Origin of the sequence: Pseudobutyrivibrio xylanivorans (genome assembly GCF_010906925.1) — a bacterium.
Taxonomy (GTDB): Bacteria; Bacillota; Clostridia; order Lachnospirales; family Lachnospiraceae; genus Pseudobutyrivibrio.
Genome location: NZ_VTVE01000001.1, coordinates 576,715 through 634,385, shown reverse-complemented (window position 1 = coordinate 634,385; position 57,671 = coordinate 576,715). Strand labels below are relative to the sequence as shown.

The following is a 57,671-nucleotide window of genomic DNA, read 5'->3' as shown; positions in this document are numbered from 1 at the left end:
ATCAAGAAATGAAGTAGGCTCATCAAGAATCAAAATCTCAGGCTCCTGACAAATTGCTCGAGCCAGCATTACTCTCTGCCTTTGTCCATCACTTACCTTGGAAAAATCCTTGTCAGCCACCTCACCTGCTCCAACCAAATCAATTGCTTGTTTTACAATCTCTATATCTTTCTTGGATAAAATTCCAAGTCGACCAGTATAAGGATATCTACCTGTAGAAACTACATCAAAGCAGCTCATAAGCTCTGGGTGGATTCTTTCAGTAGTGACCATAGAAAGCTTTTTAGCTAAATTATCTTCTGAAATGCCATCCTCATCCTCGCCCAAAATAACAATCCTGCCATCAATCTTCCTAATCTGTCTTGTAATTGTTTTTAAAACAGTAGATTTACCGGCGCCATTGGGACCTATAAGGGCAACTATTTTTCCAGAATTCACAGTTAGATTAACATTTTCAATTACCGGGCTCTTATAGCCCACTACCAAAGATTCTAAATCTATGCTACTAACCATGTGAAACCTCTTTACGTTTAATAAGTAGATAAATAACTATAGGCGACAGGCCTATTGCCGTAACAGCACTGATACTAATCTCTCTCGGTGAAAAAGCACTTCTTGCAATTCCATCACATAAAAGTGTAATTATAGCTCCTCCGAAAAAGCAACCTGGAATCATAACAATTGGCTTTGATGTTTTCAAAATTGTTCTCATAATATGTGGCACTGCTATTCCTACAAAAGAAATAGGCCCAGCAAAAGCTGTAACAGTGGCTGATAGAATGCTAGAAAGTAAAATCAAAAGAATTCGAAGATGCTTTATATTTACTCCCATATTTCTAGCATAGCTCTCTCCCAACTGATAAGCACCAATAGGCTTTGAGAGCACAAATGAAAAAATCAAAGTGACAATCACAATGATTGCGGAAATTGCAACATCTTCCCAACTGATTCCTGAAAAGCTTCCAAGGGACCAGTTGTGAAGGTTCACAATATTTGTATCATCCGCAAATGCGATAATAAATTCTGTAATTGCAGAACAAAGATAACCAATCATAACACCGCAAACTACAAGCAACGACATATTCTTTACCTTGTTGGATAAAAGCATTACTATCCCCATGGCAATCAATGAACCTATGAAGGCCGCAACCACCATTCCAAGGGCGCTTATGTATCTTCCCTGGCTAAGCATGAATACCATAACAAGAGCAACAATGAGTTTGGCTCCTGATGAAATACCTAACACATAAGGTCCTGCAATTGGATTTCCAAAGAATATTTGAAGTAAAAAGCCTGAAACCGAAAGAGCCCCGCCAAGCAGAATAGCCGCAGTTATTCGAGGTAATCTAATAGACACTACTATTCTTCCAAGATGCACATCACCTGGGTTTAATAAAGAAACAAATATTTCCTTTAAGGTGATATCTGCACTTCCCCAGCCTAGGCAAACAAAGAAAAGCCCTACAAGAAGGATAAACATAACTGCCATTATGGTTATAAACTTTCTACTATTATTCTCCACTATTTTACTCCTTAAGTTTGAAAAGGTGTTGAAGGGAGCCACTCTCCCCAGTTAAAATAATGTGTACATCTTCTATAAATTCTGCCACATCAGAGCTTTGTTGAAAATAGCCTTTAGAAAGGCAATAAACATTTCCTGACTTTACAGCCTTAAAATCCTTAAGAACTTCAGACTTTTTTATAAGCTCATCTATGGATTTAATTTCACCTTCAATTGTACTGTTATAAATCAATACATCAGCATCAACAGCTTCCACATAAAAATCTTCCATAGTAATTTTCATAGTGGAAAGTGCGTTGTCTTCTGAAACTGAAATATTCGCAGGCACATAGCTACCGCCTGCCATCTCTATCATAGATGTGATGTAGTCTCCTGGCTTTCTAATAGAAATCATGCCATTTGAGTCTATTGAAAAAACTGCCACCTTTAGCCCTGTGCTCTCCACATCTGAAATAGCTTTTGCCCTTGACTTCTGCTCTTCAAAAGCTGTATTTGCCTCATCCTCTTTACCGTACAAGAGGCCATAAAGCTTTATCCATTCCAATCGTCCTAAAGGATTAGTCTCATAGCTAGAGCGTTCCACCATAACAGGTATTCCGAGACTTTCTAACTTTTCTTTCACTTCTGGATTGTGGTAAATCATGGTATTTTCGATGGCAAAATTACATTTTTCTGATATTAAAAGCTCGTAATCAGGGGCAGAATATTTGCCAGCATAGAGAATATCACCTGAACTCATCTTTTCTTTTGCTGCTTTAATATACCAATCACCCTCATCTGTTCCTGAAAACCTAATATTATCAAGGCCATCAATGGAAGCCATTAAATCCATAACAGAGGTAGAAACAAGATATGTCTTATCCAAGTTTTCAAGTAAGGTAACATTATCAGAAACTCCAGAAGGCTTTTTGCCACTTTCACTAATCATGAAATATTGGCGGCTGCCCTCCTTGCCAATAGTGATGAGAGTATATTTGTCCCCCGCCTCATCCTCATAATAAGAAACTGAAAATTCTTTGGCATAATCAAGGGGCATAGATGACACATATTCTAGGTTGCCAAGTGTTACCTCTCCTGCATCCTCCACACCGGAATTTGTAGTGATAGCATCAACTATGTGATTAACTTCTGGACTAATAACTGTAATAGTGTACTCAATCTCATGAGGTGTACTCATAGCTGTAGTATCACCGATTACCTTAAATGGCTCATCAAAGTTTTCAAATGGTATGGTAAATACGGAATTCTCGCCAACAGCTGCCTCATTGTCATAGCGATTATCATCTACAATCATGTAATCGTAGTTAGGGCTAGACCAAACAAGCTCTACCTTTTTATCTCCTGACTCAATAGTAACATTAGCTGGAGAATTAACTGTAGCCTTGCCGCTTCCTCCCTCAAGATTCACATAACAAGAATAAATACCATCAGAAATCTTGTTTTCAGTTTTAAAAAATATTTGTTTAATAAAAAAGCCGCAGGCTGCTAAGCAAGCCAGCAGCACTGCAGCTTTAAGTATTTTAGTTCGCTTCATATGTAACCTTTACTTTATGATCGTACCATGTGCCCTTTGAGCCCAATAATGCCACATCATACTCCTCATTTAAAACTGGGACTGGCACATCAAAACCATAAACTGTCTCAGTCATTCCATCATCATAGGTGACCTCATCCTCTGTATAGTTAAGCCAGTTAGCCTCATCAGATTCTGCATCTGCAGCAAGACCCACATAAAGATTAATGATACCTGTACCTGCAAGGGTAATATGAACTGTTCCAACACCATCCTTAACAGTAAGGGTAGCCTTGTCATCAAGAGTCTCATTAACATGGAACATACTACTGTCAGTTGTAAACTCAACAGTGTATTCACCATCTTCCAAATCAAGCTTTGCAACTTCTGCTTCTTCAACATCAGCAGGAGTCTCTTCTGGCTCTGCGACTTCTGCCTCAGCCTCTGCAGCTACTTCTGCCTCGGCAACAGCTGACTTCTCAGTCTTATTTCCACATGCAACTACTGACAATGCCATAGCTGCCACAAGAACTAAACTAAAAATCTTCTTTTTCATTATTTAAAAATCTCCGTAAGTAATATAGATTCATGCAGGCTAAGCCTGCATGAATTATTATGTCAAAACAATTAAACTGCTTTAACCCTATTATTTGATTGCATCAGCTGTATGAGCTACATAAACCTTCTGAACAGCCTCAATCTCACCAAGACCAGCAATCTGGCACTCTACTGACTCAAAGCTGCCATCTGCAAGGAACATTGACTTCCATGAGTCATCCTCATCACCAGCCATATCGTTGTTAGCATGATCGCCAGCAACAACCATAAGTGGACGGATTACAACCTTTGTATAACCTGCATCCTTTACAGCTGCAATAATATTCTCACAAGATGTCTCCTCAGGCTCACCTTCTACTGTACCAATAAATACATTATCGTAACCAAGGTCATTCATCTGTGTCTGCATCTGAGAATATGTAACCTTAGCTGTATGGCTTGTACCATGTCCCATGAATACAAATGCAACGCCCTCTTCAGCTGCAGCATCTAAAGAATCATACTCTGTCTCAGAAACTGCCTGGTCAACTACTGCCTTAGCAACTGTTTCCTTATCAGAATTTGTCTCTGCAGCATCTGCGCCTACCTCACCAAGAAGTGGCTCAGCAATCTCTACAGAATCAAAGTTATCAGCATAAGCCTCAACAGCCTCTACAAGATCATCATACTCTGCACCATGCATAAGATGTGTAGGCTGAACAACAAGGTTCTTAACACCATTTGCAACTGCTCTATCAAGAGCCTGCTCTACGTTATCAATCTTCTCATCATCACGTGCCTGAATATGATTAATGATAATCTGTGATGTAAAAGCACGACGCACTGACCAATCTGGATTAGCCTCTGCAACAGCCTTCTCGATACCACCGATATCCTGAACACGGCTTGTGTTAAATGAAGTACCAAAACTTACAACAAGAATCTCATTCTCACCAATCTCATCCTGATTTAAAGGATCATCCTGGCTTGCATCACCTGTATCTCTACCAAAGTAATCTGGATCTGCATTCTCGCCTTCTACAAGCTCCTTCTGCGCATCTGTAAGGGCATCCCATGCCTCTTTTGCAGCTGCACACTGAGCATCTGTCTCATCTGTACGCTCCTGAACATAAATAGCATCAATAAGCGCTGCACAATTATCTGCTGCCACCTGATCTGCATCCTCCTCAGTTGTCTCTACTACCTCTTCTGTAGCATCTTCATTTGCTGCTGTATCAGCCTTCTGTCCACAAGCTGAAAATGCCATACTTGCACTCATAACAAGTGCTAAGCCCAAAGCTAGTCTCTTCTTCATTTCTTTCATTTCCTCCATTTTCTCGCGGACATATAAACCAAAAGGATCGCATAAAGCGACCCTAATTCACAAAAACATGAATTAAGATTCGAAAGTCCGCAAATCTTTAATTATAAAGAATAGGCAGGTCTCCTGACTTCGATCAACATCTGCTCTCTCTTCCCAATTACTCAGTGACATGAAAGCAGACTCCCTAACACAGTGACGGCTTCGCTCTGGATTCTCACCAGATTCCCTTTTCACCCATGCTCTCCATGGGCACCTAATCCATATGAAACTATTAAATTCAGCAACAACTTAGCACATTTATACCCCTCTGTCAAACCTCCTTCCCCGCCTCCGAGGCTATAATTCTCCCCACCCCAAAAAAGATTCACAGCAAATCCCCTCATTCCCTATTCCAGGCCCTGGCCCCCTGCCCCCGCCGGCACCCAGAAATGGTAACTTTGCAAGAATATTATGTTTTTCATATATGCAAAGTTCACATCTTCTATAGGCATGTGTCTTTTTCAAGCCTCCACAGTTTTCAAAAAGGTAGCTTCTGTGTGGACACACGTTATACTTAGATGGCAGTTAAAAATGGTTCCGAGGGTGTTAGGGGCGATTTTGGAATGAGCTTAGAAAAATAAAAAAGAGTTTTGTAATATATAGGCACGAGCCGCCACGGACGGCGGCGAGAGTGCGTAAGCAACACGACGTTGCATGGAGCACGGCGCCTATATATACAAAACTCTTTTTTTAATTTTTCTTAGCGAATGTATCATGAGCCCCTAGCACCCTCTTAGAATCATTTTGTTAACTGCCATTGAAACTAATTAAGTGTCCACACAGGTCAGCTACATTTTTGAAAACAATGTATAAGAAATGATTAAGCATCAAGCTTAATCATTTCTGTACTAGCAGCACATTTATTTAAATGTGCTGTCCTCCGAAGGAGGATTAAAATGCAGCTTTCCTTGGCTGCATTTTAACCCCTTAAAAAGACGCATGCTAGATGTTCACTCTTTGCATATTGAAAAACTATAATATCCGCAAAAATTGTTACCATTTCTGGGTGCCGGCGGGGGCAGGGGGCCAGGGCCTAGCTTTACAGAATTGGATTTGCTGTGAAGCCCAGCGCCATTTAATTATAGCCTCGGAATCCTTTGCCTATGATTTCGCTGCTGTTTGTGATGGCAATAAATGCGCTAGGCTGATTTCTGCGGATAAAGTTTTTCAGCTCAACGGCCTGTTGTCTTTTTAATATGGTGAGTACTACGGTCTTTTCCTGGTGGCCGTATGCACCTACAGCCTTGTAGACTGTGGCACCCTTGCCTAGGTCTTTCATGATGAAGTTGACGATAGGTTCTGGGTCGTTACATATAATAGTAAAGTATTTGGCAAGATTAATGTTTTCAATGGTCTCATCAACAACTAGAGACTTAGCAAGAAGGCCTACTAGAGAAAAGAGACCTGTCTCTACGTTGAATACTAAGCATGCACTGATTACGATAAATACGTCAGACATGAATAGTGCTGTACCAATATCTACTTTGGTGTATTTCTTGAGAATCATGGCTACAATATCAGTACCACCTGATGATGCCCCAAGATTGAAAAATACTGCAGAGGCAAATGCAGGAAGTGCAATTGCAAACATAAGCTCAAGTACTGGCTGATTTGTAAGAGGTCCATCCATTGGTTGAATATGCTCTAAGATGCTTGGTCCAAAGGATACAAGCAATGTAATATAGGTAGTTTTTACTCCAAAATTCTTGCCAAAAACTACAAATCCTAAGATTAAAAGAACAATGTTTATAACCAGATTGATGTAACCAGGTGTCTGAGGCAAAAGCTCAGACAGCACAATAGAAAGACCACTGACTCCACCAAATGAAAAGTGATTCGGGAATTTAAAGAAGTAAATACCGATTACCATCACGATAGAAGCTATGGTAAACATAATGTATTCGTATATTTGTTGCTTATACTTGTATATCCTATGTATCATACTTTCCTCAACCCTTTTGGATAATGATTTTTAATCTGACCTTTTACGGTCTTACCCCAACCAATAGAATATCCGTCCACTGTAATAAGTGTCCATCCGTCTGACACATCTCCCAATAATGACTGACCCTTAAGATAGTCTTCGATTTCTTTGCTATCAGATGAAACATTAAAGCTGCGCTTTACCTCATCAGCTTTTAGTGCAAGTGCCAGAGCATGACTTGGCTCAAATCTGTTTTTCTTGAGAGTGCCGAGAAATAAGCCTCCTCTTAACACATGAAGTCCCTCAAAATCAGGACAACCATCTGGCAGCATGTAAAGTAAGTCGCCAAGAAGTAGCAAATTATCACGCCATTTGTCCACCAATGTGCCCTTAATAAATATTAAATAGTCATTTAATATTTTATCATTAATTTTCTTAAAGCTAAAGGTCTCTCGTTCAGCTTTACAGTCTTCTGCCCTATTTTCAGGGTCAGCTTTTTCAAGTAAAGCCGCATAGTGACCCTCTCCCTCTACCTCATGAGGCCAAAGTCTCTTTTCTTCGGTAAGAGTCATATCTGGGTGACGACTAATGAAGGAAGCAACAGCTTCCTCATCCTCCAGCTTCGCAAAAGTGCAGGTACTATAACAGATTCGTCCTCCTGGTATAAGCATTTCATATGCTCTGTCCAAAATCTCAGCCTGGCGAGCTGCGCACATCTCAACAGATTCAAGAGACCACTCAGCGCAGGCATCATGATTCTTTCTAAACATGCCCTCTCCTGAACATGGGGCATCAACCATAATCTTATCGAAATACTCTGGAAATTTTGTAGCTAGCTTATCTGGATATTCAGAAGTGACAATGGCATTTCTAATACCAAGTCTTTCCACGTTCTCAGATAGAATCTTAGCGCGATTTTTCATTGGCTCGTTGGATACAAGTATTCCCTGTCCATTCAAATAGCCTGCTATCTGGGTGGACTTGCCTCCTGGCGCTGCGCAAAGATCAAGACAAAAATCCCCTGGCTTTGGCGCAAGCATCTCTACTGGAAGCTGAGCCGATGCATCCTGAATATAATAAATTCCGCCATGGTGATAAGGATGTACTCCTGGACGGCTATTTTCATCATCATAATAATAGCCATTAGGGCTCCACTTAATAGGACCTGTCAGCATATCCTTAATATTTTCTATAGCTTTGTCATCTGCCTTAATAGGATTAAATCGAAGGGCAGATATTTTGCTCTTCTCATAAGAACGCAAAAACGCATGGAAGTCAGGACCAAGGTCCTGCTCCATGCGATTAATAAAATCAATTGGTAAAAAAGATGTATCCATTTACATACGCTCCGGTGCATTAAAGCCGAGAAGTTCGATAGCCTTTTCAAGCACACCTCTTGTAAGCCATAAGAGCTTCAAGTAGCTAGCCTTAACAGCTTCATCCTCTTCAGCCAAAATCTTAGTATCATGGTAAAATCTGTTGAAAGCATTTGCTAAATCGTAAATGTAAGCACAAATCTTGTGAGGAGCCATCTCTTCATATGCTGAAGAAAGAGAAGCCATAAACTTAGTAAGTTCAAGCTGAAGAGCTCTCTCTGAATCTGAGTGTGCAGGAAGAATCGCTCCATCGAAGCTGCTTACTCCTGCCTTTGTAAGAATTGACTTACATCTAACAATTGTATAAAGGATATATGGACCTGTATTACCCTCAGCGGATGTAAATCTATCAATATCGAAGATGTAATCCTTTGAAGCCTGGTTAGAAAGGTCACCATATTTAACAGCTGAAAGACCAACAATAGCTGCTGTCTTCGCAGCATCCTCATCATTCATTGTGCCATTCTCTTTTATCTTCTCAAGCATCTTATCCTCTACTTCCTGAAGAAGATACTCAAGTCTCATAACGCCACCCTGACGTGTCTTAAATGGCTTACCATCCTTACCATTCATAGTACCAAAACCTACGAAGTAAAGATTAGTAGAATCAGGAACGATACCTGTCTTCTTTGCACATCTAAATACCTGTGTAAAGTAAAGCTCCTGTCTCTTATCTACTACATATACGATAGAATCTGGATTGTAATCCTTCATTCTCCAAACCATAGTAGCAAGATCTGTTGTATTGTAAAGTGAAGCTCCATCTGATTTAAGAATCATACAAGGTGGAACCTCTTTTGTATCAGTCTCTTCCTTAACATCTACAACAAGTGCGCCCTCTGAAATATAAGCGAACCCATCGTCCTTCATCTTCTGAACCATATCAGGAATGTAAGGCTGAGCATCTGACTCACCCTTCCACAAATCAAAGGTAACATCAAGCTTCTCGTAATTACGCTTCAAGTCATTAACAGAAACATTAAGGATATGAGATAAAAGAGCCTGATAGCCTCTTCTGCCATGCTGAAGCTCAAAAGTAGCCTTTAATGCAGCCTCCTTATAAGCCTCATCTTCCTTAGACTTACCAGAAGCACATGGATAAATCTCCTCAAGCTCAGAAATAGTAAATGGCGCCTCTGTTGGATACTCGCCATCATAATTCTCATCAAAATATACAAGCTCAGGCTTACGAAGCTTCAACTCAGTAATGATAAGCCCCATCTGAAGACCCCAGTCACCAAGATGTACATCACCGATAACCTCATCTCCCATAAAACGAGCTGTACGCTTAATTGACTCACCAATAATAGCTGAACGAAGGTGACCAACATGAAGTGGCTTAGCAACATTAGGTCCGCCATAATCAATCATAACCTTTTTAGGTGAAGAAACTTTGTCTACTCCAAAGCGCTCACTATCATCAGCCATAGCCGAAACGAAATCAGAAATGAATTCATCCGACAAATTCATATTAATAAATCCTGGAGGACATGCCTCACACTTAGAAAACATAGAATTAGCAGAAAGCTTCTCCACTACCTCGTTTGCAATAGCAATAGGAGCCTTCTTGTATTCCTTGGCAGCTGCCATAGCACCATTACACTGGAACTGGCAAAGGTCTGGTCTATTGGAAAGCGAAACCATACCGTACTTCTCGTCATAGCCCGCAGCCTTAAAGCCGTCAACTACAACTTCCTTAATCTGCATAAGAATCTCTTTCATCGTATCCTCCATCTATAAATAATCACAATATTTTATACAAACTCACGGAGAGAAATTATAACACAAAACCCATGTTTCCACAATCTCCCATCCACTTTATCTTCGCCGCCTGCACCTGCCGGCGGCCCGGGTCCTTTATTGGAAAGGCGGCAGGTGGGCTGGAGGCAAAAAGTGGATAAATGTGGAAACATGGGTTTTATTTTTTCCGTAAGGTTTTATAATGAGTTTATATAAAATACGATTAAGGAGATTCTATTATGTTGGAAATTGGAATGAAGGGGTCAGCCGAGACTGTTGTGACAATTGATAATACTGCAAAGGCTTTTACTAGTGGAGCCCTGGAGGTTTTTGCTACTCCTGCCATGATTTCTTTGATGGAGGAGACTTGCTGGAAGATGATTCAGCCAGAGCTTGAAGAGGGACTTGGTTCTGTAGGAACTAAGGTTAATGTGAGCCATATGGCACCTAGTGCCATTGGAAAAACTGTTGTGTGTGAGGCCACTCTGATTGAGATTGACGGAAGAAGACTTACTTTTGAAGTTGTTTGCTCAGATGAAAACGGTATGGTTGGTATGGGTACACATGAGAGATTCATTATAAACAACGAAAAGTTTATGGCAAAAGCTGAAGGCAAGAAATAATTATATTTGACATTTAAAAAGGCACCGCTAATGCGGTGCCATAATTTTTGATTAAATTACTTTTTGATTGAGCTCATGAAGTCTGGCATTTTGATGTTAAGCTCAGGTACGCTGCTCTCTGTAGGTGCTGTAGGAGTAACTGGTCTCTGAACTGGATTTGGAGTAACTGGTCTGTTAACAACTGGTGGTGTATTAGTAACACCTGCCTGGCTAGCTGGAGCTGCATTTCTCATGCCTGCAAGCATATCTGCTCCGCTTGGCTTAGGCTGTGAATTGTATAACATACCTGTAGATGAACGGAATGAACCTGCTGGTGTAGCAGCTGGCTCTCCAAGACCTGTTGCAATAACTGTAACAGATACTTCGTCGTCCATATTCTCATCAACTGTGATACCAAGAATGATGTTAGCATCAGCGCCAGTCATATCCTGAACGTATGATGTAGCCTCATTAGCATCGTTAAGTCCAACATCACCACAGATGTTAACGATAACATCAGTAGCACCCTGAATGCTTGTCTCAAGGAGTGGAGAAGCAACAGCAGCCTTAACAGCCTCAAGTGCCTTCTCATCGCCCTTAGCTGAACCGATACCTACATGTGCTAATCCCTTGTCCTTCATAACTGTCTGAACATCAGCGAAGTCAAGGTTAATAAGTGAATTCTTAGTAATAAGATCTGTAATACCCTGTACAGACTGGTGAAGAACCTGATCAGCCATTCTAAAGCTCTCACCGATGCCCATAGACTTGTTGCAAATCTCAACAAGCTTCTGGTTAGGGATAACGATAAGTGTATCTACACTCTCCTTAAGTCTCTCAATACCGTTAAGTGCATTGTTCATACGAGGCTTTCCTTCGAACTGGAAAGGCTTAGTAACAATACCTACAGTAAGGATACCCTGTTCCTTAGCGATTCTAGCTACAACTGGAGCAGCACCTGTACCAGTACCACCACCCATACCACATGTGATGAATACCATATCAGCGCCCTTGATAGCTGCAGAAATGTCCTCTGCGCTCTCCTCAGCAGACTTCTGGCCTACCTCAGGATTAGCACCTGCGCCCTTTCCACCTGTAGTTTTCTCGCCTATAGCTAAAAGAGTAGGCGCCTTGCATAAATCAAGTGCCTGCTTATCAGTGTTGATTCCAATAAACTCAACTCCCCCAATACCCTCTTCAACCATACGCTTTACTGCATTGTTGCCAGCTCCGCCGACGCCTACAACAATGATTCTGACAGGAGCACCTGTCTCGTCAGTCGTAATGTTAATCAAAACCATATCCTCCTTTTTATTAAACCTCTAAGGGAGGTCGAAAAATCTCTAATACCAAAACAGAGCTGCGAAGAGATACTCTCCGCCTCTTATACAAAATACTATTATAATATTATAGTTTTTCGACCTATTACGCAACCGTTTTTTATCAAAAATATGATTTTATTGCTCAGCCTCAGTATCTTTTTCAAATACAATATCTGTGTTTTGATTTGAATAATTCTCTAGATGTAGTGTACCTTGTAACCCCTCTATCTTAGGAAGTATAAGCATCACTCTCTCAATTTTCTCCTCTAGATAAGAACGATTTCCAAGAGAAATATTATAGGTGTCATATACAAGTGTAATGTGATTGTTTTCGTCGTAAGAAATCACATTAGGCATCAAAGAATTCTTCTTTAATATTTTAATTAGGGATGTTAGATAACCTACCTGATTGGAACCTATGGAAAGCTTATCCCCCACCTTTGGCTCCTCGCAAGTAACACCCTCGATTTTCATGTAGCCACGTTCAATGTAGGTCTCACTAATCTCCGCTATCTTTCCCTCGTAATTAAAATAAACATATTTGCCATCATCCTGAGTCATATATCCCAATATTGCCTTTTCCTTGCAGACAATATTAATAGAATGCATGCCAGTAATCTGTACATCAAATTTTTCAATAAACTCTGCATCTCCCTTAGGAAAAAGCTTATTTTTCAGGAAAACATAAACTGTATTTTTTGAATACTCATCATCTAAAATGTAATTGGAGACTTCCTCAGAAGTATAAAGATCTGTTCCTTCAACAGTAACTTTCTTAAGAGGACAAAGAAAATATGCCGAAACGCCTATAATCGCCACTAGTATTACAATTGCGAGAACAAATTCAATTATGGCAAGCACAAAGCCTTTATTTCTACGCTTTTTTCTGCGCCTAGACATCCTCATCCTCCTCAAACTCCATGTTCTTAGATACACTAAGAGCTAATCCCAGTTCTGTAAGCAAAATAGCAACTGACGTACCACCATAACTGATAAGAGGCAAAGTAACGCCTGTATTTGGAATCGAATTTGTAACAACGGCAATATTTAGGACTACCTGAAGGGCAATATGTGCCATGATACCTACGCAAATATATGAACCAAACATATCCTTTGCATGGTTAGCAATATAAAGCAATCTATAAAGCATAAGAATATAAAGCAATATGATACATACTGCGCCAAATACTCCAAGCTCCTCGCAAATAATAGAAAAGATCATATCATTTTGAGCCTCAGGCACGATGTATTTTTGCATACTACCGCCAAGTCCCTTGCCGAAAAGTCCGCCGCTACCGATAGCATATAATCCCTGTAATATCTGGAATCCGTTGCTATCAATAAAATCTTCTGGATGCAACCAAGCACCAATTCGACCTGCTCGGTAACTCTCAAAAGCGATATAAACTACAATAAGGGAAAAACCTGCAGCTGCAAGTCCCACAAAATACCCATACTTAGGAGATGCAATAAATACCATTACGAATGCAATACCTAAAATAATAACAGCTGTAGAAAGGTTACTATATGCGACAATGGTAAATATTGGAATAACAAGCGCTATTGTCATAATAGAGCCCTGAAATGTCCTCTGGGCCTTAGGTGCACGGTCAATGATACTTGCAATAAGCAAAATAACTGCTACCTTCGCCAGCTCTGATGGCTGAAATGAAACACCACCAATACGCAGCCATCTAGTGGAATCATTGATAGTTGTACCTGCAAAAATAACAAGTATACAAAGAGCTGTAGCCCCTAAATAAATCGGCCAAACAAGGGCTGACCATCTTCTATAGTCGATTTTAGTAGAAAAAAACATGCCAACAAAGCCTAGAGCCGCGGCGCTCGCCTGCTTTTTAAGATAAAAAACAGAATTGCCCATTTTAAGAGATGCAGCATAAGCTGAGGTACTATAAAGCATAACTAGTCCAAAAGCCAGAATAAAGATAACGATTAATAGCAATGTATAATCGAAATTCAAAAGTTTTTTAATTTTCTTTCTCTGCCTAGCTTCCTGCCTATATGCAGCAAGCTCTCTGTCTTTAGCCATAAACTCTATCCCCACTCTTTTAAACTAGGTAATAAGCAAATACGCATAAGAAAATTGTCACTGTTGTAAACACTGCAACCACCTTGACCTCAGACCATCCGCCAAGCTCGTAGTGATGATGGATTGGTGCCATTCTAAAAATGCGCTTTCCTCCTGTCATCTTGAAGTATCCTACTTGCAAAATAACAGAGAGAACCTCTACAAGGTAGATAAGTGCAACTAAAATAATAAATATAGGCATCTGTAATACGTAAGCTGTACTTACTACAAATCCGCCTAACGCAAGGGAGCCTGTATCTCCCATGAAAATCTTTGCAGGATGAACATTAAACATTAAAAATCCAAAAAGAGCGCCCATCATTCCTGCGATAGCTGGAGTAATACCAGAACCAAGTGTTAATGAAACAACACCCCAAAAACCTGCAATAGCAAGAGTTACAGATGTAGCAAGTCCATCAAGGCCATCTGTAAAATTAGAACCATTAACTGTTCCAAGTACCGCTAAAAACAAAAGTGGAACGCTAAGCCATCCTATATCTACAAACGCTCTAGTACAAGGAATTCTAAGCTCCATAGAAATATTTGAGAACTTTATCATATATACAGCAAAGCCTGTTGTAAGAAGAAGCTGTCCCGCCATCTTCTGCCAAGCTTTGAGACCATCAGAGCTCTTCTTGATAGCCTTCAAGAAATCATCTATAAAGCCAAGAATACCAAATCCTAATGTAAGGAAAAGAATTGGATAAATCTCCTTGCAATCAGCTGCATAGTAAAATCCTACAACTGCAAATCCTATAAGAATCATTATGCCACCCATAGATGGTGTACCATTTTTAAGCTTGTGCTCCTTGATATACTCTCTCTCTGTATTTCCCATTTTTAATCTGCGAAGAACAGGAATGACAAAAGGTGAAATAACACAAACTATAATAAACGAAACCAACATAGGTAAAAAAACTTGTAACATAATATAACTCCAATTTCCCGTAGTCTAAGACTACATATTCTTATTAATTATTCTATTCTTGAACATCTGGCTCTGAAACTGGCTCTGGAACTGCCTCTGGATTAGCTTCAGGAGCTTCTGTCTCAGGTGTATCGTCTGTGGCCTCCTCAACAGGCGCCTGAGCCTGCTCTGTAAGACTGGCTGCAGCCTCTGCCTCCTCCTCTTCTGAAAGAGAAGACTCAACTCCCATATATGGCAAAATCTGCTTAAATATCTCATGGCAGATTTCCTGAGCGAAACTACTGTGAGCCTGGTTGTTTCCAATGGCACCAACACCTGGCTCATCAACAACTACATATACGACAACCTGTGGATCATCAACAGGAGCAAATCCTATAAATGAAACTAAGTACTTATGATTACCACGAGGCAATTTCTCGGCTGTACCTGTCTTACCACCAATTCTATATCCATCAACACGTGTAGTCTTACCAGTACCTGCAGATACTACGTATTCAAGATACCCTTTGATTAAATCTCCAGTCTCATCAGATATAGTACGCTTTAAAATGGTAGGCTCAATTTCTTGAATTGTATTACCACTAGAATCAGTTATTTTTGTCACCAAATGAGGCTCATATAAATAGCCACCATTTACAAGTGAGCAAAAGCCAGTACCCAACTGAATCATGGTTGTATTAAAGTTCTGTCCAAATGAATTAGTTGCTAAGTTAACCGTTGACATTTTTTCCAGACTATAAATAAGACCAACGGTACTAGCCTCTCCTGTAAGATCAATGCCTGTCTTTTGACCAAATCCAAAAACTGACTGGTAATTAGTAAAATTCTCACCACCTATAACATAGGACATCTGCATCAAAGCATCATTGCAAGAATTGGAAAGAGCATCGGCTATAGTCTCCTGTCCATGACCAGTCTTTTTAACACAATGGATAACCTTATCATATCCAGGAACCATCTCACCTCCATCACAGAAGTAGGTCTCATCTCCATTTAAAGCTCCTGTCTCCAGCCCCATTGCAACTGTAAATGGCTTAAATGTAGAACCTGGCTCGTATGTATAGGTTATACAGAAATTCTGCCATATCTGATTAAGCTTATCCATCTTCTCATCCTCAGTCATGGCACTTATTTCCTCCTCGGAATAGTAAGTGCTCAAATCTCTAGGATTGTTTAAATCAAAAGATGGATACTGAGCCATAGCTAATATCTCTCCTGAATTAGGATTCATAATAAGTACAGCTGTATGTAACGAGCCAAAAGCCTCTGGCTCATCAGGATGTTCCTCGTTCCACTTTTCCATGGTCTTTTGATTCCAGTCCGCAACAGCCTTTTCAGCAATGGTCTGGATATTAACATCTAATGAAAGAACAATATTATATCCATTAGTAGCATCAATTGTGGTCTGTTCCAAGTTACTGTCTGAGTTAAGATATCCGTATGTTCTACCGTTAACACCATTAAGAACGTTGGAATATTTATTCTCAAGGCCAATGACACCTACGTTACCACCACTGGCGTAACCAATTGTAGCGGCAGCAAGGGTGCCGTATGGATACTGTCTAATATATTCTTTTTCAAACCAAATCCCAAAAATGCTACCCTTGTGGCTATCATCTTCTTTTAGCTCCTCGAATTTAGCCATTTCTTCATAGGAAACCTTTTTTGCAAGAATAAAGTACTGAGAATTTGGATTGTCAGATAACTGCTTTTTAATCTTATCCTCGTCGATTTCCTCGAAACACTCTGTAACAAGCTTAACTGTAGCTGCGATTGTGCCGGGCTTTTTGCTCTCCTTTGCATTAAGCACCTTGCTATCTAGGACTACGTTATATACATCTACCGATGTAGCAAGTACCGTGCCCCTAGCATCAATTATGTCGCCTCGCTGGAAAGGTATAATGGTACTATCGTAATGCTGCTGAGCAAGTATTATTTTTTCGTACTTGTCTCCGCTTGTATATTGGATAAACATTACGCGACCTATAAGAATAACAAAAAGAATACAAACAACTCCAAATACCAGCCAGAGCTTGCGTTGCATTCTTTTTAAAATTTTATTATTTGGTTTTATCCTTCTTCGATTATTATTATCAGCCATAACTCCCACTCAATTCTATGGAATGTCATGATACTGACTCATGTAGTCAGAACCATCTACACTATAATACACTATTTGGTTGCTAGTTGCATACACCATTCCAAGTTCATTTATGGCTTTATCCTTAATTTCTGAAAGATTTGTTGTTGTAGCTATTCTACTTTCTGCCGCTTTGTTGTCTGCATTAACCTTTGATAGCTGACTTTCAAGCTCTGCCACGTGGTCCATTCTAGTAGAAACATTGGTCTGAAGTGCAACATATCCAACCAACATAGAAACTGTAGCTATTACTGCAACAATCATATAGCCGGTCAAGAGTCTATTTTTTCTAAGGGCAGCTGCTCTTTTTCTATCTGTAATTTTCTGGCGTCTTAAAGCTTCCTCTCTCTTTTCACGCTCGCGCTGCTCTCTTGTAGGCAGACTTCTTGTAGGACGCACATAAATTTCTTCTTTTCTAACTGCATTTCCCTGATTGTAATAATAAGTCTGTAATTCCTGCATAATAAAACTCCTAAAACATTGCGTACCAAAACTAGTCCCTAGAAGAATTGCTTTTAAAGTGTTCCTCGCTCAAATACTCTAAGTTTTGCACTCTTTGAACGGGAATTTACTGCAAGTTCTTCTTCGCTTGGCAAGATTGGCTTTCTAGTAATTACCTTGCCTTTTGATTTCTTTCCACATACACATACCGGAAAATTCTTCGGGCACGTACATGGGTCTTCATTTCTTTTAAATGCTACCTTTGTGATTCTGTCCTCCAGTGAGTGGAAGGTGATAATACACAACCTGCCACCTGGATTTAACAAATCAATCATGTCATCTATATGATCCTCAAGAACTGTAAGTTCTCGATTGAGCTCAATTCTAAGTGCCTGGTAGGTTCTCTTGGAAGGATGTCCCTGCCCTACCTGAGCTTTCTTAGGAATGCTCTCTGCTATTATCTTGTTAAGCTGTCCTGCTGTAAGGATTGGAGCTTTCTGTCTTTCCTTAACAATATTTTTAACAATCTGCTTGGAAAACTTTTCTTCTCCGTATGTATAAAGGACTCTTACCAAATCCTCTGGGGAATAGTTGTTAACTATATCAGCTGCTGTCTTTGGATTGTCCTTGTCCATTCTCATATCAAGCGGAGCATCATCAACTCTGTATGTGAAACCTCGCTCTGCCTCGTCAAGCTGGAAACTAGATACCCCAAGGTCAAGCATTATTCCATCTACCTTGCTAACACCAAGCTCAGCTAATCGCTCTTTCATGAATTCATAATTGCTATGAATCTCTGTGACGGTATCGCCAAAAGGTGCTAGTCGCTCTCCTGCGGCCTTTAATGCGTCAGTGTCCTGATCAAATCCATATAAATGGCCTGTGGTAAGTCGGCTGGCAATCTCATATGAATGACCACCGCCTCCCAATGTGCCATCTACATATATGCCATCAGGTTTAATATTCAGATTGTCAATTGTCTCATTTAAGAGAACTGAATAATGATTAAACTCCATTTAAATTCCTAAACCTAACTCAGCCATGTGCTCGGCTATCTCATCCATGTCATCATAAGTGCCCTCTGTGGTCCATCTTTCCTTAGACCAAATCTCAATTCGATTGAGAACACCTACAGAAACAACTTCCTTATCTATCCCTGCATACTCTTTTAAGTTTCCAGGAATAAGAACTCTGCCCTGCTTATCGATGTCACATTCTGCAGCTCCTGCAAAGAAGAAACGTGAGAACTTTCTAGCATCCTTTGTGGTAAGTGGTATCTCTCTGAATTTCTCCTCGATAGTCTGCCATTCACTAAGTGGATAAACGAAAAGGCATCCATCAAGTCCCTTAGTGGCTACGAAGTGCTCTCCCAACTGCTCACGAAACTTAGCAGGCATAATAAGACGATTCTTCGCGTCTAAATTGTGACTGTATTCTCCCATGAACATGAGACTCACTCCTCCTTTCCACCACTTTGTGACACTTTTCTACCACTTTCCTCCACTTTTAACTACATTTTAAACCTTTTTGCTGCTGATGACAACCCCTAAACCCGTGAAAAATCAATGTTTTTTGCCTGTGGAGGCAAGTGGTGGGCATTCCCCAAAATATAGTGGTGGAACTTAAAAAAGGACACAAAAAAAGACATCGGAATAACCGATGTCTTGGATTGTGCTTAAAAAAATACAATTTATTGTTAATTTTCTTGTTCTTTTTCTGTCTCTTGGTCTATTTTTTCAGTTTTAGCTCCCTCATGATTCACCGTTGAAACCTCTGCTCCACTCTTAATAAAATACACATAAAGAGCTGTGCCTAAAACAACTAATAATCCAGCCAAAAGCTGTGAAACCGGAAGTCCCGTAGCCCAAAGCTTAAGCTGGTCTGTTCTAAGTCCCTCAATCCAGAAACGTCCTGCGCCGTAAATGATCAAATACAAAATAAATATCTGACCATCAAACTTCTTTTTCTTTCTAAGGAATAGAAGGAATATAAGAAGTCCCAAATTCCATAGTGACTCATATAAAAAGGTAGGATGAACAGAAATAAAATCCACTCCATTAATGGAAGTAATATGCTCCATCATCTCTGCTGTAGTATCATCCAAAGAACGAATAGCATTAAGTGGAAGCAACATTGCAAAAGGTCCATTTGTATAGGCTCCAAAAGCCTCTCTATTAAAGAAATTACCCCAGCGACCACATATCTGGCCAATAATCACGCCAAATATTGCAACGTCTGCTACAGCTAGGAACTTAAGCTTTTTTAACTTGCAAAGAACCATTACGCTGGCAATACCCGCAAGAATGCCGCCGTAAATAGCAAGTCCTCCCTGCCTGATATTAAAAGCACTCAAAGGGTTAGCCTTGTAGTAATCCCATGCAAAAATCACATAATACAATCTAGCGCCAATTACGCCAACAATAATTGTGATAATGCAGATGTCTAAAAAGCCATCCTCATCAAATCCAACACGCTTAGCTTCTTTTAATATAAACGAAACACCCACAAGCATACCAATTGCAATAATAACTCCGTAAAAAGCAATGAAAAAGGATCCAATATGGAATCCTTTTTCAACGTTATTCAATGTGATATGAAGATGTGGGAAAATAATACTAGTATCCACTTAACTACTCTCCCTCATTACAACTACTCTACATCATTAAAGAGCTGATAGATTTCGATTTTTAATGCGTCTGTGTCAGTCATGCCTACGAAAATACATCCGTATTCATAAACATCATTCTCAAGCTTGTTCACACGAACGACCTTGAAGATTGTGTCGATTGTCTCTTTTGTCCAAATCTGAATTCTAGCATCAAAACATGCCCCCACTTCAAATTCAACATCTGGTACTCTAAAAGCCAATCCTGTCTTAGATATATTAGTAACCTCAACTTCCATGTACTTTACAGTTGTGATATTGGCCTCATCGATACGTTCGATTTCAACCTTTACATCAATATCCAGACGCTTATTTTTTCTCTTCTCTTCCATGCTCCGCCTCCCAATACAAATAATTGTAATTAAGCCTTAAGATTTATACCCTTAGTCTTAAGCTTTTCAATAATTTTATCAACTACAGTCTGAACTTCCTCGTGAGTAAGAGTACGCTCGTCATCACCGAACAGAAGTCTTACTGTGATCGACTTGCTGTTTCCATCATTATATATATCGGCAACGCCAACTTTTCTAAGAATAGATTCAGCACTCTCCTTTATTGTATCATTTATTTCAGAAAATTTCTCTGCTACAAATGATAAATCCACTTCAATTGATGGATATTTTGAAGGCTCAACATACTTAATTGGCTCAGCTACAATGTTTGCAAGACTTTCGATATCAATTTCAGCAAATACAATAGAAGCCTTTTTATCGATTTTTTTAGAAACAAGTGGATGTGCCACCCCAAGCTTACCAATCACTGTCTCATCTAAAACAATAGCGTTAAGATTCTTTGGATGCTCATATGAGTGCTTAGCCTCAAGCTTCTTGTATGTAAGTGGCTTATGTCTAATATCATCAACCACCTCAGCAATCATATCTCTAAGCTCTAAGTAAAGAGTCTCAAGAGACTTTGTCTTAGAGAAAAGTGTAATACAAAGCTTTTTCTTCTCATCGCAAAGACCGTCAGCTTTAATTCCCTCAACTACATGGCCAACCTCAAATATACCAAAGTCAGTAGCATAGCCTGTGTTGTAATTAACCTGGCAAAGCTGTGTAGGGATAATTGAGTTTCTAAGAGTCTCAATATTAGGGTTAGTAGAGTTGGCAAGTTTGATATTGTCCTCTACTTCCATACCAAGCTTCTTGTACTCATCAGCGTACTGCCATACATAAGAGTGAACCTCATGTATTCTGAATCTCTTTACAAGAATATCTTTGATTCTATCTTCTACATTCTTGTCCTCAGCCATACGAACTGGATAAAGAGGAGCTGTTGTTGTAGAAAGCTCAAAATTGTCGTATCCATAAATACGTGTGATTTCCTCAATGATATCAGCCTTTAAGCTAATATCCTTTGTAGCACGATATGAAGGAACATCTACATGGAAATTATCTCCATCCTGTGTCACTCCAAATCCTAAAGCCGTAAGTGTATCTACGATATGCTCATTTGTAATCTGGATACCTGTGTACTTATCAACAAATGCCTTGTCGAAATCAAGTGCAACCTTTGGATAGTGGAATGCGTACTCATCTGTAAGAGCTGAAACAACTTTTACGCCTGGATCAATCTCAAGAAGAAGCTTCATGAAACGAGCAATAGCAACAGTTGTCATCTCAGGATCAAGACTCTTCTCATAACGAGCAGATGCATCTGTACGATGAGCAAGACGTACTGCACTCTTTCTAATAGAAGCAGCATTGAATGTAGCTGACTCAAGAGTAAGTGTAGTAGTGTCATCCACGATTTCAGAATCAAGACCGCCCATGATACCTGCAATAGCAACCGGTGTGTTGTCGTTGCAAATCATAAGAGTGTTCTCGTCTATATTTCTCTCAACACCATCAAGTGTTGTGAATGTAAATGGCTTGTCAAATCTCTTGATACGAATCTTACCAACCTTGCGTGAATCAAAGGCATGCATTGGCTGACCCATCTCAAGCATAAGATAGTTTGTAAGGTCTGTAAGAAGGTTGATTCCTCTCATACCACAGTAGTAGAGACGAATACGCATATTCATAGGCGCAACATTCTTCTCAACATTCTCTACCTTAATTGAAGAATATCTCTGGCAGAGCTCATCCTCGATTTTAAGATCAATCTTTTCAAGATTGTCATACTGGCTCAAATCAATTGTAGGAAGCTCCTTGAGAGGACGCTTTGCGATTGTAGCAAACTCTCTTGCTATTCCGTAATGTCCCCAGAGATCTGGTCTATTTGTAAGTGACTTATTGTCTACTTCGAAGATAATATCATCGATTTCATATAAATCCTTAATGTCTGTACCATTTGCCACATCCTCTAGAATATCCATGATACCGTCATTATTATCAGAGATACCAATCTCCTTTTCAGAACAGCACATACCAAATGAATCAAAGCCTGCAAGTGGTCTTGGAGCAATAGTAATATCTCCAATCTGTGCACCTACCTTGGCAAATGCTGTCTTCATGCCAACGCGAACATTAGGCGCTCCGCAGACAACGTCTGTAAGCTTGCCATCGCCGGCATCTACCTTAAGAAGGTGAAGCTTTTTTGATTCTGGGTGCTCTTCTACCGATTTAATCTCAGCAACTACAACACCTGATAAATCCTCACCCTTATGGAAAATATCATTCTCAACCTCTGCTGTTGAAAGAGAAAACTTAGCAATAAGGTCCATCTTGTCAAGACCACTAAGGTCAACAAAATCAGAGATCCAATTCATTGAAATAAACATCTATCTAGCCCTCCCTTACTGCTCATCATCTGTGAACTGAGCTAAGCTGTTAAGATTACCGCTGTTCAGATCACGAATGTCTTTAATACCATATTTCATCATTGCAAGTCTTGTAAGACCAAGACCAAAGGCAAAGCCTGTATATTTCTCAGGATCAATTCCACCCTCTTCTAAAACCTTTGGATGAACCATACCACATGGGCAAAGCTCAAGCCATCCAGAATGCTTGCATGAAGGGCATCCCTTACCGCCACAGTTAAGGCAGTTGATATCAAGCTCGAAACCAGGCTCCACAAATGGGAAGAAACCAGGACGAAGACGTACCTTGATATCACGTCTAAATACTTCTGAAAGCATAGTCTTCATAAAGTAGATAAGGTTGGAAATAGAAATATCCTTACCAACCATAACACCTTCCATCTGGAAGAAAGTGTTCTCATGGCATGCATCAGTAGCCTCGTTTCTAAAGCAACGTCCAGGGAAGATAGCCTTGATTGGTGTGCCATCTTCAATAAGCTGCTTGCGATACTTTTTATAGATAGCATTCTGAGCCGCAGTAGTCTGTGACTTAAGAAGCTGACCATTCTCAAGATAATATGTATCCTGCATATCTCTTGCAGGGTGATATTTAGGGATATTTACTGACTCAAAGCACTCATAATCAGTAACAACCTCGCTATAGTCCTCAACTGTAAATCCCATAGACTTAAAGATTGTCTCGCACTGACGCTGAACAAGTGTAATTGGGTGATAGCTTCCCTGATCAAACTGCTCTGGAAGGGAAATATCAAACTCAGGAACCTTGTCAATCTCACGCTGAAGCTCAAGTGCAGCTAACTCTTCTTTTTTAGCAGCAATTTTGTCTGCAACAGAATTTTTAAGAATGTTAATCTTCTGGCCAAACTCTTTTTTCTCCTCTACAGAGAGCTTGCCCATTTCCTTCATGGCAGCTGTAACGCTACCCTTTTTGCCCAGATATGAAACACGAATATTCTCAAGTTCTTCAGAATTCTTGATATTCGAAAGCTCAGTCTCAAACTTGGTGCTCAATTCAGATATGATGTCTATCATAGCTTCCTCCCTAAAATCATATATTAAGGCTTAATAACCTACTCAACTAAATTAAAATTTTATCAGTTAAGTATTGTAAAAACAACACTTAACAGCCATCTGCCAATTAAAATGACAGCTATATTTAAAGGACTTATTTTAAATCCGCAATAAGCATAGCATCTCCAAAGGAGAAGAATCTGTATCTTTCCTTAACAGCCTCATTATAAGCCGCAAGGACATGCTCTCTTCCTGCCAAAGCTGACACAAGCATAATAAGTGTAGACTGTGGTAAATGGAAATTGGTGATAAGTCCATCAATCACCTTGAACTCATAACCTGGATAAATAAATATCTGGGTCCATCCGCTCTTTGGTGAAAGTGGCTTGCCAGCCTCTGCTGCCGACTCCAAAGTACGAGTACTTGTAGTTCCAACAGAGATAACTCGGCCACCATTTGCCCTAGTCTCGTTGATGATGTCGCATGCCTCCTGTGTAAGCTCATAGTACTCAGAATGCATGTGATGATCTAGAACCTCTTCTTCCTTAACAGGTCTAAATGTGCCAAGTCCCACATGAAGTGTTACCTCTGCAATCTTAACACCCATAGCTCTCACTTCATCCAAAAGCTCTGGTGTAAAATGAAGGCCTGCTGTAGGAGCAGCTGCCGAACCATCGTATTTAGCATATACAGTCTGATATCTATCCCTGTCCTTAAGCTTATGAGTAATATATGGTGGTAATGGCATCTCACCAAGCTTATCAAGTATCTCCTCAAAGATGCCGTCATAGCTAAACTCAATGATACGATTTCCCTCGTCAACGATATCTACAATCTTTCCAATCAAAAGACCGTCTCCAAAAGAAATCTCCATACCCGGTCTAGCCTTTTTGCCAGGCTTAACCAAGCACTCCCATCTATTATCACTAATTCTCTTTAAAAGAAGAATCTCTACCTTTCCACCAGAACCAACTCTAGCTCCGTATAATCTTGCTGGAATAACTCGAGTATTATTGATAACCAGGCAATCACCTGGCTTAAGATATTCCTTGATATCATAGAAATGACGATGAGAAATCTCTCCCGTATTTTTATCCAAGACCATTAATCTTGAATTGCTTCTTTTTTCCAAAGGATCCTGAGCGATAAGTTCCTCAGGAAGTTCATAATCAAAATCTTTTACTAACATAACCCACACATTCTATCACAATAGGTTTAATTTTTCCACTTTGCACGGCGCTTCATGCTCAGGTTCTTCTTGTGCTTTTCCCATGCCAAACCAAAGGCATCGGAAAAGAAAACATTGGCCTCCGCCGCCATCAGCATAAAGTACATACAGAAATATAGCCAAAACATAAATAGCATCATGGTAGCCAGCGCTCCGTACATAGAAAAGTTATTGAACACTCTCACCCATCCAGCCAAAAGCAAACTAAACACGTACCAGCTCACCGCACAGATAAATCCGCCTGGCAACTGACTGAAAAATGACAGATGCTTATTAGGCAGCACTGTAAACAAAAATGTAAATACAATAACCAAGAAAACAAATACAAACACGCCTCTAAACAGCGGTCTTATTCCAACCACATAAGCAAGAAAACCATAATAATTCTTAGCATAATATTGAAGCTGCTGAGTAAAGACCATCATAAACATGATTACAACAATAACGCTGAGAATAATCATAGTATAAATAATCGCTCTAAATCTACGACCTAACCAGTTGCGGGTCTCCTCGATTTTATTAACCTGATTAAGACCTACCATAAGATTCTGAAAGGCCTTGCCTGAAGCCCAAATAGCCATAACAACAGCAATAGAAATCATTCCAACAGATGCCTGTGTAATCATGGCATAGACCTTAATCATATATGGCTCAATAGAATCAGGAAGCACATTATAAACAAGCTCATTCATGTACTCCTTGATAGGAGGAACAAATCCTGCTATATATACCAAGAGCATCATAAAAGGAATAGATGACATAATCATAAAATATGCAGTCTGAGCCGCATAAGCACCAATGTTATCTCTTCCACACTTATCAAGATATGTTTTACCGTAACCTAAAAAAGTCCACATAAATAATAATCTCCTCAATCTCAGATTCTACCAAAATCAGCGACTATATTAAAGAGTTAGATTTTTATTATTCAAAATCGCCCAACCCATTCGTAACGTGGCCGTTACTCATGGAATGGGCGAACTTATCTAAGTTAGAAAAAAATAAGGGTTATCTATCTTCCAAATAAATTTGGAAAATAGATAACCCTTACTTTTTTACTACTTTGAATAATAAAACCTAACCCAAAATGCCGGGCCTATCAATTGACTCCTAGCTCTAGCTAGGTGGATCGCCGCAACTAATCTTTTGTCTTCCACTGCAAAGGAGGCCTGACAGCCAACTAGAAATATAGGCATTCCGTTTAAAGTAAATGTAGGTTCAAAAAGGATAAGTTAAATCGTACATCCCAGGTTAGGAAAAAGTCGGTATCTTGTACCTGAAATTATATTACACCATAAATGTGTTTAAATAAAGAACATTTTTTCAACATTGTTATGCTTAAGTATAGTATTACAATTAAAAACCCATCTTGTAACTTTAGTCACAAGATGGGTAATAATTACACTATTTTAGAGCTGTGGACCTGCAGAAACAAGTGCCTTACCAGCCTCGTTAGATGTGTACTTAACAAAGTTCTTGTTGAATCTAGCAGCAAGATCCTTTGCCTTCTCTTCCCACTCAGAAGCGTTAGCGTATGTATCTCTAGGATCAAGGATCTTAGGATCTACGCCTGGAAGCTCTGTAGGAACTTCGAAGTTGAACATTGGAATTGTCTTTGTAGGAGCATTCTTGATGTCACCAGAAAGGATAGCATCGATGATACCTCTTGTATCCTTAATTGTGATTCTCTTTCCTGTTCCGTTCCAACCTGTATTAACAAGGTAAGCCTTTGCACCAGACTTCTCCATCTTCTTAACGAGCTCCTCAGCATACTTTGTTGGGTGAAGCTCAAGGAATGCCTGACCGAAGCAAGCTGAGAATGTAGGAGTAGGCTCTGTGATACCTCTCTCTGTACCAGCAAGCTTAGCAGTAAATCCTGAAAGGAAGTAGTACTTTGTCTGCTCTGGTGTAAGGATAGATACTGGAGGAAGTACTCCGAATGCATCTGCTGAAAGGAAGATAACATTCTCTGCATCTGGACCTGCTGAAACACCATTTACCTCAGCTGCAATGTTGTTAATGTGATTGATTGGGTAAGATACACGAGTGTTCTCTGTAACGCTCTTATCATCAAAGTCAATCTTACCAGCGCCATCAACTGTTACGTTCTCAAGAAGAGCATCTCTTCTGATTGCGTTGTAGATATCTGGCTCAGATTCCTTATCAAGACCGATAACCTTTGCGTAGCAACCACCTTCGAAGTTGAATACGCCGTTATCATCCCAGCCGTGCTCATCATCACCGATAAGACGACGCTTAGGATCTGTAGAAAGTGTAGTCTTACCTGTACCAGAAAGACCGAAGAAGATAGCTGTATGCTTTCCATCCATATCGCAGTTAGCTGAGCAGTGCATTGAAGCCATACCCTTAAGTGGAAGGAAGTAGTTCATCATAGAGAACATACCCTTCTTCATCTCTCCGCCGTACCATGTGTTAATGATAACCTGCTCACGAGATGTAATATTGAAAGCTACACATGTCTCAGAGTTAAGTCCGAGCTCCTTGTAGTTCTCAACCTTAGCCTTAGATGCATTGTAAACTACGAAATCTGGCTCGAAGTTTGCAAGCTCTTCTGCTGAAGGCTTAATAAACATATTCTCAACAAAGTGAGCCTGCCAAGCAACCTCAACGATGAAACGAACTGCCATACGTGTATCTTTGTTAGCACCGCAGAAAAGATCTACTACATAAAGGTCCTTGTTTGAAAGCTCCTTCTTAGCAAGTTCCTTAACCTTAGCCCAAACATCCTCAGACATTGGATGGTTATCGTTTGGATATCCCTCTGTTGTCCACCATACAGTATCCTTAGAATTCTCATCCATAACGATGTACTTATCTTTAGGAGAACGTCCTGTATAGATACCTGTCATTACGTTAACAGCGCCAAGTTCTGTCTCCTGACCAACCTCATACCCCTCGTTCTTAGCGTCGAGCTCTGCCTTGTAGAGTTCCTCGTAAGAAGGATTGTGGATGATGTTAGTTGTTCCTGTGATGCCATACTTTGTTAAATCAACATTAGCCATCTTGTCTTACCTCACTTTTCTAAATTTATTTAATTTTAGTAGCTAACCCCATGTAACAAGGGGCTATAAACTAATTTTCGCTAAATAACATTTTATATATTCGTTATTTTATTGTCAACGAAATCAACGAAAAATTGTTTTCCTATTCGTACAATTTTAGTGGCCTTTTTTGAGCAAATTGCCAAGTATTAACTTTTTCTAAAATTTGCCCAAATAACTTGCAATCCTCCACTTAAAAATGGCACAATTTTACTTGTATAATTACATATATTTATGTTACTATACATTAAATTGCAATTTAGCACGCTAAAGTGTAAAACAATTATACTTAGACTTTATAATGTTTAATTGCAATAACCACTTGAAGGAGGACAATGTTTTAATGGTAATTGAAAATTATAGCGAGATTACTCCTGAATTGGAAAAGCTTGCTGAGCTCTCCAAGAAATCATCATATATAGATCCAGAGCTTTACACTACTTACGATGTAAAAAGAGGTCTTCGTGATCTAAATGGTAAGGGTGTTCTGGTTGGTATTACTGAGATATCTGAAGTTAACTCAAAGAAATTCGTAGATGGAAAGGAAGTTCCATGTGATGGTCAGCTCTTCTATCGCGGCTACAATGTACGAGACCTAGTTAAGAATCTTCCAAAGGAGCAGCACTTCGGATTCGAGGAATGTGCTTACCTTTTACTTTTTGGTAACCTTCCTACTGTCGATCAATTAGAAGAGTTCAAAGACATACTTGCAAGCTATCGCTCTTTACCACCAAATTTTGTTCGCGATATGATTATGAAGAGTCCATCTCAGGATATGATGAACTCACTTGCTAGATCAGTTCTTGCACTTTACTCATACGACGACTATGCTGATGACACCTCTGAGCCAAATGTACTTAGACAGTGCTTACAGCTGATTGCTAATTTCCCACTGCTTTCAGTTTATAGCTACGCAGCATACGATTACTACTACAATGAGAACTCGCTGATTATCCATCAGCCAAGACCTGATTATTCTACAGCAGAGAATATTTTGCACTGCTTACGACCAGACAGCAAATTCACTCCACTTGAGGCTAAGCTCCTTGACGTGGCATTGATTTTACATATGGAGCACGGTGGCGGTAACAACTCTACATTCACTACTCACCTTGTTTCATCATCAGGTACAGACACATACGCTGCTATCGCTGCAGCACTTGGTTCCCTCAAGGGACCTAAGCACGGTGGTGCCAATATAAAAGTTGTAAAGATGTTCGAGGATATGAAAGCCCACCTTAAGGATTGGGAAGACGAGGAAGAAGTTTCAGCTTATCTTCGTGCTCTCCTACACGGCGAGGCATTTGACAATGCCGGTCTTATCTATGGTATGGGCCACGCTATTTATTCAGTATCCGATCCTCGTGCTCTTACATTCCACTCTTTCGTAGAGGATCTTGCTAAGGAAAAGGGCATGGAAAAGGAATACAATCTTTACGAGCTAGTTGCTAAGCTTGCTCCAAAGATCATCGCTGAAGAGAGAAAAATCTACAAGGGTGTTTCACCAAACGTAGACTTTTACTCAGGATTTGTTTATCAGATGCTTGGCATTCCTGGAGAATTATTTACTCCTATCTTTGCCATTGCACGTATCGCAGGTTGGAGTGCTCACCGCATGGAAGAAATCTGCCACAAGGGCAAAATCATGCGTCCAGCATACATGACAGTATGCCAGCACAAGAAGTACATCCCAATCGAAGACAGAATTGTAGATTAAAGAATAATAAAAAAGAGACATCCTTTTAGGATGTCTCTTTTGTTATTACTTTATCATTATACAATAGGCACACAGTGCTTATCATTGATGTCGCAAACCTTCTGAACACGGCGACGATATTTTTCTTCCATAAGTGGTTCTGTCTTAAGCCATGTCTTTACCACTTCCATAGCCATAAGACCTCCAATAATTTTTGCTCCAAGGCAAAGGATATTGGAATCTGTATGTTCTCTAGCAAGTGTTGCACAAAGAGGATCCTGACATACCGCTGCGTAGCAACCATTAATCTTATTTGCAATTAATGCGCTTCCATAGCCTACCCCATCGCAGAATATTCCTCTATCGCATTCACCCTTTGCTACTGCAAGAGCTGCAGGATAAACAAAATCAGATAAATCACAGCTATTCTCATCATAGGTTCCAAAGTCCTCTACTTGGTATCCTTCTTTGATAAGATAAGCCTTAATCTCCTCTTTCATTTGTGTACCAGCGTGGTCATTTGCCATTGCAATTTTCATACTCTCTACCTCCTGTTTACATGTTTTTAATACTCATAATCCATGGAGTCAAAACTATAACTATCTAATTTAGTAAAACCTATTTCAGCCAAAACCTCAGCTGTCTTCTGGACATAATTATAACAAGATGTTATTACTGCCTTTTGGTGACATGATATACTATTTATAGTTATTAATATAACATCCACATTTTCAATCATCCATTCGTTTTTACGAATACACATTGTCAATTGATGTGTGTTCTCTATTTTACCTATATTTACGTATACAAATGTTGGATCATGTAGTTTCTTCCTTAATCCTTCTGATATTTTCTTACATAATATCTCTAAAGGTTCGTTAGAACAGCGTTCCATATTAGTAATTGTACGAACAAAATTCATATCATTAATCACCTAGCAGATTTCTCTAGAATCCAGAACAATAGTAAATGGTCCATCATTCTGAAGGGATACCTTCATGTCTGCTCCAAACTCTCCTGTCTCCACATGAAAGCCTGTAGCGCGACACTGAGAAATAATGTATTCATACATGTCATTTGCCATATCAGGGGCACCTGCCTCTATAAAAGATGGACGATATCCCTTCTTACAATTTGCATAAAGAGTAAACTGAGAAATCAATAACAATTCACCGCCAACATCTGTAAGAGAAAGATTAATCTTGTCATTCTCATCATCGAATATACGAAGTCCCAAAAGCTTTTTTACCATCTTGTCGGCGATTTCTTTTGTATCATCCTGACCTACGCCAATAAGCACTAAAAAGCCCTTATTAATCTGACCAATTATGTTGCCATCCACCTTTACAGATGCTTCATTTACTCTTTGAATTACAAATTTCATGGATATTCCTACTCTCCATCTGGTCCATGTACCGAACCATACTTTTCTAAATTAGTAGTCTGACGCTGAATTTCCGCATCATATCTTTCAATTACACCATCCCAATATTTCTCAAGATCCTCCTCGCCTCTACGGTCAGGGACATTGAAATCATTAGAAAGGATTTGACCGAAGTACTCGGATAGCTTTTCTGCACCCGAAAGATTCAAATGAAGTCCTCCATCATAAGTATCCTTGTCCCAATCAAGTCCAATGCTATCTTGATAATCAAGGAAATTAATGTAGGTCAAGTCATTTGCAGCTGCATAGTCTTCTATCTGCTTATCCCACTGTGGATACCAGTATGGGAAAAGACTTGGAGCCTTCACAAGAATCAGTTCTATATCATTGTCCTTGCAAAGTTTTGTCAACTTGTCTAAATACTGGTATGCAGTATCGCCAAATTGATAGTCGATTATAGGTCTTCCCTTTGGAATGTTATCATCTGCAGGCTTCTCATCCACACGCATATAGTAGCCATTAAATGTAACCTTATCTCTGTGGAAAAGATACTTAAAATCATCCACATTTAAATCACTCCAACGGCTGTGATATCTAAGAAGAGGGAACATGTACTCAATCATGCTCTCTTCCTCAGTCATAGAAGCTTTTATGGAATCAACCTTGCTACTACTCCACTTCATACCGTCTAAAGTCATTCTGTTGTAGGCTTCATTCTGAGGAGTATTGTATTTCATAGAAAGGACATTGAAGACTATCACATCAGGATGTTCTCTCTCCACTGTCTCCTCTGCCAAATAATATGACTGCCATATTAACTGCTGTGCACTACCACGTATATACGAATTAATTCCAAAATTCTCCCATAGGTAAACAGGTGAAATATTCTCGTATAACTCACAATCTCCGATGAAAACGACATTGTGGTCTGTTGGATCATCGTAGTATTCACCAATCATGGCTCCTTCCAAAATACCATGCATGTATTTTGGCATAAATAATCTAGTTGCAAACCATAGTCCAGATATCGTAATTACGATAGTAAGAACTATTGCCAATAATTTTTTCATCAAACACCTCTAAAACTGATTATATATAAACTGGCTTGCAGAATAACCAATTCCGTAAGCTCCGAAAATCAATGTAGCCATGAAAAGAACATACCAAATAATGAATCTAACTGGCCCAGCCGTAGCGGCAATCTTCTCTCGTACAGAGCCACTTCTCTGAAGGAGGCTGACTGTCACAAGAACAATTAGTCCAACAAAAACTACAATGTAATCATCGATAGTAAGTCCCATTGCAACAAATGCTTCCGGATTAAACTGCCATAAATGTGTATCTGTAAAGATGCTTCCAAACATTTTAATTGTAAGAGGCACATCTCTATAACAGTCAAACATACGAAGTGATGACATAATAAGTACAGTTCGAATAACCTGGAATAATCTCCAGCCAAATGTACCTGCCACATTTACCTTACTGTGGAACCATCTATAGAATGGCTCAAGCTCCTGAGAAATCATGATAACTACAAAGTTGCCAAGTCCCCATACAATAAAGTTCCAGCTAGCTCCGTGCCAGATACCTGTTGTAAACCATACAATAAAACTTGAAAGATATACCGGAACTCTCTTACCTAGATTGTTTCCAAGGCGAGCTCTTGATTTCTTAGACAGCTTCATCATAAACTGGCTGGCTGAAATCGGATAGAAAATATAATCCGTAAACCATGTACCCATTGTAATATGCCAGCGATTCCAATATTCCTTGATGTTCTTTGAGAAGTATGGACGAATAAAGTTTTCAGTAACTTTGATTCCCATAGTCTCAGCCACACCAATGGTGATGTCGATTCCACCTGTGAAATCACAGTATAACTCTAAGGCATAGAACATAGCTCCCGCAAAAACATAAAATCCTGAGTAAGCATCAGTATCGGCAATAATCGCCTTTACAGGTACTAGAATTCTATCTGCAATAACAAGCTTCTTGAAAAAGCCCCAAAGAATTCGCTCTAAACCAAACGAAACAGTCTTCCAATCAAATCTATGCTCCTCATATAGAGTCTGGCTTAAATCAGCATATCTACTGATAGGTCCCTGTACAAGCTGAGGGAAGAATGATACGAAAAGGGCGAACTTCAAAGGATTCTTCTGAGCCTCGAATTTGCCATTATAAACGTCAATCAAATACCCCATAGACTGGAATGTGTAGAAGGATATACCCATTGGAATAACCAAATTCACAAAGGAAAGCCCTTCCGCCCTGCCAAAAGCACTAAGCAGAGAATTGATATTTGAAATAGTAAAATTGGTGTATTTTGTAACTGCAAGAATACCTAGGTTGAATAAAAGGCAGCAAAGGAAAATCTTTTTCTCAAGGGAATGTTCCTTGGCTTTTGCAGCCTTTTTCTCTTCCTTTTCCATTTCCTTTTTATGTTCCTTGAACCAAACATCAAAAGATGCTTTGTGATCAGAAATGGACTTTGCCGCAAGGAAGGTACTTGCAGTAGTAATCATTATAAAAATAAGATACCTAGGGTCTGCCATAAAATAGAATGCATAACTCGCAATAAGCAGGAAGGACCACTGGGCCCTTCCTGGCAATAAGTAATACATTACAAAAACTACTAGCAGAAATCCTAAGAATTCATAGCTTGTAAATAACATCTATTAATCCTCGTCGTCTAACTTTGTCTTGATGAGTTCGTAAATTGCCTCTGCAGAATTAAAATTCTCTGGAGTAAGCTCTGCTGCACCAATTGTTACATCAAACTCCTCATTAATCTCTGAGATAAGAGACACGATATCAAAGGAATCAAGGATTCCTCCGTCTACTAAATTTGTAGCTGTTGTAAAATCTACCTCAGGATGTAAATCTCCTAAAATCTCTAATAATTCATTCATCGTATTATCCTCCTTAGTCCGCCAGTTACATTGACAATCCTGAGAGCCTCTTACGATGACTAATGTCATTCTCCAGAGGCCTCAGAGATTGTCAACTACTGGCTCATCTAATTTATTTTATTTATTATAATAATTTATTTCTCGCTATACATTTTAGTAAGCTTTACACGGTCGATTTTTCCGTTGGCTGTAAATGGCATTTCCTCTAGGCGGTTTACCTTGTTAGGAAGCATATAGCGTGGAAGCTTTGTCTTTAATGCCTTAATCAAGTCTCCCTCTGTAATGTCGCCTACATAATAGAGAACAATTTTGCCCTGCTCCTTGGCATAAATACAACCAGAAAGCTTAATCTCTGGAACAAGATTTACATTGGCTTCTATTTCTCCAAGCTCAATTCTGTGTCCCATGTGCTTAATCTGGAAATCCTTACGAGAATGGAAAATAAGCTCTCCTCTCTCATTGAGATGTCCTATGTCTCCTGTTCTATAAATAATCTCAGGATAGTTATTATTTAAAGGATTCTGTACATACGACTCGCTAGTCTTTCCTGGGTTGTTGTAATAACCAAGTGTAACAGAAGTTCCTCTAATGCAAATCTCACCTTCCTCACCTTCAGCGGCAAGTGTATTGTCATCCTTAAGCAAAAGAATCTCAGTGTTCTTAAATGGAAATCCTACAGGGATAACCTCATCATCTGCAAAATCTCTATCTACAGGGAAGTAACAGCACATTCCTGTACCCTCTGTAGGGCCGTAGAGATTAAAGAACTTAGCCTCAGGCACTGCAGCTCTCCAAAGTCTAAACTGCTTAATAGGAAAGACCTCACTACCGAATGCTATTGTCCTAAGTGTATGTGGTACCACTGTATCAAATGTAGCAAAAGCACTAATCATTGTAAGAGCCGATACAACCCAACATACTGTATTGATATTATGCTCATTAATATATTCCACCAACTTGATTGGGAACATAAAATATGAATGTGGAATCAAGTATGTGGTAGCACCAAATTTAAGTGTTGGATAAAGCTCTTTTAAGCAAGCATCAAAATAAAGCGGTGTCTGGTTACCAAATATAGTATCTTCATTAAATCCAAGTGTCTCAGACAATTGTTCAATGTAATCAATAACTGAGCGGTGGCATGCACACACACCCTTTGGTACGCCAGTAGAACCTGATGTAAATACGATATAAATAGGGTCAGTATCAATTGCCTTTTTCCTAACAAGTGCTAAGGCCTCATCATCTGCTGCAGTCTGGCTAATCTCAGAGAATAAAACAATATCCGCCTGATAATCAAATCCCTTTGCAATCTCTACTGTGCTATCATCACAGATAATAACCTTTGGCTTACAATTATCTAAAATCAGATTAATTCTAGTAGCTGGCATCTCGCTATCAATTGGAACGTAGTAACAGCCAGCATTTATTACTCCAAAAAATGTAGCAATTGTATTTGGACTTTTTTTCATAAATACGATTACAGGCTCTCTGCTGCAACCCTTATTTAACAATCCTGTTCCCACAGAATCCATAATTCTTTTTACGTCTGCAAATGAAAGCTCTACCTCATCATCCGCATATGCGATTTTATCTGGAACTCTTTTCAAGCTGTCGTTCAGATAATCTAGTACGTTGTTTTGCATTTAAATCACCTCATATATAAATAGGGCTATGCCCCAAAATAAGCTTAATTAGTAATAAGGCTCTGACATTCTGGCCTTGCCACAGCACATTTATTTACGCAATCTGCTGCAAGTACATCAATTATATCAAGGACTCTAGGCCCTACCTCATAGTCTCTCTTTAATATAGAAAGCTCAGTGCAACCAAGAATTATAACCTCAGCGCCAGCCTCAAACAGCTGCTCCTTAACTGTGTAAAACTCTTCCATATTTACCTTGCGGCCAGCCTTAACATCATCATAGATAATGCTCATAACCAGCTTTTGGCATTCTACATCAGGGTAAACACACTGTATATCAAAATCCTTGAACACAGAATCAAAAAGATGCATCTGCACAGTGCCATCGGTAGCCATGATACCTACCTTTTTGACCCCAGCTGAAACCAGATATTCAGCAGTTTCTTTTATTCCATTTCCCACCGGAACAAAAACTGCCTTTGCAATATCCGGGTGGAAATAATGGGCAGTGATACATGGAATAGCAATGTAATCCACATTCTGCCTCTCTAACTCATGGGCTAATTCCAGAATCTTTGGAAGGGGATTCTCCTTGTTTCTTCCAAGGATATATCCTGTTCTATCTGGAATAGATGGACAGTTATATACCACCATCTCAATATTTTCTTGATCGCTTGCGGCATCAGTAAGCTCAATTATACGTTGCATAAAATATGCAGTAGCCATTGGCCCAAGGCCGCCTATAATTCCTAATTTTTTCATATCATTAAACCCGTAAACATCCAAGGCATGGACTAATTAAAATATGGAAATCTTTCTCTATCATAATTATGAGAACGATAGTGCTGTTCTGAATAAGCCATCAATTCCTCATCTGTAATATAAAATCCCTTAAAAGATTTATCCGTTCTAGGAGTAGTATCAAAATGACGCCATCCTTCGCCGCAGTCTACCACATTCCAATAATGATGACGCGTTGCAGTCGGAATAATCTCAATATCTGCATTTTTAATTCCCGCTCTAGTAAGTAGCACCTTGCTGACAGCAAAGAAATTGTAGCAGTCACCATGACGATTCTTCAGACCATCATATGCGCCCTTTAGCCAATCTCCGCTGTCATCGCTCTCACTGTATCCAATATTGCCCTGCACCCAAACGTAAATCGCATGAGCCTTATCATAGTCAGACATGCTATCATCGATAATCTCATTAAGGACCTCATCGGCAAGAGCATATACCTCTTCTTCTGAATAAATCTGCTCTATTACTGTGATTACGCCCTCAGCCAAGTCAACATTACCCATGGAATCGGTAGCAGTATAGATAACTGTATATTCACCTGGTGTATAAACATCTACCTGACTGCTATCTACCTCAACCTGAATATCTGTATCTACATTATCTTTAACAACTATTCCATTTTTAAAGCTGACTCCGTCGCCAACATATACTATTTTATCCAGCTGCCCTTCTATTACAGGTGGCTCGATATCATACTCCTCAACTATGTTAAGCACAGCATCCGCCTCTGTGCGATTGCCAGAAGCATCCTCTGCAACAATAGATACGTTCTTTGTTCCGTAGCTATCCACATCTACAGCCTTACCGTAATAGATATTAACATCTCCTGAAAGGTCAAATACATCATCCACAAAATCCGATGCCGATGGGGCCTCCTCTTTTGTACGGGTCAAGTCCTTAGTAGTAAGAGTAGGTGCCACCGTATCAGTTACCTCAAGTTCACATTTATAGGTAAAATGATCTGATTTGATTCTTACTGAATATGTTCCCGCCTTTTCAGTGGAAAATACGGTGTCGTCTGTAAATTCAGCTGACTTCTCAGGGTCCTTTAAAAAGTCTGTAGCCTTCACCTCTGTTCCAAGCTCAACCACGCACTTTTCATATACCCTAGACTTATAATTGTAATAAAAATAGGCCCCCACGCCCAAGCACACTACGAGAAGTACTGCGAAGGGCACGAAAAGCCTATAGGTATTTTTTCTTCTTCTATATCTTCTTCTATGTCGATTAGTTCTACGTCTATTTCCCATGACAAATAATTCTCCCGAGTTAATACTCGCAGTCCATTTTAACAATCATGGGACTTATAGTCAAATTACTTGAGAAGTGTATTAAGTAAACCTCTAAAAAGCTGGGCTCCTGTATTGCCTCCAAGAGTCTGACCAAACTTGCCAAATTTCTTGCCGAAAGTCTTGCCAACCTCACGACCAACAGTACCAGCTACAGTAGTTCCAACTGATTTAGCCGCACGTCTCTTTCTGTTAGCCTCTTTTTCCTTCTCACGCTGCTCGGCCTTCTCTTTCGCAGCCTGCTCCTTAGCCTCTAGCTTAGCAGCCTCTGCAGCTTCCTTGGCCTCAGCCTCAGCTTTTGCCTTTTCAACTCCCATTCTAAGGAGAAGTTCATAAGCAGACTCAGGGTCTACGGCATTAGCATATTTAGTATAAAGAATGCTTCCCTTTATAGACGAATCTCTCACAGAATCATCGATGCCACCCATAAGTGACTGTGGAGGAAGAATAGCAACCTTTTCAACAATACTTGGTGTACCATCCTCCATTAAAAATGACACTACAGCCTCGCCTGTACCCAGCTCTTCAATCACATCAGCTGTCTTAAATGCAGGATTCTCTCTAAAAGAATCAGCTGCAGCCTTAACTGCCTTTTGCTCTGCTGGAGAATATGCATGAAGGGCGTGCTGAACTTTATTGCCAAGCTGCGCCAAAACGCCATCTGGAATATCTCTAGGATTTTGTGTGACAAAATAAACACCGATACCCTTTGAACGGATAAGCTTAACCACCTGCTCAATCTTTTCAAGCAAATGCTTAGGTGTGTCTTTAAACAATAGATGAGCCTCATCAAAGAAGAATACCATCTTCGGCTTTTCAAGATCACCCACCTCAGGCATTATCTCAAAAAGCTCAGACAACATATATAGGAGGAACATAGAATAAAGTGTTCCATTATTAATAAGACTCTGGCTATCGAGAATATGAATCATTCCTCTGCCCTGCTCTCCTGTTGAGAACCAATCTCTTATATCAATAGCTGGCTCACCAAAGAAAGTCTCTCCCCCAGCAAGCTCAAGAGATACAAGGGCACGCATAATAGCACCGATACTTTGCTTATTAATATTGCCATACTCAGCAGCAAACTCTCCGTTATTCTCAGAGACATAATTAAGCATGGACTTCAAATCCTTTGTATCAATAAGAGCCAAATTATTATCATCCGCAATCTTATAAACAATTGTAAGGATATCAGTCTGAGTATCATTCAAATCGAGAATACGAGCCAAAAGTGTAGGCCCCATCTCAGTAATAGTAGTCCTAAGCTGAATACCATTTTTACCGAACACATCCCAAAGTGTTGTTGGGTAATTGTGGTAGTTAAATCCAAATTCATCAAGGCCAAATTTCTTGATGCGATTTTGCATATTTTCGCTATCCACTCCAGGACAAAGCATACCTGCAATATCACCCTTAACATCGGCTAAAAATACAGGCACTCCCATATCCGAAAAGCTCTCAGCCATAACCTTTAAAGTGATTGTCTTTCCTGTTCCTGTGGCACCTGCAATAAGCCCATGTCTATTAGCCATCTTTGGCAACAAATAAACAGGCTCACCTTTTTCGTTATTCGCCATCCAGATTTTACCATCTCTAATCATAATAACCCTCCCGTTCTCCTTAACTAGATACTAACCATTATAGCAAATATGCGAATTGCCCATCAACACTCAATAGGTGGCCCTAGCTGCAAAGAGTAGCCTGAAATGGTGCTATAGGAAGGCCTTGTTCGTTTTTGATGTTGATTACGGCGTAGTCGGCCCATCCAAATGAGACAATCACTTTCGCATCAGGCGAAATTTCCTTAGTAGTAGTGAGGGTGACGGTATTGTTCTCAGCGGTCACTTCTTCAGGAATAGTATTTTCGTCATCAATTGAGATTGCTATATCGCTTTTGTCAAAAACGCTTAGGTTTTCGGCATTCTTAAAGGTCAATGTAATGGTATTTCCACTTACGTTGCCTTTTTCAAATCTAGGATTCTCAGCCTGCTCTGCAGGAATCATATTGTATACGTGGCTGAGCGCTAAAAGTGCTAGTCTTCGGCCTACTTCCATCTTTTCCTTTGGATGAATATCATAGTAGCTTCCTATATCCATGATGCTTGTCATGTATACATTTTCCACTGTATCTGCTACATGCTGCTGTTTTTGGCGAACAAGAGAATAGTCATCATTTGTGCATGCTAGCCATTCGCCGAATGGTGCTAGCTGAACTAGGATAAATGGGAATTCATCGTCCCAGTCCTTGCGCCAAGCCGTAATAAGACTACTCAAAAGCAGGTCATAGGTTTTGGCACGGTCTCCGCTGTCAGATTCTCCCTGATACCAAAGAGCACCGGCTATTGTGTATGGAATCACCTTTTGAAGCATGGTTTCATAGAGACCAGCTGGACGATTTTCATTGTATGGTCCAAGAGGAACGACAGGACCATCCCCATTTTTCTCCATGTATTCAAGCTGCTCTTCTCTATCAAGGCCATAAAGCAATGGCTCAAATATCTTATAATCAGAAGGTGTGTCTATCTTTTCCCAGGCAAGTAGGCTTATTGTCTTCATTTCCTTTTTGCTGTATGCCTTTAATGCCTCTTCATATTCGTCTAAATAGTATTTAAGTTCCTTGGTCTGAAGCACATTTTCTGGCACCCAGGCAACCGCTGTTGTGCCGCCCCAGTTGCATCCAATAATTCCAACAGGAACTTGGAGCTTTTCTTGTATTCTTCTGGCAAAACTGTAGGCTGGAGCAGAAAAATTTTCATAGCCCTGATCCTTGTCGTTAAGCCATTTGCCGTATCCATCTCTGCCTTCTCCATTGTGTGTCACATGCCCCTCAAAGGCTCGCTGTGGCACATTGTAAAAATGGATTGAATCATTTTTAGGAAGATTTTTAGTTCTCTCCCAATCTTTGTCGTACTTGTTGAAGAATTCCATGTTAGACTGACCTCCAGCCAACCAAACTTCTCCAACACTAACATTGCTAATAACTATTTTTTCCTGACTGCTAGTATTTTCAACTACAATTTTGTTATCCTTAGAGGCTTCCATTGAAGCGAGGGTAACCTGCCATTTTTCCAGTCGATCACTTACAGAATTGATTTCATCTATCAATCTTCCATGATAATCATAAATACTAACTCTAACTCGATCCCCCTCTTCAGCCTGGCCAAAGATATGGATTGGTTTATTGCGCTGCAAAACCATTCCATTTCCAAAAATTTCTGCAACTGAAAATCTAATCATTATTATTCTGTGCTCCTCTTCTTATACCCCAATACATATTTTTAAACTCAGTAGGTGTGCACCCCTTCTGTAATTTAAACATTCTTATAAAAGATGATATAGATGTAAAACCGCAATTAAGAGCCACATCAGTAACGGAATTTCCTGGCTCAATTAAAAGCTCTTGTGCCTTAGCAATTCTTTTTTGATTAACATATTTATAAAAGCTCGTTCCAGCGAATTGCTTAAACAACCTCTCAAAATAATATTTGCTAAAGCCACTCATATCAGCAATATCATCTAGTTTTAAGTCCTCAGAACAATGTGAATTAATGTAATCGCAAATATCCATAAATACAAATGCATACTCGCCTTTGACGCCGTATGAATCATCCTTGTGCTCATTGTTATTGATAGAAAATCTCTGTCCAATCAGCACAAACATTTCCAGAAGCTTACTATATATATTTACCTCTGCAAAAGGCATACCTGCCATATATTCATCTCTAATATCAGTTAAGAGGGTTTTGAGCCTACCATATATATCTGGATATTCTTCTGGTGTAATAACCGTGTATGGCGACATAAATGAAATAAGAGTTTCAATATCTCTCATAGACCTTAAGATATCTGTGCTTGGCTGAAAAATTACTCTTCTTCCAGTCTCAGGTGCTTCTATAGAATGAACGCATCCAGGACATACCACACAGATGTCTCCCTCTCTTAGCTTTGCTTCTGAATTAGAAAAAGTAAGCTTATATCCATTCTCAGTTGGCATTATTATTTCGATAGCTGGATGCCAATGCATAGGATAGTCTTCAAACTCTGTATTATCATAAAGCTTCAAAGTGGTGCTTTGCTTATAATTGACGGTTTCAAAAATTCCATCTAAGGATTCAATCATTTTACTCCCCCTTTCGAGCAATAATTAGCAATAATCACTAGTCATAATTTTTGCTCTAATTGACGAAAAAATCAAGCCTATTTTTCGAAAAATTAAAACTAAATCGTTTGATTTTAGTAATTATCGCTATTTTTAGACCATATTATTTAGAAATATTAAACAATCCCACTATGGTTGGGTTATAAACAATAGCAATAATTGATAATCAAGAAACAACAATTCTAAAGATTGTGATTAAACTGTGTGCTAAATTTAAAACATAAGATACAACGTGCTCAAGGGAAAGGGTAATTGAGCACAAAAACAAAAATACTTTGGAGGAGAAGGTAATATGAAAAGAAAGATTTTAGCTACTACGTTATCTGCTTTCATGGCCGCTTCATTATTAACAGGTTGCGGCGGAAGCAACGGATCAGGATCAGGAACAACAGCTGATGGTGTTCAGGAAATCACTTGGATGTTCTGGGACGATCTTGATGCAACACAGGATTTGATTTCTCTCGGATATAAGGAGACAATCGAAAGATTCAACAAAGACTACGAAGGTCAGTATCACGTTAACGTAGTTACAACAAACCTTGAAGAGTATTACACAAAGCTTAACGCAGAGATTCAGGGTGGTAACGCACCAGACGTATTCATCTGTAGCCCAGGACCACAGCTTTCAGATTATGTAATTCCTGATGGAGTTGCTCCAGCAGATGGTCTTTGCATGAACCTTGATGATGCACTTGCTACTGATGGATGGAAGAACACATTCACAAGCGATGCAGTATTCACACAGCAGACATATGACGGATCAGTATACGCTATTCCACTTAACACAGCTGCTGCTTGCTGCTTCTACAACACAGAGATGTTCGAGGATGCTGGCGCTACAGTTCCTACAAACTTCGACGAGTTACTTGATGCTTGCGATAAGCTTGAAGCTAAGGGTTATACACCAATCACAATCTCAGCTGGTACATCATGGTGCTTATCTATGGTAGCTGGTTACCTTTGTGAAGAAGAAGGCGTAGACCTTGCAGCACTTGCAGATGGTTCAGCTTCATGGGAAGATGGCAAGCTTGAGAAGGCTTGTGAGAACCTCTTAAAGCTTTCTAAGTACTTCCAGCCAACAGCTCAGGGTGATACAAATGACGTTGCTACAGCAAACTTCTACAACGAAGAAGCTGCTATCCTTATCCAGGGTTCATGGGCAATTGGTCAGATCAACGGTGAGAACCCAGACTTCGAGTCTAAGTGTGGTGTATTCCAGTTCCCTGGTTGCCAGAGACTTATCGCTAAGTCTGATTCACTTTGCGTAAGCAAGGATACAAAGTGCCCAGAGGCTTGTATCGCACTTCTTAAGTACTTCACAGATGACACAGCTCAGAAGTACACAGCAGAAGTTGGTGGAAAGATTCCTGTAACAAGTGTTGAGTACGATGCTGCTAAGGCACCTGCACAGCTTTCATACGTAATGGATGTATTTGCAAATGCAAAGGGTACATTCGGTTTCTACAATGAGTCAATGCCTACAACTGAGACAGGCGCTCACTTCGATGACTTAATGGTTTCAGTATTCCTTGGAGATACAACTCCTGCTGAAGCAGCTAAAGACATGGAAGAATATTACAACGAAAACTGCAGATAGTATCTCTTTCTCATCTATTCTTTAGTGATAGGGGGCGCTTTCGCCGGCGCCCCTATATTTTTCAAAACCCCTATTAATTAGTTTTAAGGAAAGTAGTGTTATGGATAAATTACTTAGAAATAAAAAGGCCATAATCGTCTTTATGGCACCTGGTTTATTATTATTTACTCTTATACTTTTTGTTCCAATTTGTCAGTCTATCTACTATTCACTCTGTGAATACAAGGCTACATCTATTACTGGTCCAAAGTTCATAGGTTTAAAAAACTATGCAGACTTGTTAAAGGATGATACATTTTGGATTGCTTTAAAAAATTCATTTTTCTTTTTAGTATTTTCATGTGTAACTCAGCTTATTATGGGCTTGTTCCTTGCAGGCCTTCTTACAAATATAGATAAAGGAAGAAACTTGTTTAAGAATATTATTTACTTACCATGCGTTCTTTCTTCTGCTGCTTTAGGTCTCTTATGGATGTTCATTTTCAGTCCAAAGTTTGGTATCAACAAGCTTATTGAGACACTTGGCGTACAAGACTTCGTTAAAAATGGACCTTTATGGTTAATGGATACTAAAGGCTTCATTGTTCTACCAATGTGGGTAATCGCATTCGTTGCCTTATGGCAGTATGTTGGTCAGTCTATGATGCTTTACATGGCTCAGATTTCTGGTATCAGCAAATCACTTTACGAAGCAAGTTACATTGACGGATGTAGCAAGGCTAAGAGTTTTAGATACATCACTCTTCCACTTATCCGTCCTATGGTAGCAACTGCAATGTCACTTAATGCTATCGGTTCTTTAAAGTTCTTTGATTTGGTATTTAACATGACAGAAGGTGGACCAAACCACAGAACTGAAGTCCTTGCAACTCATCTTTATCAGCAAGGTTTCAAGTACAGCAAATATGGCTATGCAAGTGCAATCGGTGTCGTATTATTAATTCTTTGCCTCCTTGTAACAGCATTTATCAACAAGGTAGTAAAGACAGAGCAATACGAAATGTAAGGAGTTTCAATATTATGAAAAAGATCAAACCAATACGAATTATCATTTATATATTCCTAATTGTAATGGCAGTTATTTACCTTGCTCCATTACTTTGGGTTTTAATTGTAGCTTTTAAAGACAATAACCATGAACTTATGGTTGCTCCATTCTCTCTTCCACAGTCGCCATCATTTGCTAACTTTACATTTGCATGGACAGCTGGAAAGCTTGGTATCGCAACATTAAATTCATTCTTAGTATGTACAATATCATTGATCTTAAGTATGTTGATTGGATCAATGGCAGCTTTTGGTATCGCTCGTCTTCGTTGGAAATTTGCTAGACTTTCTCTTACTTATTTCCTTCTTGGAATGATGATTCCTGTACACTGCGTTTTAATACCACTATTCTCTCGTTTCTCAAGTTTCGGCTTAAACAACAGTTTAGTTGGTCTTATTCTTCCATATGTTACATGTTCCCTTCCTGTAACAATATTCATTATGGTTGGTTTCTTTGAGGGTCTTCCAAATGAATTAATTGAAAGCGCATGTATCGATGGCGCTACTATCTACCAGATTTTCTACGGAGTATGCTTACCTCTTGGTAAGACAGGTTTATTCGTAACAGGTCTTATGACTTTCGTAGCAAACTGGAACGAGCTCTTACTTGCAATGGTATTTATTTCCGACGATTTAAAGAAAACACTCCCTGTTTCTCTTTCAAAATTCGTAGGACCATACAATACAAACTATACTCAGATGTTCGCAGCTATCATCATCGCAATCATTCCTACAATCGTAGTTTACTGTGCATTCTCTAACCAGATTGTAGATGGTTTAACAGCGGGTGCTGTAAAAGGATAGTTTTTTTCGAGCAAAGCGAAGAAAACAAACTATCCCACGACGCAGCTTTTTGCCGCAGGCAATTCTGGATGCTGCGTCTTCCCGTAGCAGCTTATATACTGCAATTATTGATGCTACATCTTATGTTAATATTTGGAGAGATAATATATGAAAAAGCAAAACACACCATTAGTTACAGACATATTTACAGCAGATCCATCTGCTCATGTATTTAACGACAGAATCTACATCTACCCTTCACATGATATTCCACATGATGGCGAAGACAACGACAACGGTGATGAATATCAAATGCAGGATTATCATGTTCTGTCAATGGATGACAAAAGCGATGAGGTCATTGACCATGGTGAAGTATTACATCAGAATCAAGTACCATGGGTAAGCGAGCAAATGTGGGCACCTGATGCAGTTTATAAGAATAACACTTATTACTTATTCTTCCCTGCTCGCGACAAAGAAGGTAATTTCAGGCTGGGAATTGCTGAAAGCTCAAAACCAGAAGGACCATTTTCTCCTAGAGCTAATTGTATAAAGGGCAGCTTCAGTATTGATCCTTGCTCATTTATCGATGATGATGGCAAAGTATATATCTACTTTGGCGGTCTCTGGGGTGGTCAGCTTGAGAAATATAGAACTGGCAAGTTCGATCCACAAGGTGGCGAACCACCAAAGGATGAGCCTGCTGTATGTCCAAAATGTGGAATCATGAAGGACGACATGAGCGAGTTTGAACAGCTTCCAGTAGATATTCAAATTGTTGACGAAAACGGCTCTCCTCTTCTCTCCGGTGATGAGGATAGACGATATTTCGAAGGTCCATGGATGCATAAATACAATGGTAAATACTACTTCTCTTATTCCACTGGTACAACACATAAAATCGTTTATGCAACCAGCGATAACCCTCTCGGTCCATTTACCTATCAAGGAGTTATCCTTGAGCCGGTAATTGGATGGACCACACATCATTCAATCGTTGAGTATCATGGCAAATGGTATCTCTTCTATCACGATTGTGAATACTCAAAGGGTATCAACCATCGTAGATGTGTTAAATACTGTGAGCTTAAGTACAACTCAGATGGAACAATACAAACAATTACACCACAGTACAATTAATCATTAAAATAAGCCAGGGCTTGGTCAATTGACCAAGCCCTGTTTTATTCCATAGGCTTTACATCTTTCTAATACCATCAACAACCCTCGCATCAATAATTATTACCTAACCTTTTTAGGTATATAATTGGAATATGTGTGACTTTTCCCTATAAACACAATTTTCATACTAAAAATCCTTTCAGATTCCAAAAACTACGGTTTATTTCTCAAAACAGCAGTTTACACCGTAGCATTTTGACTTTAAAAATTTTCGGTTACGGTGTTTTTGTATTTTTTTCAAAATTTACCGTAAAGCACCGTCTCATAATCTGCATAAACTACGGTAATAATCGCTTAATTAAAAAATGCACCGTAGTCATCGAAAAAACACTACGGTAATTATTCCAAATCATCAATAAAACCCGTAGGTTTTGAAATCCAAGTTTTTTTCATTTTCAATCTCTACGGTAATTATCAACATTTAATGAATATACCCGTAATTAAGGCCTACTTTCCCGGGAATATATAAAAGGCCCCCTCATAAAACCCAGCATTTCTTCGGGGGATTCCTGATGATATCTTTATAGCAATATCGCCAGGCAGCATAGATGCTTATAAATCCACTTTCCTTGTAGCATTCTTTATTAAATAAGCTAAAGTATCCCTTCACAAGAAAAAAAGGAGCTTACCTAGAATAGGTAAGCTCCAAACAATTCTATTTATTTGTTTGAACGTCTCCAGATGTTCATCTTCTCTGCTTCCTTAATAAGCTCGTCTCTGAAGTCTGGGTGTGCGATATTGATAATAGCCTCTGCTCTCTGCCACATTGAAAGACCCTTTACACAAACCTTGCCGTACTCAGTAACAAGATAATGTGTGTTTGCACGAGTATCTGTTACGATGGAACCCTCAGCAAGTGTAGGACGGATACGGCTCTTTACAGTGCCATCCTTTGTTGTAAATGTAGATGAGAGACATACAAAGCTCTTACCACCATTAGAAAGGTAAGCACCAAGTACGAAGTCAAGCTGTCCGCCTGCACCAGAGATGTGCTTTGTTCCAGCAGACTCAGCGTTAATCTGACCAAATAAGTCAACGTCTACTGCATTGTTGATAGAAATGAAATTATCAAGTGCAGAAATCTGACGGATATCATTTGTATAATCAACAGGAGCGCTCATAAGCTCTGGATTCTCATCCATGTAATCGTACATCTTCTTTGTACCAGCACCGAAAGCATATGTCTGACGGAATCTATCGATGTTCTTCTTAGCACCTGTAATCTTACCAGCACGGGCAATATCAACAAATGCATCTACGTACATCTCAGTATGAACACCAAGATCCTTAAGATCTGACTCAGCAATCATAGCACCAACTGTGTTAGGCATTCCACCGATACCAAGCTGTAAGCAAGCACCGTTTGGAATCTCTTCAACGATAAGCTTTGCAACTGCCTTATCAACATCTGTAGGAGCTCCGCCGCCGCCCATCTCAAGGATAGCTGGATTATCACCCTCAACGATTGCGTCAACCTTTGAAATGTGAACGCCCTCTTCGAAACCACCTAAGCAACGAGGCATATTCTTATTAACCTCAACAATAATGTGCTTAGAATTCTCAACTGCAGCCATAAGATGTGAAGCATTAGGACCAAAGTTGAAATATCCATGATTATCCATAGGAGCTGTAACAATCATAAGAACATCATTTGGCTCGATATGCTCTCTATAGTATCTAGGAAGCTCTGAATATCTAAGTGGTGAATAGAAACAGCATCCTCTAGCGATAAGCTTTCTCTCAATACCACCCATGTGCCATGAGTTCCATGTGAAGTGTTCAGCAGCATCCTCGCGCTCAAAAATAGCTGGAAGCTTCATAACGATACCACCACGAACCTTAACGTCTCTAAGTTCATCTGTACGTGCTGCAAGAGCCTTATCAAGGGCATCAGCTGTGCCAGTACACCAGCCGTAATCAACCCAATCTCCACTCTTAACAACCTTAACAGCCTCAGCTGCTGTAGTTAATTTCTTTTTGTATTCTGCTTGAAAATCCATACTAACCTCCGCTCGTTAAATAATTATCAATTAAATAGAATTTTACCACTTATGGCCCTTCTCTTCAACAAAAACTCAAATTGACTTCCTTGTCTAATATTATTCATGACGGTGAAGCCACTAATCTCCGTATATGAAAAAATAATTTTCATTCCCACACAAACAAGTATGACGGGAAAAAAATTAATTGTGTATCTGTGAATAGTAACTAAATAATATCAGAAACAGGATTCCATCAAGAATAATAGTGATATAATGTATTTAGAAGTATTCATCAGGAGGTAAAGCAAATGTCAAAACAAGAAATTGAAATTGCTGGTGCAAAGAGGCAGCTTGAAATTACCCCTTTTGAGCATCACACCAAATTTCATGAAACAGATTTACAGGGAGTTATTCATCCATCCAATTATCTAAACTGGTTGGAGGATGCCAGAATGCATCTAATGGAGCAGATGGGACTTGGATTCAAGCAGATGCTTGATATGGAAATCAGCTCTCCTATCATCTCTCAGTCAATAGAATATAGAAGCAATGTGAAATTCGATGAAACAATTGTAATCGATACCAAGCTCTTGTCTTACGATGGTCACGAAATGGAAATAGCCTATCGTATATACGATAAAGCTACTGGTGAAGATAGAGCCATAGCTAAGACCCGCCATTGCTTCGTAAACAAATCCGGTGCGCCGATTTCTATGAAGCGTGCCTACCCAGAGCTGGATACCAAATTCTTCGAATTTAAATAATAATAATAATAGCCACCATGTTACGCTCTCAAGCCTAAGATATTGTTCCGGTTCACTACATGTGAACCTACACAACACTTAGAGCTTGATAGCTACATGGTGGCTTTCGTATGCCATACGGCTTTCGTATTCCTTACGGTTTTATTGGTTCTTAGCGGCTATTTCGGTGAGTAGATTGATAAACTCAACATCAGATTCCTGTACACGAAGATTGGTCTCTATCCGCTCTCCGTTTGGGTCCGTGATAGAAATCTCAATTACCGAGCCTGGTGTCATAGCCTTGTTTTTTGCTGCTCCAAAAAATGGAATCAATTTGGGATGATTTGCATTAAATTTCGCAGCTGCACTTTTCACTCTAAATAAATCTGCTGGATTAAACCCCATGATAATCTCCTTTTCAAATTAGTCATAACACAGGAACTACTATATCTTGTAATTCCTTCTTATATCATATACTCACGCAATAGTTTACGCAACTCTTCTTCCTTAATAGGCTTTGCAATATAATCAGCAAAACCCATAGCCTCATATTTTTCTTTTGCGCCAACTATCGCATTTGCGGTTTGCATAATAAGCGGAGTATCCTTATTTAGATTGTCATCCATTCTGCCCATTATATCTTTGAGTTCTAGTCCATCCATTCCCGGCATCAAATGATCTATGAATATCAAATCATATTTTGTCCTCTTTATCTTTTCTAGTGCCTCAGCCCCACTAATTGCAGTATCTACCACAATGTCTGTGTTACTTAAAAGCATTGTGAATACCCTAAGATTGATAGCAACATCATCAACTACAAGAATTCGCCCTATAACATCAAAAATCTCTGAGCGATCCGCAACTCGTCTATCACCATTTGGTCCCATAGAGAATATACCACAAGGCTCTACTGTGCGAATTTCTTGCGGAATAACCACTGTAAATGTAGTACCCTTTCCGACCTCTGATTCAACTGATATCTCTCCTCCCATCAAATCAATTAGCTGTTTTGTAATGGTAAGTCCCAATCCAGTTCCTTCAATTTTATAATTTTTAAACTCTCCAACTCTATTAAATGAATCAAACAGATACGGAATATTTTCTTTTGCAATTCCTATTCCTGTGTCGCTTACCATTATTTTAAGCATAAGACGCCCCCCCGATATATTTCCTTGAATTGAAAGGCATATTCGTCCGGAAGGTGTGTATTTAATAGCGTTTGTCAGAAGGTTTGTAATCACTTGAATAATACGCTCTTTATCGCCTCTAAGTTTTGCCGGAAGAACGTCACTCATGTCCACCTCAAAAGATAGGCGATTAGCCTTAGCTCTTGGACGAACCATTGAATAACATTCTCGTACCATTTCAATAAGATCGTAATCATCTGGAACTATTTCGATTTTACCTGCAGTTACTTTTGCTAAATCAAGCACCTCATTTACTATTCCGAGTAAATAATTACCTGCTCCATTTACATCTCTGGCATAATCGAGAATCTTCTCCTCCTTACTTTCTCTGAGAATCATTTTGTTCATTCCCAAAATGGCATTTATTGGAGTTCGCATTTCATGGGACATTCTTGTCAAAAATGCTGTGCTAGCTTCTTGCGCCTGAACTGCTGCAAATATATTGCGTTCCATATTTCTAATATCTCTAAGAGCTCGCAAGTAAGACATAACAATTAGGAACAACAGTCCAAGCATCAAAATCAAGCCATTCATTGTCATAGGTTTGTCTATTTCATAAACGTATATCTGAATAAGTCCAGCCACCATAGCACCCAGTATGCCAATAAACTCCATAATATACTCTTTTACCCTGCCCTGAATAATATCAGGAATCACCGTGGCAATATACCCTCCCATAGTAATGACAAGTGAAATAAAAGCAAAAATTAAAATGCCACTTAAATCGGTGTTATTAATAAACTGCAACAAAATTCCAAGTCCAGCCACAAACATATCAAGCACACCCATAATCATGTAAAAAAATCTATATCTGCCTTCCTGAAGACGGTCAAAATAAAGCCCCATTGTAAAAGAAAGCATGATAAGGCTCAAATATGTCATATACGATAAAAGGGAATAGTTTGGAACAAAAAATTGTCTGCAGTTAGATTCTGCAAGGGACCAAATAGACGCACAAATAATAACCCAGCCTGCAAAGAACAGTGGCAAGGTCTTGTTGTAAGCCAATTTTACAGAAATACCAATTATGAATGCGATAATACCAAGCACTAATAAAAATAATGTAAGAAGTAAAACATATCTTTCTCCATCAAAAACCATTCTAAAAATTGCCGCCTGTGGTCCGATGGTAATTTCGCCAAGTACACCAGAATAATTGTTGTTACCAATGAATTCAATTTTAAGTGTCTGGCCATTGTCTTCTGGATAAAGAGGAACAAAAGTAGCTATACCTGGACTATTTTTTCCGAATAGACGAGTATTTTTTGTTGAATAGCTATAACGTAGCTCATCCCCTACATACACCTCAATATCCTGCTTCGCTGTATTGAAGGATACGTATGCATTGTCTCTTGTAATACCATCAATTGATTTTTCTATTACAAATGGAGCCTCTTCCTCCGGTTGATATTGTCCCGGAATTGCAATGTCAGACTTGATTCCATCAGACATAACTCTCTTCCACCCATCAGAATAATTTTCCATTTTAAGGGGTGTATATGTCCTCTCGTCTGGTAAGGTCTGCTCTCCAAATAACAATAAGGCTGTCACAAAAAGAAAGATGATGACGCCAATTACAATAACAATATCGTAAACAAAACTACTAGTTCTCTTCATTTTTAATCCCCAAAATTATAATTATTTTATCCCCATAAAACGATAGAATCGCCTTAAATTAATTATAATTAGTCGGAGTTTTTAAAACAACAAATTACGAAAATAGTCACAATTTATTTGAAATAATTTTCGTGAATAATGTTATAATTACAATTAAGAATTAGTGGGCATTGAAGATTTGGTAACTTTCTTATGAATAGGAGGCAGATATGGCTAGTACACAGCAAATCGCAAAAGAATATTACGACAAGGGCATGAGCCTTGTTCGTTCTAATAATATAGAGATGGGTATAAACAACCTAAATATGGCCAAGAGTATATATGAGGAACTGGGCGATACTGTTCAATATATTTTGGCACTAAGAGGACTTGCTGTTGCCTATGGAATCATGGGCTACGATACCAAGATGCTCTATAAATGTCTGGATGCATTCGCACTTCTTGATAAAAATGGAATAAAAGGAGCTAAGCATTTATTTTATACAACTATATGCAATCGCTATATGATTCTTGAGGACTATGACAGTGCAATTAACTATGGCAGAATGGCTCTTCAAGATTTGGAAGACCATGGGGAGGAGTTTGATAATTCTCCTAGCAATTATTTAACTGCATGCCTCAACCTTGCATATTCATATCTTCACATGAATCGCTTTAACGATGCTGAAACATATATAAAGCGAGCTTCTGAAATTGCCAAGAAAAACGATTTACACAGTCATGATTTGAGTCTCACTGTACTTAATGCCAGCTACCACCACAAAATCGGAGACGATAAATATGTCTATGACCATATTGAGGAATTAGTTTCATCAATTAAAGGTGCCAATATAACCATCAACGACTATCTAGAGGACATCAAGCTCATTATAGAGACATTCTGCAGCATGAAAGAATATGACAAAGCGGAAGCTGTTGCACAGAGCCTTGAATCTTATGGCACACTGGCTGGCGATTTTTATCTTAAGCTGCAAGCCACACGCTTCTATATGATGATTTATAAGGATTCTGGTGAAAATGAAAAATACCACCAGGCTTGCGTTCAATACGCAGAGAATTCTATTGCTCTATCTAGCAAGGAGGCTGCAACACACCTCCAAGAGATGGACACTGCCATCGCATTGTCTATTGCCGACACGCCAATAGAGTTACTATAATATCCTTGTTATGAAAAAAAAGCATCAAATACTAATACTAATTATTTTTATATTATTCTTATTTATCAAGACTCAGATGGATTTTAATCCATCTATAAAGGTCTTGTTATCTATTATTGATTTCTCTGAGTCTACCCTTACCAGCTCTGATTATCTGGCCTACGGAATAGATTTAAAGGATTTATTCCGAAACTACACCAATTCAGATATTAACTACAAAGGCTCAGCCTATATCAAAAAAGTAAAGGGCTTCCCTTACTCTATCAGTGGCTCTATAGAGGGCCAGCGTTCTCCTGAGCAGGAAAAATTTTCCTGTGAATCAAACCTTAATGTCCTAGTTTTAAATGTAGGTATGCTAAATGCCTATGCCGAGGATGATACTGTCTATTTAGTAGCCCCTATGCTAGGGGGATTATCATACGGATTCGATACAAATGACGACCTTTTCCCTAAGGCGCCAAATCTCAACTACGATATTACCCGTGAATGGTTCCACGAAAACAAAATGAATATCTGGAATTTTGTTAGAAGTATTGATATTAAAGAAACTGACCAGTTTTTCATAGATAGTGACGGCACCAAAGCCAAAGAATATGCAATCACTATTCCTCAGGGAGAAGGTGATTTTATCTGGGAGCTTTTAGGTGTGGACGCACCTGACCACGATATTAAATGCTCTCTTTTCCTAGACAAATGGTGTCACACAAGAAAAGTCATCTTTGACCTTTCTTATAAAACAGAGGGCGCTTATATTGCTATATACGGAAATGATTGCAATAGCATGGAAATCTATGCACCTCTTCCAGATGATGAATCATTTACATGCACTATCAAGCGTGACGGAACAAACAACTACACTAATGCATACATCAACAATATTACCTACAGCACTTCTGGTGGCAATATTTTCAGCATTGACAGCAATGGATATCTCAACTATACAGAAGAAGGATTCAAGCTGGAGCTTTCAGACATTCAGGTTAAGAAAAATAATGAGATCCTTGCAGAAGGATATGTAAAGGGACGCATTTCAAAAGACGAAAATATGGGTGATGTATTTGAAAATGCAGGAGTTGATTTTTCAAATGTAAAAGTTATCGATTGGGATACAATAAAAAATGACACCGCCTCTTTTGTAGACGATGTCATTGAACAAGCTCGTAAAAACGTCGATTTATTTGATTTCTAAGCCTCTGGCTCCATGCAGCCTAATACTTTGTAGAGGAGATTGTAGAGCTGTGCACTCTCTTCTGAAGAAAGCTTAACACACTGACCCATCTTAGCAGGTATCTCAGATGCCTGCTTTTTTAATCCCTCGCCTTCTTTTGTCAAAGTAATAATCAGATTTCTCTCGTCATCTTTTGAACGAACACGCTTAACATATCCCTTTTGCTCAAGCTTTTTAAGAACTGGTGTAAGTGTTCCTGAGTCCAAAAATAGCTTGTCACCAAGAGCCTTGACAGTGATTTCCTTTTCTTCCCAAACAACCATCATAGTAATGTACTGTGTGTATGTAAGATCAAGGGGATCAAGATATGGCTTGTATCTTTTAACTATCTCCTTTGAGCATGCATAAAGTGGAAAGCATAGCTGATTTGAAATTCTTAAGCAATCAAATTTGTCGCCCATTCTTAGTCACCTCTGATTATATATTTTTAGACACAAATTCCTTAAGTGCATCCTTAGGAGCGAAACCTACATTCATGTCTACCTTCTGTCCATCCTTTAATACAACAAGTGCAGGAATATTCATGATTCCATACTCTCTAGCCAAGTCTGGATTCTCATCTGTATCTATGCTGTAGAAATTAGCCTGTCCAGCCATCTCCTCAGATACTTCTTCAAGAACTGGAGCAAGCATCTTGCATGGTCCGCACCATGTTGCATTGAAATCTAAAACTGAAACACCTGACTTATCCATTGAATTAAATTCTGCTGTAGTAATCTTCTTTACCATTGTATAACTCCTTTCAAAATTAATCAAATTTTGTTGTCTATTAATCATTTTTTGTTATTTATTTTTAAGGCTGTTAAGATAAGAAACTGCTGACAGCGCAGCAACATTTCCCTCTCCAGCTGCCTTAATATACTGATATGGTGTACCTGTAATATCTCCGGCTGCAAATAATCCCGGAATATTAGTAGCCATCTGACGATCAACCTGAACGTGATTGCCATCCATAGCAAGTCCTGGTACAAGCTGAGATGGTGCAATCTGCTGTCTGAGAATAAATATTCCATCGGCTACAAATGTGCCATCCTCTGCTGTAAGCTGCATTCCATCAGCTACCTGCTCTATAGAAACTGGCTTAATATCTTTTTTAACTATGATATTACCACCAAGCTTGCCATCGTACTCGTACTGAGGAATATATGTAACATTCTCAGCCCGCTCTGCTAAGAACTCTGCCTCTTCCTCGTCCTCCTTGCCATAAGCAAGAATGATTGCTGTACGTCCTTTATATAAAGCAGCATCGCAAGTTGCGCAATAGCTGACACCTCTTCCTAAGTTTTCCATTTCACCTGGAAATGGCTTCATAGCAGTCATACCAGCTGCGATAATAACTGAGCTCGCCTCGTAATCGCCGCCGTGACATTGAATAGCAAAATACTGTCCCATGGAATATACTGCGTTTACTTTGTCCTCTGTAATAGTAATGCCCATTCCCTTGGCATGATCTAAAAATGCCTGTGCCATCTTATCTCCTGATACCTCAGGCAATCCCAAATAATTTTGAATTGTATGGGCCTTAGCCACCTTGTCTGATGAACCCTTGCTTCCAAGCAGGAGTACGGATTTATTTCTAACTTTGGCTGTAATGGCTGCCTCTAATCCTGCTGGGCCTGTACCAATAACAGCGATATCATATCTTTCCATTTGATAACCTCCACTCTGAACAAGCAAAAGATTGTGCACAATCAATCTTATGATTGAATTGTACACAATCTAATTGCATTTGTCAACAGTGTTTTTAATTTTTTTAAATTGTGAAAGAATCCTTGATATCTCTCAGTTCATCAGAGTTTACCTCTGTCTCTCCTACTACCTTTACTACACCATCTGATAAGTTTGCAACATCAGTTGCCTTCTCAGCTACTGTTGTAACAGCGGCTGCTGCCTCACCAACAGTTCGCGAGATTTCCTCTACAGACTGAGAAATCTCTGTTGTGGATTCCTGAAGCTCATCAATCTTATCAGAAATATTAGACATAATATCTGAGAAATTTTCTGCATCAAGCTTATAATCATCCGCCATCTTAAGGAAGTTAGTGTAGTCCTGCGCTATATCATTTTCAATGTAGCTAAGTGTCCTTGTAAGACACGCGTTCATTGAATTAACAGATGACTGAACCTCTGCAACTATTTCCATAATACCGGCTACTGTATTGCTTGACTGAGTAGCAAGTCCACCGATTTCTGTAGCAACTACAGCAAAGCCCTTTCCTGCTTCTCCAGCACGGGCTGCCTCAATTGATGCATTAAGGGCAAGCAGATTAGTCTGGCTAGCAATATCCTGGATGGCAATTGCAAGGTCATTAACCTTTGTAACAGCCTTTGACTTTTCAAGAGCTTCCTGACCTTCTGTATTGATCTCTTCGTAAATCTTTTCTGTCTTTTCTTTGGCTGCAATAGTATCGATATAAACTTCCTTTGCTTTCGCCTTTATCTTGTCTGCATCCTCAACACCTGTCTTAGCTTCCTCGGCAATTGAATCTGCATTTTCCTTAATTCTAGCTGTTCTTTCGTTAATTACATCGGTTGTAGCAGAAGTTTCTTCCATGCTAGCAGCAAGTTCTTGTGATGTAGCTGAGTTGTCTGCATTGGCAGAATCAATTTCCATGGTGATATCCTTAAGTCTAAGGGCATGTCCCTCTAAATCCACAGAAGTGTTTGCTATTCTCTCAACTATATTTCTAAGGCTGACCTCCATGTCTCCAACGGCACGAGCCATAATACCAGTCTCATCTTTTTTGTGTTCAATCTGCTCCAGCGCATCTGTAGAAGTAAAATCAAGCTTGCCTACTCTTCCTATTATTTCTGTAATAATAGCAATAGGATTAGTAATTCCACGAGCAGATACAATACCAATAATGAAAATAACTACTCCCACTATGCAAGAAAACAGCAAGCCAAGATTTCTAATCTGGTTAATTTCAGCCATCATTTCTGTATCATCAGCAACGCAGACTGTTACCCAACCTGTGGAATCAATTACCTGGTATGCACTATATTTAACTACACCATTTTCATCTGTATAATGACTG

51 protein-coding genes, 1 other RNA gene and 1 riboswitch (2 of these 53 only partly in view) are annotated in these 57,671 nt (G+C 39.3%); of the genes, 9 read left to right on the top strand and 43 right to left on the bottom strand.

The genetic code is table 11. From position 1 onward, the window contains the following. From F0Q01_RS02945 to argS, 8 genes are all read right to left on the bottom strand, one after another. Nucleotides 1-513, bottom strand: partial view of an ABC transporter ATP-binding protein gene (locus F0Q01_RS02945; protein ID WP_090486048.1) — the 5' portion only. Its footprint begins 285 nt before the window's first position; 513 of the gene's 798 nt are visible here — the first part of the coding sequence; it begins with the start codon at nt 511-513; its stop codon lies beyond the left edge, outside the window. Next, entirely contained in the window at nt 506-1,489 is a 984-nt protein-coding gene (locus F0Q01_RS02940; protein ID WP_090487590.1) for a FecCD family ABC transporter permease, read from the bottom strand. Before F0Q01_RS02940 ends, F0Q01_RS02945 begins: the two co-directional genes overlap by 8 nt. A 37-nt stretch (nt 1,490-1,526) precedes the next feature. After that, the gene (locus F0Q01_RS02935; protein WP_090486044.1) at nt 1,527-3,056 is read right to left on the bottom strand and encodes an ABC transporter substrate-binding protein; all 1,530 of its coding nucleotides are present in this window, start codon (nt 3,054-3,056) and stop codon (nt 1,527-1,529) included. Then, nucleotides 3,043-3,591: a hypothetical protein gene (locus F0Q01_RS02930; RefSeq protein ID WP_090486041.1), complete on the bottom strand. Its 549-nt coding sequence runs from the start codon at nt 3,589-3,591 to the stop codon at nt 3,043-3,045. The genes F0Q01_RS02935 and F0Q01_RS02930 overlap by 14 nt, the downstream gene beginning before the upstream one ends. 90 nt (nt 3,592-3,681) lie before the next feature. Continuing rightward, nucleotides 3,682-4,887, bottom strand: a complete 1,206-nt coding sequence (locus F0Q01_RS02925; RefSeq protein ID WP_090486038.1) for a sirohydrochlorin cobaltochelatase — start codon at nt 4,885-4,887, stop codon at nt 3,682-3,684. Between the two features lie 104 nt (nt 4,888-4,991). Next, nucleotides 4,992-5,168, bottom strand: a riboswitch (cobalamin riboswitch). Nucleotides 5,169-6,010: 842 nt separating this feature from the next. Continuing rightward, nucleotides 6,011-6,877 (bottom strand): YitT family protein, encoded by an 867-nt coding sequence (locus F0Q01_RS02920; protein WP_090150281.1) that lies wholly within the window; start codon nt 6,875-6,877, stop codon nt 6,011-6,013. Next, complete coding sequence (locus F0Q01_RS02915) at nt 6,874-8,196, bottom strand: RsmB/NOP family class I SAM-dependent RNA methyltransferase (protein ID WP_090486035.1); 1,323 nt, start codon at nt 8,194-8,196, stop codon at nt 6,874-6,876. Before F0Q01_RS02915 ends, F0Q01_RS02920 begins: the two co-directional genes overlap by 4 nt. Beyond that, nucleotides 8,197-9,957 carry an arginine--tRNA ligase gene (argS, locus tag F0Q01_RS02910; RefSeq protein WP_090486032.1) on the bottom strand — a complete coding sequence of 587 codons (1,761 nt, stop codon included), beginning with the start codon at nt 9,955-9,957 and terminating at the stop codon, nt 8,197-8,199. It abuts the gene before it with no gap. Nucleotides 9,958-10,214: 257 nt separating this feature from the next. Between argS and F0Q01_RS02905 the strand changes: the two genes are divergently transcribed. Further along, nucleotides 10,215-10,598: a thioesterase family protein gene (locus tag F0Q01_RS02905; protein ID WP_090486029.1), complete on the top strand. Its 384-nt coding sequence runs from the start codon at nt 10,215-10,217 to the stop codon at nt 10,596-10,598. Between the two features lie 56 nt (nt 10,599-10,654). Here the strand turns inward: F0Q01_RS02905 and ftsZ are convergent, their stop codons facing one another. From ftsZ to pckA, 16 genes are all read right to left on the bottom strand, one after another. Next, nucleotides 10,655-11,872: a cell division protein FtsZ gene (ftsZ, locus tag F0Q01_RS02900; RefSeq protein WP_330386042.1), complete on the bottom strand. Its 1,218-nt coding sequence runs from the start codon at nt 11,870-11,872 to the stop codon at nt 10,655-10,657. Nucleotides 11,873-12,034: 162 nt separating this feature from the next. After that, nucleotides 12,035-12,799, bottom strand: a complete 765-nt coding sequence (locus F0Q01_RS02895) for a cell division protein FtsQ/DivIB (RefSeq protein ID WP_090486026.1) — start codon at nt 12,797-12,799, stop codon at nt 12,035-12,037. Then, complete coding sequence (locus F0Q01_RS02890; protein ID WP_090150263.1) at nt 12,792-13,949, bottom strand: FtsW/RodA/SpoVE family cell cycle protein; 1,158 nt, start codon at nt 13,947-13,949, stop codon at nt 12,792-12,794. Before F0Q01_RS02890 ends, F0Q01_RS02895 begins: the two co-directional genes overlap by 8 nt. Before the next feature lie 19 nt (nt 13,950-13,968). Next, nucleotides 13,969-14,916, bottom strand: a complete 948-nt coding sequence (gene mraY / locus F0Q01_RS02885; RefSeq protein WP_205467948.1) for a phospho-N-acetylmuramoyl-pentapeptide-transferase — start codon at nt 14,914-14,916, stop codon at nt 13,969-13,971. 52 nt (nt 14,917-14,968) lie between these two features. After that, nucleotides 14,969-17,017, bottom strand: a complete 2,049-nt coding sequence (locus tag F0Q01_RS02880) for a peptidoglycan D,D-transpeptidase FtsI family protein (protein ID WP_090486019.1) — start codon at nt 17,015-17,017, stop codon at nt 14,969-14,971. Between the two features lie 15 nt (nt 17,018-17,032). Continuing rightward, nucleotides 17,033-17,518, bottom strand: a complete 486-nt coding sequence (locus F0Q01_RS02875) for a hypothetical protein (RefSeq protein WP_090150254.1) — start codon at nt 17,516-17,518, stop codon at nt 17,033-17,035. Nucleotides 17,519-17,571: 53 nt separating this feature from the next. Beyond that, on the bottom strand, nt 17,572-18,513 hold the full coding sequence (gene rsmH, locus F0Q01_RS02870; RefSeq protein WP_090486016.1) for a 16S rRNA (cytosine(1402)-N(4))-methyltransferase RsmH: 942 nt from the start codon (nt 18,511-18,513) through the stop codon (nt 17,572-17,574). Next, nucleotides 18,514-18,945: a division/cell wall cluster transcriptional repressor MraZ gene (mraZ, locus tag F0Q01_RS02865; protein WP_090150247.1), complete on the bottom strand. Its 432-nt coding sequence runs from the start codon at nt 18,943-18,945 to the stop codon at nt 18,514-18,516. Between the two features lie 248 nt (nt 18,946-19,193). Then, the gene (lgt, locus tag F0Q01_RS02860; protein WP_090486013.1) at nt 19,194-20,123 is read right to left on the bottom strand and encodes a prolipoprotein diacylglyceryl transferase; all 930 of its coding nucleotides are present in this window, start codon (nt 20,121-20,123) and stop codon (nt 19,194-19,196) included. Between the two features lie 23 nt (nt 20,124-20,146). Continuing rightward, the gene (locus tag F0Q01_RS02855) at nt 20,147-20,494 is read right to left on the bottom strand and encodes a PilZ domain-containing protein (protein ID WP_090150242.1); all 348 of its coding nucleotides are present in this window, start codon (nt 20,492-20,494) and stop codon (nt 20,147-20,149) included. Nucleotides 20,495-20,523: 29 nt separating this feature from the next. Continuing rightward, on the bottom strand, nt 20,524-22,884 hold the full coding sequence (gene pheT, locus F0Q01_RS02850) for a phenylalanine--tRNA ligase subunit beta (RefSeq protein WP_090486010.1): 2,361 nt from the start codon (nt 22,882-22,884) through the stop codon (nt 20,524-20,526). A gap of 15 nt (nt 22,885-22,899) precedes the next feature. Further along, a complete protein-coding gene (gene pheS, locus F0Q01_RS02845; RefSeq protein WP_176753655.1) occupies nt 22,900-23,955 on the bottom strand; it encodes a phenylalanine--tRNA ligase subunit alpha in 1,056 nt (351 codons plus the stop codon). Between the two features lie 133 nt (nt 23,956-24,088). After that, complete coding sequence (gene queA, locus F0Q01_RS02840; protein WP_090486008.1) at nt 24,089-25,123, bottom strand: tRNA preQ1(34) S-adenosylmethionine ribosyltransferase-isomerase QueA; 1,035 nt, start codon at nt 25,121-25,123, stop codon at nt 24,089-24,091. Nucleotides 25,124-25,149: 26 nt separating this feature from the next. Then, a complete protein-coding gene (locus F0Q01_RS02835; RefSeq protein ID WP_090486005.1) occupies nt 25,150-26,019 on the bottom strand; it encodes a YihY/virulence factor BrkB family protein in 870 nt (289 codons plus the stop codon). A gap of 218 nt (nt 26,020-26,237) precedes the next feature. Further along, a non-coding RNA gene (ssrS, locus tag F0Q01_RS02830) (6S RNA) lies at nt 26,238-26,418 on the bottom strand. 153 nt (nt 26,419-26,571) lie between these two features. Next, on the bottom strand, nt 26,572-28,185 hold the full coding sequence (gene pckA / locus F0Q01_RS02825) for a phosphoenolpyruvate carboxykinase (ATP) (protein WP_090150228.1): 1,614 nt from the start codon (nt 28,183-28,185) through the stop codon (nt 26,572-26,574). A gap of 382 nt (nt 28,186-28,567) precedes the next feature. On the opposite strand from pckA, the gene F0Q01_RS02820 reads away from it, so the two are divergent. Beyond that, nucleotides 28,568-29,941 carry a citrate/2-methylcitrate synthase gene (locus tag F0Q01_RS02820; protein ID WP_090150225.1) on the top strand — a complete coding sequence of 458 codons (1,374 nt, stop codon included), beginning with the start codon at nt 28,568-28,570 and terminating at the stop codon, nt 29,939-29,941. A gap of 56 nt (nt 29,942-29,997) precedes the next feature. Here the strand turns inward: F0Q01_RS02820 and F0Q01_RS02815 are convergent, their stop codons facing one another. The 12 genes from F0Q01_RS02815 to F0Q01_RS02760 all read right to left on the bottom strand — a co-directional run bounded on the left by F0Q01_RS02815 (nt 29,998) and on the right by F0Q01_RS02760 (nt 42,068). Further along, nucleotides 29,998-30,459 carry an RpiB/LacA/LacB family sugar-phosphate isomerase gene (locus F0Q01_RS02815; RefSeq protein WP_090486003.1) on the bottom strand — a complete coding sequence of 154 codons (462 nt, stop codon included), beginning with the start codon at nt 30,457-30,459 and terminating at the stop codon, nt 29,998-30,000. Between the two features lie 26 nt (nt 30,460-30,485). After that, entirely contained in the window at nt 30,486-30,842 is a 357-nt protein-coding gene (locus F0Q01_RS02810) for a hypothetical protein (protein ID WP_090486001.1), read from the bottom strand. A gap of 12 nt (nt 30,843-30,854) precedes the next feature. After that, entirely contained in the window at nt 30,855-31,304 is a 450-nt protein-coding gene (gene dtd / locus F0Q01_RS02805) for a D-aminoacyl-tRNA deacylase (protein ID WP_090485998.1), read from the bottom strand. Nucleotides 31,305-31,312: 8 nt separating this feature from the next. Then, nucleotides 31,313-32,374, bottom strand: a complete 1,062-nt coding sequence (locus F0Q01_RS02800) for an SGNH/GDSL hydrolase family protein (RefSeq protein WP_090485995.1) — start codon at nt 32,372-32,374, stop codon at nt 31,313-31,315. A 9-nt stretch (nt 32,375-32,383) separates the two neighbouring features. Then, on the bottom strand, nt 32,384-33,856 hold the full coding sequence (locus tag F0Q01_RS02795) for an MBOAT family O-acyltransferase (protein ID WP_242941822.1): 1,473 nt from the start codon (nt 33,854-33,856) through the stop codon (nt 32,384-32,386). A 123-nt stretch (nt 33,857-33,979) separates the two neighbouring features. Continuing rightward, nucleotides 33,980-34,213 (bottom strand): acyl carrier protein, encoded by a 234-nt coding sequence (locus F0Q01_RS02790; RefSeq protein ID WP_090150210.1) that lies wholly within the window; start codon nt 34,211-34,213, stop codon nt 33,980-33,982. Nucleotides 34,214-34,347: 134 nt separating this feature from the next. Beyond that, the gene (locus tag F0Q01_RS02785) at nt 34,348-35,859 is read right to left on the bottom strand and encodes an amino acid adenylation domain-containing protein (RefSeq protein WP_090485989.1); all 1,512 of its coding nucleotides are present in this window, start codon (nt 35,857-35,859) and stop codon (nt 34,348-34,350) included. A 44-nt stretch (nt 35,860-35,903) separates the two neighbouring features. Next, nucleotides 35,904-36,620 carry an aspartate/glutamate racemase family protein gene (locus F0Q01_RS02780; protein ID WP_090485986.1) on the bottom strand — a complete coding sequence of 239 codons (717 nt, stop codon included), beginning with the start codon at nt 36,618-36,620 and terminating at the stop codon, nt 35,904-35,906. A 32-nt stretch (nt 36,621-36,652) separates the two neighbouring features. After that, nucleotides 36,653-37,909, bottom strand: a complete 1,257-nt coding sequence (locus F0Q01_RS02775; protein ID WP_090485983.1) for a transglutaminase domain-containing protein — start codon at nt 37,907-37,909, stop codon at nt 36,653-36,655. 65 nt (nt 37,910-37,974) lie between these two features. After that, the gene (locus F0Q01_RS02770; protein ID WP_090150199.1) at nt 37,975-39,549 is read right to left on the bottom strand and encodes a helicase HerA-like domain-containing protein; all 1,575 of its coding nucleotides are present in this window, start codon (nt 39,547-39,549) and stop codon (nt 37,975-37,977) included. An 82-nt stretch (nt 39,550-39,631) separates the two neighbouring features. Beyond that, complete coding sequence (locus F0Q01_RS02765; protein ID WP_090485980.1) at nt 39,632-41,185, bottom strand: sialate O-acetylesterase; 1,554 nt, start codon at nt 41,183-41,185, stop codon at nt 39,632-39,634. Next, nucleotides 41,178-42,068, bottom strand: a complete 891-nt coding sequence (locus F0Q01_RS02760) for a helix-turn-helix domain-containing protein (protein ID WP_090150192.1) — start codon at nt 42,066-42,068, stop codon at nt 41,178-41,180. Before F0Q01_RS02760 ends, F0Q01_RS02765 begins: the two co-directional genes overlap by 8 nt. Before the next feature lie 331 nt (nt 42,069-42,399). Between F0Q01_RS02760 and F0Q01_RS02755 the strand changes: the two genes are divergently transcribed. The 4 genes from F0Q01_RS02755 (at nt 42,400) to F0Q01_RS02740 (ending at nt 46,677) form a co-directional block, all read left to right on the top strand. After that, on the top strand, nt 42,400-43,704 hold the full coding sequence (locus tag F0Q01_RS02755; protein ID WP_090150190.1) for an ABC transporter substrate-binding protein: 1,305 nt from the start codon (nt 42,400-42,402) through the stop codon (nt 43,702-43,704). Nucleotides 43,705-43,804: 100 nt separating this feature from the next. After that, a complete protein-coding gene (locus F0Q01_RS02750; protein WP_090150187.1) occupies nt 43,805-44,710 on the top strand; it encodes a carbohydrate ABC transporter permease in 906 nt (301 codons plus the stop codon). A 14-nt stretch (nt 44,711-44,724) separates the two neighbouring features. After that, nucleotides 44,725-45,555 carry a carbohydrate ABC transporter permease gene (locus F0Q01_RS02745; protein WP_090485977.1) on the top strand — a complete coding sequence of 277 codons (831 nt, stop codon included), beginning with the start codon at nt 44,725-44,727 and terminating at the stop codon, nt 45,553-45,555. A 147-nt stretch (nt 45,556-45,702) separates the two neighbouring features. After that, nucleotides 45,703-46,677, top strand: a complete 975-nt coding sequence (locus F0Q01_RS02740; protein WP_090485974.1) for a glycoside hydrolase family 43 protein — start codon at nt 45,703-45,705, stop codon at nt 46,675-46,677. A 701-nt stretch (nt 46,678-47,378) separates the two neighbouring features. Here the strand turns inward: F0Q01_RS02740 and F0Q01_RS02735 are convergent. After that, nucleotides 47,379-48,719, bottom strand: a complete 1,341-nt coding sequence (locus F0Q01_RS02735) for a butyryl-CoA:acetate CoA-transferase (RefSeq protein WP_090485971.1) — start codon at nt 48,717-48,719, stop codon at nt 47,379-47,381. Nucleotides 48,720-49,009: 290 nt separating this feature from the next. Here F0Q01_RS02735 and F0Q01_RS02730 point away from each other — a divergent pair, with 290 nt between their 5' ends. Next, nucleotides 49,010-49,465, top strand: coding sequence for an acyl-CoA thioesterase (locus F0Q01_RS02730; RefSeq protein ID WP_090485968.1), 456 nt, complete (start codon nt 49,010-49,012; stop codon nt 49,463-49,465). Nucleotides 49,466-49,606: 141 nt separating this feature from the next. Here the strand turns inward: F0Q01_RS02730 and F0Q01_RS02725 are convergent, their stop codons facing one another. Next, nucleotides 49,607-49,849 (bottom strand): hypothetical protein, encoded by a 243-nt coding sequence (locus F0Q01_RS02725; RefSeq protein WP_090150171.1) that lies wholly within the window; start codon nt 49,847-49,849, stop codon nt 49,607-49,609. A 59-nt stretch (nt 49,850-49,908) separates the two neighbouring features. Next, complete coding sequence (locus F0Q01_RS02720; RefSeq protein WP_090485966.1) at nt 49,909-52,248, bottom strand: hybrid sensor histidine kinase/response regulator; 2,340 nt, start codon at nt 52,246-52,248, stop codon at nt 49,909-49,911. Nucleotides 52,249-52,457: 209 nt separating this feature from the next. On the opposite strand from F0Q01_RS02720, the gene F0Q01_RS02715 reads away from it, so the two are divergent. Next, on the top strand, nt 52,458-53,405 hold the full coding sequence (locus F0Q01_RS02715; RefSeq protein ID WP_090485963.1) for a hypothetical protein: 948 nt from the start codon (nt 52,458-52,460) through the stop codon (nt 53,403-53,405). Between the two features lie 10 nt (nt 53,406-53,415). Continuing rightward, nucleotides 53,416-54,594 (top strand): hypothetical protein, encoded by a 1,179-nt coding sequence (locus F0Q01_RS02710; RefSeq protein ID WP_090485956.1) that lies wholly within the window; start codon nt 53,416-53,418, stop codon nt 54,592-54,594. Here the strand turns inward: F0Q01_RS02710 and F0Q01_RS02705 are convergent. The 4 genes from F0Q01_RS02705 to F0Q01_RS02690 all read right to left on the bottom strand — a co-directional run. Next, nucleotides 54,591-55,034 (bottom strand): MarR family winged helix-turn-helix transcriptional regulator, encoded by a 444-nt coding sequence (locus F0Q01_RS02705; RefSeq protein WP_090150157.1) that lies wholly within the window; start codon nt 55,032-55,034, stop codon nt 54,591-54,593. The two genes, F0Q01_RS02710 and F0Q01_RS02705, sit on opposite strands and share 4 nt — an antisense overlap. A 16-nt stretch (nt 55,035-55,050) precedes the next feature. Further along, nucleotides 55,051-55,410 carry a thioredoxin gene (gene trxA, locus F0Q01_RS02700; RefSeq protein WP_330386039.1) on the bottom strand — a complete coding sequence of 120 codons (360 nt, stop codon included), beginning with the start codon at nt 55,408-55,410 and terminating at the stop codon, nt 55,051-55,053. 6 nt (nt 55,411-55,416) lie between these two features. Continuing rightward, nucleotides 55,417-56,283: an NAD(P)/FAD-dependent oxidoreductase gene (locus tag F0Q01_RS02695; RefSeq protein WP_090485953.1), complete on the bottom strand. Its 867-nt coding sequence runs from the start codon at nt 56,281-56,283 to the stop codon at nt 55,417-55,419. A 103-nt stretch (nt 56,284-56,386) separates the two neighbouring features. After that, nucleotides 56,387-57,671, bottom strand: partial view of a methyl-accepting chemotaxis protein gene (locus F0Q01_RS02690; RefSeq protein WP_090485949.1) — the 3' portion only. The gene runs 431 nt beyond the window's last position; 1,285 of the gene's 1,716 nt are visible here — the last part of the coding sequence; the start codon falls outside the window, past its right edge; the stop codon is at nt 56,387-56,389.

What these genes read in the sequence shown, in the direction of transcription:
- dtd (WP_090485998.1), bottom strand. Translation starts at nt 31,304, where the DNA reads ATGAAATTTGTAATTCAAAGAGTAAATGAAGCATCTGTAAAGGTGGAT.
- F0Q01_RS02890 (WP_090150263.1), bottom strand. Translation starts at nt 13,949, where the DNA reads ATGGCTAAAGACAGAGAGCTTGCTGCATATAGGCAGGAAGCTAGGCAG.
- F0Q01_RS02765 (WP_090485980.1), bottom strand. Translation starts at nt 41,185, where the DNA reads ATGATTAGATTTTCAGTTGCAGAAATTTTTGGAAATGGAATGGTTTTG.
- rsmH (WP_090486016.1), bottom strand. Translation starts at nt 18,513, where the DNA reads ATGGAGTTTAATCATTATTCAGTTCTCTTAAATGAGACAATTGACAAT.
- F0Q01_RS02930 (WP_090486041.1), bottom strand. Translation starts at nt 3,591, where the DNA reads ATGAAAAAGAAGATTTTTAGTTTAGTTCTTGTGGCAGCTATGGCATTG.
- queA (WP_090486008.1), bottom strand. Translation starts at nt 25,123, where the DNA reads ATGTTAGTAAAAGATTTTGATTATGAACTTCCTGAGGAACTTATCGCT.
- F0Q01_RS02750 (WP_090150187.1), top strand. Translation starts at nt 43,805, where the DNA reads ATGGATAAATTACTTAGAAATAAAAAGGCCATAATCGTCTTTATGGCA.
- F0Q01_RS02810 (WP_090486001.1), bottom strand. Translation starts at nt 30,842, where the DNA reads ATGAATTTTGTTCGTACAATTACTAATATGGAACGCTGTTCTAACGAA.
- F0Q01_RS02935 (WP_090486044.1), bottom strand. Translation starts at nt 3,056, where the DNA reads ATGAAGCGAACTAAAATACTTAAAGCTGCAGTGCTGCTGGCTTGCTTA.
- F0Q01_RS02740 (WP_090485974.1), top strand. Translation starts at nt 45,703, where the DNA reads ATGAAAAAGCAAAACACACCATTAGTTACAGACATATTTACAGCAGAT.
- F0Q01_RS02730 (WP_090485968.1), top strand. Translation starts at nt 49,010, where the DNA reads ATGTCAAAACAAGAAATTGAAATTGCTGGTGCAAAGAGGCAGCTTGAA.
- F0Q01_RS02940 (WP_090487590.1), bottom strand. Translation starts at nt 1,489, where the DNA reads ATGGCAGTTATGTTTATCCTTCTTGTAGGGCTTTTCTTTGTTTGCCTA.
- mraZ (WP_090150247.1), bottom strand. Translation starts at nt 18,945, where the DNA reads ATGTTCATGGGAGAATACAGTCACAATTTAGACGCGAAGAATCGTCTT.
- F0Q01_RS02905 (WP_090486029.1), top strand. Translation starts at nt 10,215, where the DNA reads ATGTTGGAAATTGGAATGAAGGGGTCAGCCGAGACTGTTGTGACAATT.
- F0Q01_RS02725 (WP_090150171.1), bottom strand. Translation starts at nt 49,849, where the DNA reads ATGGGGTTTAATCCAGCAGATTTATTTAGAGTGAAAAGTGCAGCTGCG.
- F0Q01_RS02875 (WP_090150254.1), bottom strand. Translation starts at nt 17,518, where the DNA reads ATGCAGGAATTACAGACTTATTATTACAATCAGGGAAATGCAGTTAGA.
- pheT (WP_090486010.1), bottom strand. Translation starts at nt 22,884, where the DNA reads ATGTTTATTTCAATGAATTGGATCTCTGATTTTGTTGACCTTAGTGGT.
- F0Q01_RS02775 (WP_090485983.1), bottom strand. Translation starts at nt 37,909, where the DNA reads ATGGGAAATAGACGTAGAACTAATCGACATAGAAGAAGATATAGAAGA.
- F0Q01_RS02785 (WP_090485989.1), bottom strand. Translation starts at nt 35,859, where the DNA reads ATGCAAAACAACGTACTAGATTATCTGAACGACAGCTTGAAAAGAGTT.
- trxA (WP_330386039.1), bottom strand. Translation starts at nt 55,410, where the DNA reads ATGATTAATAGACAACAAAATTTGATTAATTTTGAAAGGAGTTATACA.
- F0Q01_RS02925 (WP_090486038.1), bottom strand. Translation starts at nt 4,887, where the DNA reads ATGAAGAAGAGACTAGCTTTGGGCTTAGCACTTGTTATGAGTGCAAGT.
- F0Q01_RS02915 (WP_090486035.1), bottom strand. Translation starts at nt 8,196, where the DNA reads ATGGATACATCTTTTTTACCAATTGATTTTATTAATCGCATGGAGCAG.
- F0Q01_RS02735 (WP_090485971.1), bottom strand. Translation starts at nt 48,719, where the DNA reads ATGGATTTTCAAGCAGAATACAAAAAGAAATTAACTACAGCAGCTGAG.
- argS (WP_090486032.1), bottom strand. Translation starts at nt 9,957, where the DNA reads ATGAAAGAGATTCTTATGCAGATTAAGGAAGTTGTAGTTGACGGCTTT.
- F0Q01_RS02895 (WP_090486026.1), bottom strand. Translation starts at nt 12,799, where the DNA reads ATGTCTAGGCGCAGAAAAAAGCGTAGAAATAAAGGCTTTGTGCTTGCC.
- F0Q01_RS02705 (WP_090150157.1), bottom strand. Translation starts at nt 55,034, where the DNA reads ATGGGCGACAAATTTGATTGCTTAAGAATTTCAAATCAGCTATGCTTT.
- F0Q01_RS02715 (WP_090485963.1), top strand. Translation starts at nt 52,458, where the DNA reads ATGGCTAGTACACAGCAAATCGCAAAAGAATATTACGACAAGGGCATG.
- F0Q01_RS02855 (WP_090150242.1), bottom strand. Translation starts at nt 20,494, where the DNA reads ATGGAAGAGAAGAGAAAAAATAAGCGTCTGGATATTGATGTAAAGGTT.
- pheS (WP_176753655.1), bottom strand. Translation starts at nt 23,955, where the DNA reads ATGATAGACATCATATCTGAATTGAGCACCAAGTTTGAGACTGAGCTT.
- F0Q01_RS02745 (WP_090485977.1), top strand. Translation starts at nt 44,725, where the DNA reads ATGAAAAAGATCAAACCAATACGAATTATCATTTATATATTCCTAATT.
- F0Q01_RS02815 (WP_090486003.1), bottom strand. Translation starts at nt 30,459, where the DNA reads ATGAAAATTGCAATGGCAAATGACCACGCTGGTACACAAATGAAAGAG.
- F0Q01_RS02790 (WP_090150210.1), bottom strand. Translation starts at nt 34,213, where the DNA reads ATGAATGAATTATTAGAGATTTTAGGAGATTTACATCCTGAGGTAGAT.
- mraY (WP_205467948.1), bottom strand. Translation starts at nt 14,916, where the DNA reads ATGTTACAAGTTTTTTTACCTATGTTGGTTTCGTTTATTATAGTTTGT.
- F0Q01_RS02795 (WP_242941822.1), bottom strand. Translation starts at nt 33,856, where the DNA reads ATGGCAGACCCTAGGTATCTTATTTTTATAATGATTACTACTGCAAGT.
- F0Q01_RS02710 (WP_090485956.1), top strand. Translation starts at nt 53,416, where the DNA reads ATGAAAAAAAAGCATCAAATACTAATACTAATTATTTTTATATTATTC.
- F0Q01_RS02720 (WP_090485966.1), bottom strand. Translation starts at nt 52,248, where the DNA reads ATGAAGAGAACTAGTAGTTTTGTTTACGATATTGTTATTGTAATTGGC.
- F0Q01_RS02880 (WP_090486019.1), bottom strand. Translation starts at nt 17,017, where the DNA reads ATGGCTGATAATAATAATCGAAGAAGGATAAAACCAAATAATAAAATT.
- F0Q01_RS02760 (WP_090150192.1), bottom strand. Translation starts at nt 42,068, where the DNA reads ATGATTGAATCCTTAGATGGAATTTTTGAAACCGTCAATTATAAGCAA.
- F0Q01_RS02755 (WP_090150190.1), top strand. Translation starts at nt 42,400, where the DNA reads ATGAAAAGAAAGATTTTAGCTACTACGTTATCTGCTTTCATGGCCGCT.
- F0Q01_RS02780 (WP_090485986.1), bottom strand. Translation starts at nt 36,620, where the DNA reads ATGAAAAAATTAGGAATTATAGGCGGCCTTGGGCCAATGGCTACTGCA.
- F0Q01_RS02695 (WP_090485953.1), bottom strand. Translation starts at nt 56,283, where the DNA reads ATGGAAAGATATGATATCGCTGTTATTGGTACAGGCCCAGCAGGATTA.
- pckA (WP_090150228.1), bottom strand. Translation starts at nt 28,185, where the DNA reads ATGGCTAATGTTGATTTAACAAAGTATGGCATCACAGGAACAACTAAC.
- F0Q01_RS02835 (WP_090486005.1), bottom strand. Translation starts at nt 26,019, where the DNA reads ATGTGGACTTTTTTAGGTTACGGTAAAACATATCTTGATAAGTGTGGA.
- F0Q01_RS02770 (WP_090150199.1), bottom strand. Translation starts at nt 39,549, where the DNA reads ATGATTAGAGATGGTAAAATCTGGATGGCGAATAACGAAAAAGGTGAG.
- F0Q01_RS02820 (WP_090150225.1), top strand. Translation starts at nt 28,568, where the DNA reads ATGGTAATTGAAAATTATAGCGAGATTACTCCTGAATTGGAAAAGCTT.
- F0Q01_RS02800 (WP_090485995.1), bottom strand. Translation starts at nt 32,374, where the DNA reads ATGAAAAAATTATTGGCAATAGTTCTTACTATCGTAATTACGATATCT.
- F0Q01_RS02920 (WP_090150281.1), bottom strand. Translation starts at nt 6,877, where the DNA reads ATGATACATAGGATATACAAGTATAAGCAACAAATATACGAATACATT.